Below are 57,083 nucleotides of genomic sequence, written 5' to 3'. Positions count from 1 at the left end.
GCCCACTTCAGCTTCCCCGGCTGCGAGGGCGACTCCCTGCTGCTCCTGCTGGACGCCCAGGGCATCGAGTGCTCCACCGGCTCCGCCTGCACCGCGGGCGTGGCCCAGCCCAGCCACGTCCTGCTGGCCACCGGCACGGATCCGCAGCTGGCCCGCGGGACCCTGCGCTTCTCCCTCGGCCACACCTCCACCAAGGAGGACGTCGCGGCCGTCGCCGCCGCCATCGGCCCGGCCGTCGAGCGCGCCCGCACGGCAGGCCTCAGCTAGTCCGCAGCCCGTCAGCCCGAGGCCTGGGCGGGGGTCACCGCGAGCTCCGAGCGGACCAGGCCCAGGTACCGGTCCCAGTCCCAGTGGCGGCCCGGGTCCGTGTGGTCGGTGCCCCGGACCTCGGAGTGGGCCACCATGTGCGTACGGTCCACCGGTATGCCGTATCTGCGGCATATGTCAGCGGCCAGCCGGGCCGAGGCCGCGTACATCGCCTCCGTGAAGTCCTGCGGCCGGTCCACGAAGCCCTCGTGCTCGATGCCGACGCTGCGCTCGTTCATCGCGCGGTTGCCCGAGTGGAAGGCGACGTCCATCTCGCGCACCATCTGCTCGATGCGGCCGTCCTGGCCGACTATGTAGTGCGCCGACGCCTGGTGGAACGGGTTCTTGAAGGCGTCCACGGAGGACGCGAAGCTGCCCTGCGTGACATGCACGACGATCCGGTCCACCCGGTAGTCCTCGGGCCGGTCCGCCATCCGCCAGTTCGCCGGGGAGGCCGAGGTCCAGCCCACGCCCACGTGGTCCACCTCGCCCTCCTTGCGGGGCTTGCCCACCCCCGGCAGCAGCCACCAGGCACGCCGCAGCTCGTCCTGCCCGGCGATCGCCGCCACCGTGAAGACCCCGAGCCCCCCGAACAGCACCGCCCGGCGGGTCCTGCGCGGCGCCGCCTTCGGTACAGCTTCGATCTTGCTCCCCATGTGATCCACCCCCTGCACCCGATAACGCGCTGTGACCCCGGGCGGTTCCCCCGTACTCTGGACGGTGCTATGACTGAGAACCTGCCGCGCACCGCCCGCCGCCCCCTCGCTGCGCTGGGGGGACCCCCACTTCGTGTCCTGGCCGCCATGTCCGGCGGCGTGGACTCCGCCGTCGCCGCCGCCCGCGCGGTCGAAGCCGGGCACGACGTGACCGGCGTCCACCTCGCGCTCTCCGCGAACCCGCAGTCCTTCCGGACCGGCGCCCGCGGCTGCTGCACCATCGAGGACTCCCGCGACGCCCGCCGCGCCGCCGACGTCATCGGCATCCCGTTCTACGTCTGGGACCTGGCCGAGCGTTTCCGCGAGGACGTGGTCGAGGACTTCATCTCCGAGTACGAGGCCGGGCGCACCCCGAACCCCTGCCTGCGCTGCAACGAGAAGATCAAGTTCGCGGCGCTGCTCGACAAGGCCCTCGCCCTCGGCTTCGACGCCGTCTGCACCGGCCACTACGCCACCGTCGTGGTGCACGAGGACGGCTCCCGCGAGCTGCACCGCGCCTCCGACATGGCCAAGGACCAGTCGTACGTCCTCGGCGTCCTCGACGAGAAGCAGCTCGCCCACGCGCTCTTCCCGCTCGGCGACACCCTCACGACGAAGGACGAGATCCGGGCGGAGGCGGAGGAGCGCGGCCTGGCCGTCGCGAAGAAGCCCGACAGCCACGACATCTGCTTCATCGCCGACGGCGACACCCAGGGCTTCCTCGCGAACCGCCTCGGCAAGGCCGAGGGCGACATCGTCGACGAGGCGACGGGCGAGAAGGTCGGCACCCACGACGGCGCCTTCGGCTTCACCATCGGCCAGCGCAAGGGCCTGCGGATCGGCCACCCCGCCCCCGACGGCAAGCCGCGCTACGTCCTCGACATCTCGCCGGTGAACAACACCGTCACCGTCGGCCCCGCCGAGGCCCTCGACGTCAGCGCCCTGACCGCGATCCGCCCCCGCTGGTGCGGCTCCACGGCCGCCGCCCCGGGTACGTACACCGCGCAGCTGCGCGCCCACGGCGGCGAGACCGAGGTCTTCGCGGAGATGGTGGACGGCGAGCTGCGGGTCCGCTTCACGGAGCCGGTCCGCGGCGTGGCCCCCGGCCAGGCGATCGTGCTCTACGACGGCACCCGCGTGGTCGGTTCCGCCACCATCGCGACGACCACCCGGGCCACGGCCGCGTCCGTGTGAGGCCCCGCCCCGCCCCGCCCCGAGTGCGGGAGCGGGGAGGCGCGGCCGGACTCGGAAGGGGCCGGGACGGGCATCGGAGTGTCCCGGTGACCGGGCCGTGGAGGTGTTCGCGAAGCCCCTGCGACCGCCCCTGGCTCCCGGGCCGTCTAGCCGACCGTGAGGACGATCTTCCCGGTGGTCCGGCCCAGCTCGCCGATCTCGTGGGCCTTCGCGGCCTGCTCCAGCGGCAGGACCGTGTCGACCAGCGGCTTCAGCAGGCCCTGGTCGGCGAGGGCCGCGATCTCCTGCAGGCCCTTGAGGTCCGGCTCGACGAGGACCCAGGCGGCGTGGACGCCCTGCGGGTCGGCCGGGATCCCGTCCGGGCCGGGCAGGGTCACCAGGTGGCCGCCGGGCTTCAGGACCTTCAGCGAGCGCCGGCCGTAGTCCCCGCCCACCGCGTCGATGACGACGTCCACCTCCGAGACGGCGTCCTCGAAGTCCGTGGTGCGGTAGTCGAGCACCTCGTCGGCGCCCAGCTCGCGCAGCAGCTCGTGCTTGGCCGCGCTGGCCGTGCCGATCACGTACGCGCCGCGCGCCTTGGCGATCTGCACCGCCAGGTGGCCGACTCCGCCGGCCGCCGCGTGGACCAGCACCCGCTGCCCGGCCGTGACACCGGCCGTGTCCACCAGGGCCTGCCAGGCGGTCAGCGCCGCCAGCGGCAGGGCCGCCGCCTGCACGTGGTCCAGGGAGGCCGGCTTGCGGGCGAAGTGCCGCGCCGGGGCGACCACGTACTCGGCGTAGCCGCCCGCCTGGCGCGGGAAGTTCGGCATGCCGTACACCTCGTCGCCCTCGCGGTACAGCGTCACGCCCGGCCCCACCGCCTCGACGGTGCCCGAGACGTCCCAGCCGACCATCGGGACCTCGCCCCAGCCGATGAGGGCGCCGCTGGCCCGGGTCTTCCAGTCCACCGGGTTCACGCCGGCCGCGTGGACCCGTACGAGGACCTCGTTCAGGCCCGGCTCGGGCCGGTCCATCTCGACCTCGGTGAGAACCTCGGGTCCGCCCCACTGGCTGACGACGACCGCACGCATGACTGTCTCCTTGGTTGATCTCGGTGTTGCTCGGGGTGCTCCATGCCGGTTTTCCCGGCCGTGACATCAGCTTGGCCGCACCCAGCCCCGTGCGGTGTTGGCCGTACGGCCACCATGTGACAGGATCTGGCCATGCCCGGTTTGCATCGAATCGCCGTACTCGCCCTCGAAGGCGTCGCCCCGTTCGAGCTCGGAATGCCGTCGCGGGTGTTCGGCAACGCCCACGCGGAGGACGGTGGCGCGCTGTACGAGGTCACCGTCTGCACCGCCGACGGCCTGCCCGTGACCAGCGACGCAGGCTTCACCATCGGCGTCACCGCCGGTCCCGAGGCGCTCGCCGCGGCCGACACCGTGATCGTCCCGCCCACCCACGCCATGCCCGGGCTCCTGCGCGCCGAGCCCCTGCCGCCGGCCCTGGCCGACGCCCTCGCCGGCATCCGGCCCGGCACCCGCATCGTGTCCATCTGCACCGGCTCCGAGGTGCTCGCCGCCGCCGGGCTGCTCGACGGCCGGCGCGCCACCACGCACTGGGCGCACGCGCCGGAGTTCCAGCGGGCCTTCCCGCGCGTCCTGCTCGACGAAGACGTGCTCTTCGTCGACGACGGCGACATCCTGACCTCGGCCGGAGTGGCCGCCGGCATCGACCTCTGCCTCTACCTGATCCGCGCCGACCACGGCACCGCCGCCGCCAACCGCGCCGCGCGGCTGTGCGTCGTACCGCCGTGGCGCGACGGCGGGCAGGCCCAGTACATCGACCGGCCCGTCCCCGAACCCACCGTGGCCACCACCACCGCCACCCGCGCCTGGGCCCTCGAGCGGCTCGCCGAGCCGGTCACGCTGGCCGAGCTGGCCGCCCACGCCCGGATGAGCCTGCGCACCTTCACCCGGCGGTTCCGCGACGAGGTCGGCATGACCCCGGTGCAGTGGCTCACCGTCCAGCGCCTCGAAGTCGCCCGCCAGTTGCTGGAGTCCAGCGACCTGCCGGTCGACCTCGTCGCGCACCGGGCGGGCTTCGGCTCCGCCAACTCGCTGCGCCAGCACATGCGGACGGCCCTCGGCGTCTCGCCGATCGCCTACCGCCGGACGTACCGGCCCGGCAGTCCGGCGGCCGCGGCGGCATGACCCCGGAGGTCATGGCCTTCGGCTCCGCGGCTTGGCAGGATCGGATCAACAGCCCGATCCGGTATGCCACTTGACAGCGCGGAGGCCACGACCATGACCGCTTACGCCATCGCCCACATCCGGCCCGAGACGCTGAACGAGGAGATCCTCCACTACATCGAGGAGATCCAGTCGACGATGGACCCCTTCGAGGGCCGCTTCCTCGTCCACGGGGCGCAGGTCGAGGTCATGGAAGGCCCCTTCCCCGGGACCGTGGTGGTCCTCGCCTTCCCGGACATCGAGCGGGCCCGCGCCTGGTACGCCTCCCCGGCCTACCAGGCCCTCGTACCGCTCCGCACCCGCCACATCCCGGGCGAGGTCATCCTGGTCGACGGCGTCCCGCCCGGCTACGACGCCACGAAGACGGCGGCCCGCCTGCGCTCCGAAGCCGGCCTCTGACGGGCCACCGGCCGTGTTCGTGCTCTGCGGTCCCGGGGAGGGGTGGGCCGGGCCGCGGGCCGACGCGCGGGCCCGGCTCGTCGCGGCGCGCCCGCACCTGATCGTCGGCCAGGCTTCGCCCCCGCCCCCGCCCCCGCCGCCACCGCCGGGCAGGCGGCCGCCGCACGTGCCGTGATCGAGGCGGCCTGCCGTGCCGGCGGGGGGGCGGTGACCGGGGCCCGGATCAGTGCGCCGGGGGTGCGAGCATGGGGCGTATGGCTACTCACCTGATCACCGGTGCCGGTGCGGGCATCGGCGCCGCCGTCGCCGCCCGGCTGCACGCACGCGGCGACGACCTCGTCCTGCTCGCCCGCGACGCCGCACGCGGCAAGCAGCTCGTCGAGCGCTTCCCCGGCTCCCGCGCCCTCGTCGGGGACCTCGCCGACCCCGACCGGCTGTCGTGGGCCTTCTCCAAGCAGGCGATCCCGGACCGGATCGACTCCCTCCTGCACATCGCCGGGATCGTCGACCTCGGCCCCGTCGGCGAGCTGCGCCCCAAGACCTGGCACCAGCAGCTCAACGTGAACCTGATCGCCCCCGCCGAGGTCACCCGGCTGCTGCTGCCCACCCTGCGGGCCTCCCGCGCCACCGTGGTCTTCGTGAACTCCGGCGCCGGCCTGACCGCCCACGCCGACTGGAGCGCGTACGCCGCCTCCAAGCACGGGCTGAAGGCGCTCGCCGACTCGCTGCGCGCCGAGGAGAAGCCGAACGGCATCCGGGTCACCTCCGTCTACCCCGGCCGCACCGCGACCGCGATGCAGGCCAAGGTGCACTCGCAGGAGGGCAAGGAGTACGACCCCGCCGACTGGATCGACCCCGAGTCCGTGGCCACCACGATCCTGATGGCCGTCGACCTGCCCCGTGACGCCGAGGTCAACGACCTGAGCGTCAGGCCCGGCCGATGACCGCGAGCGCCACCGGCATCGGTTCCCTCCCCGGCGGCGACGCCCGCGAGGCCGCCAAGACCGCCACCGGGACCTTCGAGGACTTCCCGTACCTCCCCGAGCTGCCCGCCCGCGGGCCCGGCGCGGACATGATCGGCCGCTCCCTCGGGCTGCTCGTCGACATGTACGCCCACGTCGAGCCCAGCGGCTGGCGGATCAGCGACCGCCCGGGACGGGACTCGAAGCGGGCCCGCTCCTGGCTGGGGGAGGACCTGGACGCGCTCGAGGAGTTCACCCAGGGGTACACGGGCCAGCTCAAGGTCCAGGCCGTCGGGCCGTGGACCCTCGCCACGGCCCTGGAACTGCACGGCGGCGAGGCCGTGCTCCAGGACGCCGGCGCCTGCCGCGACCTGGCAGGATCCCTCGCCGAAGGCCTGCGCGACCACCTGGCGGACGTACGCAAGCGCATCCCCGGCGCCGAGATCGTGCTCCAGCTCGACGAGCCGTCCCTGGGCGCGGTGCTGCTGGGACGCGTGCGGTCCGCCAGCAAGTACCGGACGTACCGGGCCGTGGACCGCCAGGTCGTCGAGGGCACCCTGCGCGAGCTGTTCGCCGTCCACGACGGAGAGGTCGTCGTCCACTCCTGCGCACCCGAGGTGCCCTTCGGGCTGCTCCGGCGGGCCGGCGCCAAAGGCGTGTCGTTCGATTTCTCTTTGCTCACCGAGCGCGATGACGACGCCATCGGCGAGGCCGTCGAAGGCGGCACGAAACTCTTCGCCGGAGTGGTGCCGGGCACCGACGCCCCGTTGTCGGACCCTGCCGGTAGCGTCATGGGTGTCAGGAAGCTTTGGCGCAGGCTGGGGCTGGCCCCGGGGACTCTGGCGGAGTCCGTCGTGGTCACCCCGTCGTGCGGTCTGGCGGGCGCTTCGCCCGCCTACGCCCGCGCGGTGCAGGCGCACTGCGTCAGGGCGGCGAGGTCGCTCGCCGACAACCCTGAGTGACGTGAAGAGACGGGCCACGGGAGGACACGGCATGGCAGCCGAACAGAAGCAGGCCGGCGACGGCACGGCCGCACCTGCGGCGGTGCGCGAGCAGCACGCGCTGCTGGCCGAGCAGGTCGAGGAGCACCGCTTCCGGTACTACGTGAACGACCAGCCGGTCGTCAGCGACGCCGAGTTCGACAAGCTGCTGCGCTCGCTCGAGGCGCTGGAGGAGCAGTACCCGGAGCTGCGCACGCCCGATTCGCCCACCCAGAAGGTGGCCGGGGCGTACCAGACGGACTTCGCGTCCGTCGAGCACCGCGAGCGCATGCTCTCCCTCGACAACGCCTTCGACGACGAGGAGTTGGCGGCCTGGGCCGAGCGGGTGGCCCGGGACGTCAACACCCCCGACTTCCACTACCTGTGCGAGCTCAAGGTGGACGGCCTCGCCGTCAACCTCACCTACGAGAAGGGCCGCCTCACCCGGGCCGCCACCCGCGGCGACGGCCGCACCGGCGAGGACATCACGCCCAACGTCCGCACCATCGCCGACATCCCGGACCGCCTCAAGGGCGACCGGATCCCGGAGCTCGTCGAGATCCGCGGCGAGGTCTTCTTCCCGATGGAGAAGTTCGAGGAGCTCAACGCCCGGCTCGTCGAGGCCGGCGACAAGCCCTTCGCCAACCCGCGCAACGCGGCGGCCGGTTCGCTGCGCCAGAAGGACCCGAAGGTCACCGCCACCCGGCCGCTGCACATGGTGGTGCACGGCATCGGCGCGCGCGCCGGCTTCGAGATCGACAAGCTCAGCCACGCGTACGAGCTGCTCAGCGAGTGGGGCCTGCCCACGGCCCGGCACAACAAGGCGGTGACCTCGCTCGCGGAGGTACGCGATTTCATCGCGTACTTCGGCGAGAACCGGCACTCGGTGGAGCACGAGATCGACGGCGTCGTCGTCAAGCTCGACGAGATCCCGCTCCAGGGCCGCCTCGGCTCCACGGCCCGCGCCCCGCGCTGGGCGATCGCCTGGAAGTACGCCCCCGAAGAGGTCAACACCAAGCTGATCGACATCAAGGTCGGCGTCGGCCGCACCGGCCGGGTGACCCCGTACGCGCAGGTGGAGCCGGTGACGGTGGCCGGCTCGGAGGTCGAGTTCGCGACGCTGCACAACCAGGAGGTCGTCAAGGCCAAGGGCGTGCTCATCGGGGACACGGTGGTGCTGCGCAAGGCCGGCGACGTCATCCCCGAGATCCTCGGCCCCGTGGTGGACCTCCGTGACGGCACCGAGCGGGAGTTCGTCATGCCGGCAGAGTGCCCCGAGTGCGGGACGCCGCTGCGGCCGATGAAGGAGGGCGACATCGACCTCCGTTGCCCCAACGGGCAGACCTGCCCCGCCCAGTTGCGCGAGCGGCTGTTCTATCTGGCGGGCCGCCAGTGCCTGGACATCGAGAACTTCGGCGCGGTGGCCGCGGCCGCGCTCACCAACCCGCTGGAGCCGGCCGAGCCGCCGATGCTCGACGAGGGCGACCTGTTCGGCCTCACCATCGAGCAGCTGCTCCCCATCAAGGCGTACGTCCTGGACGCCGACAGCGGGCTGCCCAAGCGCGACCCGAAGACCGGCGAGGAGAAGATCGTCACGGTCTTCGCCAACCAGAAGGGCGAGCCGAAGAAGAACGCCCTGGCCATGCTGGAGAACATCGCGGCCGCCAAGGACCGCCCACTGGCCCGCTTCATCAACGGCCTCTCCATCCGGCACGTGGGCCCCGTCGCGGCGGAGACCCTCGCCCGCGAGTTCCGGTCCGTCGAGCGGATCGAGCAGGCCACCGAGGAGGAGCTCGCCGCCACCGAGGGCGTCGGGCCGATCATCGCGGCGGCGGTCAAGGAGTGGTTCGCCGTCGACTGGCACCAGGAGATCCTGCGCAAGTGGCGGGAGGCCGGGGTCCGGATGGAGGAGGAAGGTTCCGGCGAGGAGGAGGGCCCGCGGCCGCTGGAGGGCCTGACCGTCGTCGTCACCGGAACCTTGCAGAGCCACACGCGGGACGGGGCGAAGGAGGCCCTGCAGCGCCGCGGCGCCAAGGTGACCGGCTCCGTCTCGAAGAAGACCTCCTTCGTCGTGGTCGGTGAGAACCCGGGCTCCAAGTACGACAAGGCGATGCAGCTGAAGCTGGCCGTCCTCGACGACGCGGGCTTCGCGGTGCTCCTCGAACAGGGCCCCGACGCGGCACGCGAGGCGGCGCTCCCGACGGAGGACGCCGCCGGATCGGAGTAATACCCCCTGAACGACACGGCGGGACGCGTATCCGGGAATAGGTGAAGGCGAACGGATGCGTGGTGTGCGGCCGTGCGGGCGGGCGCACGCCAGGCGCAACGCCCGGTGGTAAAAGGCTGGTACAGGGCTGTTCGCAGGGCGGTGACCTGTCGGATCATCGGATGGGTGACCCGAGGGTCCTGGTTCAAACTCACCCGTTCGGCGGATACCGTACTGATGAGGATGGCTGGGTCGCATTCGGGCAACCGCCGCCGACCGCTGCCCCTGGGAGCCTCTCGCGTCCTACTGTTGAGGGGTGCGCCTGTCGTGCACGGCTGCGGGATGCGATTCCAGCCGTGGTGGCATGACATCGGGGCCATCGCGTGGCATCGGCATTGCCGGCTGTGAGAGGGACGGGCATGAAACCCACCGAAAGCGCCGACCCGTCACCTGATGTCGGCGGGGAGATCCCGTCCATGCGGACGGGCCGGCTCGGTGTCCTGGGTTCCAGGACGCCGGACACCCACCCGCTCGACACCGGCGCGGGACCGGGCGGAGCGGGGCAGCGCACCGTGCTGCCCTTCGTCATCGTGGGCCTGTCCGCCGTGGTCCTGGCAGCGGGCATGGTCTCCGCGCTGAGTGACCGTCATGCCCTGTTCCCCGGCGGCCCGGTCGGCTGGGCACTCGCCCTGCTGACCGGCATCATCGTGGGCCACCTGGTCGCGCTGGGCCGCGACCGCTGGTGGGGCGGCACCGGGTCGGGCGCGGCCCTCACCCTCGGCGTGCTCCTCCTGTACGGGTGGGTACCCGCGGGACTCGTCTCGCTCGCGGTGGTCTCCCTGGTCGGGGCCGCCCGCCGGCACCGCTGGCGCCAAGGGCTGCTGCACGGCGCCACCGACATCCTCGGCATCGGCGCGGGGGCCCTCGTACTCGCCGCGTTCGGCGAGGCACCGACCGTCGAGACGCCGTGGCGGCCCACCGCCTGGGGGCTGGAGGCGGCGCCCGAGGTCATCCTGGTGGCCCTGGCCTACCTTCTGGTCACCAAGGTGCTGCTGTGGCTCGCGCTGACCCCGCGCGGCGGCGCCCTGCCCACCGTCGCCCGCACGGCCCTGCTCCGGCAGGCCTTAGTGGCCGTCGCCCTGCTCGGCATCGCCCCGCTGATCTGCGTGGTCGCCGTGACGCAGCCGGTGCTGCTGCCACTGTTCGCCGTACCTCTGATCGCCCTCGACTCCACCCTGTGGATCGCCCGGGCGCGCGCCGAGGAACAGCTGCGCGATCCGCTGACCGGGCTGCCCAACCGCCAGTGGCTCCTGGAGCGGGCGTGGTCCGCTCTGGACGAGGCTGAACGTTCGGGCACCCGGTCAGCTCTTGTGCTGATCGACCTGGACCGGTTCCGCGCGGTCAACGACACGCTGGGCCACCTCGCCGGCGACCGGCTGCTCCTCCAGATCGCCGACCGGCTCCGCCAGGCCCTGCCCGAGGACGCCGAGGCAGCCCGCCTCGGCGGCGACGAGTTCGCCGTGCTCCTGCCCGTCGCCGACTCCACCACCAGCGCCCAGCGGGTCGCCCGCCACCTCGTCGGCGAGCTCAGCTCTCCTCTCGACCTGGACGGCCTCACCCTCGTCCTGGAGGCCAGCGCCGGCCTCGCCGTCTTCCCCGACCACGCGCTGGACGCGGAGGGGCTGCTGCGCCGCGCCGACGTCGCGATGTACCAGGCGAAGCGCGACCGTACGGGCGTGGAGGTGTACGAGTCCAAGCGGGACAGCAACACTCCCGACCGCCTCGGTCTCCTCGGCGATCTGCGGCGGGCCCTCGACGCCGGTGAAGTGGAACTCCACTACCAGCCCAAGGTCCGCTTCGACGGCCAGGTGGCCGGGCTCGAAGCCCTGGTGCGCTGGGTGCATCCGGAGCGGGGCCGGGTCTCGCCCGACGAGTTCATCGCGATCGCCGAGACCTCGGGGCTCATGCCCCACCTCACCGAGTACGTCCTCGAGACGGCCCTCGCCCAGGTGGCGCGGTGGCGGGCGCAGGGCCTGAAGGTCCCGGTCGCCGTCAACGTCTCGCCGCGCGACGTCCACACCCCCGGCTTCGCCGGCGCGGTCGCGGCCCGGCTGGCCCGGCACGGGGTCCCGGCCAGCGGGCTCCAGCTGGAGATAACGGAACACGTCCTGCTGGAGGACCCGCAGCGGGCGGCCGACACCATGGCGGGCCTGACCGGCCACGGCGTCAAGATGTCGCTCGACGACTTCGGCACGGGCTACTCCTCCCTGGTGCACCTGCGGCGGCTGCCGGTCAGCGAGCTGAAGATCGACCGCTCGTTCGTGGCGCGGCTCGCGGTGGACGCGCAGGACGCGGAGATCGTGCGCTGCACGGTGGACCTGGCGCACTCGCTGGGGCTGCTCGTCGTCGCCGAGGGCGTGGAGGACGACGAGACCTGGGAGCGCCTGCGCGACCTGGGCTGCGACGCAGTCCAGGGCTGGCTGGTCGCGGCCGCCATGCCCCCGCAGGAGGCCACGGCCTGGCTCCTGGCCCGTGGCGAACGCGGCTGGCGCCGTCCGGCGGACATCACGGCGGAACTCTCGGCCTCTCCGACCCATGCGGAAACCCCGGCACAGTAGCCGGCGCGGCAGCCGGGGCCGGGCCCGGAGGGACCCCGGTGGGAAACGGTTTCGTGGGTCCGGCGCCCGGCCCCATAGGATTGGGCACGAAACTACACACTCACCACCCCCAGAGGATCGCTGCATGCCTGGCATCACGCGCGAGGAGGTTGCCCACCTCGCTCGGCTGGCACGTCTGGAGCTCAAGGCCGAAGAGCTGGACCACTTCGCCGGACAGCTCGACGACATCATCGGCGCGGTCGCCCGCGTTTCCGAGGTCGCCGACCAAGACGTCCCGCCGACCTCCCACCCGCTGCCGCTGACGAACGTCATGCGCGCGGACGAGGTCCGACCGTCGCTCACCCCCGAGCAGGCGCTTTCCGGCGCTCCCGCCCAGGAGCAGCAGCGTTTCAAGGTGCCGCAGATCCTGGGGGAGGACTAACAACCATGACTGACCAGATCATCAAGCTCACGGCCGCCGAGACCGCCGAGAAGATCGCCTCCGGCGAGCTCACGGCCGTCGAGGTCACCGAGGCCCACCTGGCCCGCATCGACGCGACCGACGAGAAGGTCCACGCCTTCCTGCACGTCGACCGCGAGGGCGCCCTCGCCCAGGCGCGCGCCGTCGACGCCAAGCGCGAGCGCGGCGAGAAGCTCGGCCCGCTGGCCGGCGTGCCGCTCGCCCTCAAGGACATCTTCACGACCGTCGGGGTCCCGACCACCGTCGGTTCGAAGATCCTCGAAGGCTGGATCCCGCCGTACGACGCCACCCTGACGCGCAAGCTGAAGGAAGCCGACGTCGTCATCCTCGGCAAGACCAACATGGACGAGTTCGCCATGGGGTCCTCCACCGAGAACAGCGCCTACGGCCCCACCGGCAACCCGTGGGACCTCACCCGCATCCCCGGCGGCTCCGGCGGCGGCTCCGCCGCCGCGCTGGCCGCCTTCCAGGCCCCCCTCGCGATCGGCACGGACACCGGCGGCTCCATCCGCCAGCCCGCGTCCGTCACGGGCACGGTCGGCGTGAAGCCCACGTACGGCGGCGTCTCCCGCTACGGCATGGTCGCCTTCTCCTCCTCCCTCGACCAGGGCGGGCCCTGCGCCCGTACGGTCCTGGACGCGGCGCTCCTCCACGAGGTCATCGCCGGCCACGACCCGATGGACTCCACCTCCATCGACGCCCCGGTCCCGCCGGTCGTCGAGGCGGCCCGCAACGGCTCCGTCGCCGGCATGCGCATCGGTGTCGTCAAGCAGTTCGCCGGCGAGGGCTACCAGGCCGGCGTCGTCCAGCGCTTCAACGAGTCCGTCGAGCTCCTCAAGGAGCTGGGCGCCGAGATCGTCGAGCTGGACTGCCCCTCCTTCGACCTCGCGATGGCCGCGTACTACCTGATCGCGCCGTCCGAGTGCTCCTCGAACCTGGCCCGCTTCGACGCCATGCGCTACGGCCTGCGCGTCGGCGACGACGGCACGAAGTCCGCCGAGGACGTCACCGCGCTCACCCGCGAAGCCGGCTTCGGCGACGAGGTCAAGCGCCGCATCATCCTCGGTACGTACGCGCTGAGCTCCGGCTACTACGACGCGTACTACGGCTCCGCCCAGAAGGTCCGCACGCTCATCACCAAGGACTTCGAGAAGTCCTTCGAGCAGGTCGACGTGATCGTCTCCCCGACGACCCCGACCACCGCCTTCGCGATCGGTGAGCGCACCGACGACCCGCTGGCGATGTACCTCGCGGACCTGTGCACCATCCCGACCAACCTGGCCGGCAACGCCGCCATGTCGCTCCCGTGCGGCCTGGCGCCGGAGGACGGCCTGCCGGTCGGGCTGCAGATCATCGCCCCGGCGATGAAGGACGACCGGCTGTACAAGGTCGGCGCCGCCGTGGAGGCAGCCTTCGTCGAGCGCTGGGGTCACCCGCTGCTTGAGGAGGCTCCGTCGCTGTGAGTTCGAGTGCGCTGTCCAAGGCCAAGGGCTTCAAGAAGTCCAAGTCCGGTACGTACCTGTCGATCGGCACCACCGCGTTCGGTGCCATCAGCGTGATCAAGCAGGCCCGCAAGGCCCGCACCGAGAACGACACGCTGAAGCTGGTCGACGCCGTTGTGTCCGCCGCCGCCATCGTCACCGGCCTCGCGATCCTGTACCGCGAGCTGAAGCGCCTCGGCGACGACGACGTTCTGCTGGGCTGAGAGGGAAGTTTCACTGTGACCGTCACCGAACTGCTGTCGTACGAGGACGCCCTCGCGTCGTACGACCCCGTCATGGGCCTCGAGGTCCATGTCGAGCTCGGCACCAAGACCAAGATGTTCTGCGGCTGCTCGACCGAGCTGGGTGCCGAGCCCAACTCGCAGACCTGCCCCACCTGCCTCGGTCTGCCCGGCTCGCTGCCCGTCGTCAACGCGATCGGCGTCGAGTCGGCCATCAAGATCGGCCTCGCCCTGAACTGCGAGATCGCCGAATGGTGCCGCTTCGCCCGGAAGAACTACTTCTATCCGGACATGCCGAAGAACTTCCAGACCTCCCAGTACGACGAGCCGATCGCCTTCAACGGCTACCTCGACGTGCAGCTGGAGGACGGCGAGATCTTCCGCGTGGAGATCGAGCGCGCCCACATGGAGGAGGACACCGGCAAGTCGCTGCACGTCGGCGGTGCCACGGGCCGTATCCACGGCGCGTCCCACTCCCTGCTGGACTACAACCGCGCCGGCATCCCGCTCATCGAGATCGTCACCAAGCCGATCGAGGGCGCGGGCGAGCGGGCCCCCGAGGTCGCCAAGGCGTACGTGGCCGAGCTGCGCGAGGTCATCAAGGCGCTCGGCGTCTCCGAGGCCCGGATGGACAAGGGCCAGATGCGCTGCGACGTGAACCTGTCGCTGCGCCCGACCCCCGAGTCCGAGTTCGGCACCCGCAGCGAGACGAAGAACGTCAACTCGCTGCGCTCCGTCGAGCGCGCGGCCCGCTTCGAGATCCAGCGCCACGCGGCGGTGCTCTCGTCCGGCGGCACGATCGTTCAGGAGACCCGGCACTTCCACGAGGAGGACGGCTCCACCACCGCCGGCCGCATCAAGGACAACGCCGAGGACTACCGGTACTTCCCGGAGCCCGACCTGGTCCCCGTCGCCCCGGCCCGCGACTGGGTCGAGGAGCTGCGCGCCGGCCTGCCCGAGATGCCGCGCGTGCGCCGCAACCGGCTCCGCGAGGAGTGGGGCGTGGGCGAGCACGACATGCAGTCGATCCTCAACGCGGGCGCGGTGGACTCCATCGTCGCCACGATCGAGGCGGGCGCCGACTCGACGGCCGCGCGCAAGTGGTGGATGGGCGAGCTGGCCCGCAACGCCAACGAGCAGGGCGTCGTCGTCGACGAGCTGCCGATCACCCCGGCCCAGGTCGCGCGCGTCGCGGCCCTGGTCGCGGCCGGCGAGCTGAACGACAAGCTGGCCCGCCAGGTCCTCGAGGGCGTCCTCGCCGGCGAGGGCACCCCGGACGAGGTCGTCGAGAAGCGCGGCCTGAAGGTCGTCTCGGACGAGGGCGCGCTCGGCGCGGCCGTGGACGAGGCCATCGCGGGCAACGCGGCCATCGCCGACAAGATCCGAGGCGGCAAGATCGCCGCCGTCGGCGCGCTGGTCGGCGCGGTCATGAAGACGACCCGCGGCCAGGCCGACGCGGCACGCGTCAAGGAGCTCATCCTGGAGCGCCTGGGCGTCTCCGAGTAGCAGCACCCCGCGTACGGCGGCGGCCCCGCACCGGTGTCCGGTGCGGGGCCGCCGTGCGTCCTGAGCCGTTCGGCTCAGCGGGTGAGCTGCGGGGCGGCGATGACGACGGTGCCGTTGTCGCAGCCCATGTCCACCTTGACGCGCAGCCGCAGGGCGTCGGTCACGTCCACCGACTTCGTCGCCGGCTTGCCGAGTTCGACGAGCTCGGAGAAGGCCGCGGGCTTCCCGTCGAGGGAGATGCTGACGCGTCCCTTCTCGTGCGTGGAGCCGTCGTCGATCCCGGCGGTGAACTCCAGGTGCTTCCACTCGCGGTTGAGGTCGAACTCGGTGATCGCCTCGTCGTTGCAGTCGGGGTGCGCGATGAAGGCCGCCCCGTACTGCTTGGTGTTGATCTTCGCGGCTCCGACGGTGAAGTTGCCCAGTCCCGCGATGGGCGTCAGCTGCGTCAGGTCGGCGGCCTTGATGTCCGCCGCGACGCCGCCCGGCTGGGTACCACTGGCGGTGGGGTCGGGTGTCGCCCCCGTGTCCGAACTGCCGCTCTCGCTCTCACTCGGTGAGGGAGCGGGTGCCGGGGATTCCTCCTCCGATGCGGCCGCTTCGGAGGCGGAGCTGCCGCCCTTGCCGTCCGAGGCCTGGGCACCGCCCTTGTCCTTTTCCAGCAGCCGTACGCCGAGCACGGAGAGCGCCGCGATGACCAGGACGGCGGCCACCGAGCACAGGACGAGCCCGGGCCGCCGCCGCTTCGGTGCGGCGGACCCCGGAGGCGGGGACTCGTGCAGCGGGTACGTCGGTCCGTACCCGGCGGGCACGTGCTCCGGCCGGGGCTGCAGCGGGGGCTGCGGCTGGGGCTGCGGCCGGGCGTCCCGGGCGGGCGGGGGCGGTGAAGGGACGGGAGCGGCGACCGGCGTCTGGACCGGCGGCGGGCCCACCGGCTGTGGAGGCACCACCGGCTTCGACGGAACCGGCGCCGGGACCGCGTCCTGCACCGCCCGCTGCGAGGTCGAGGAGGTCGTGGACACGACCGCGTGCCGTACGTCCTTCATCCAGCCGGCCAGGCTGACGGGCCGCTGCACCGGATCGCCCGCGTAGACGGCGGTGATCCGGGCGCGCCGCTCGGCGTCCAGCGCCGCGATCTGCGGCAGCGCCGCCATCGCCCGGGCCAGCTGCTCCGGGGAGTTGGGCGGGGACTCGCCGCTCAGCAGAAAGTACGCGATCGCCCCGAAGGCGTAGCGGTCCGCCGCCGGGGTGCGCTTGCCGTCGAAGACCTCGGGAGCCGCGTACCCCGGCGTGAACCACACCTCCGCCGTCTGGTGGTCCGCGGTCAGCTTGCTGAGCCCGAAGTCCACCAGGGTGGCCTGCCCATGACCGTCCACCATCACATTGCCCGGTGACAGGTCACCGTGGATCACCTGGCGCCCGGACGGGGTGGCCTTCCCGGAGTGCAGCCAGTCCAGGACGTCGGCCAGCTGTTCCAGCGTCCGCATCACCTCGCGCCGCTCGGCGGCGGTGGCGAGGTTCCGTTCGGCGCGCCAGTCGCGCAGGTCGAGCCCGTCGACATGGTTCATCACGAGGACGAGGGCCCGGCCGGTCAGCGTCCCGGACTCCCCCGACCGGTGGATCGGCGGCCCCTCGAAGTGCTCCCGGACGCCGACGACGCCCGGGCGGTGCACGAAGCGCAGGAGCTCGGCCTGCTCGTTCCACTTGCGGCTGATCCGGTCGAACTCGTCGGGCGTGATGGTCGTCTTGGAGTCGAGCACCTTGACGACCACCGGTTCGCTGCCGCCCGCGAGCTCGATCTCCGCGAGATAGAGGACGGCCTCCCCGCCGCGGCCGATCGACCGGAGCAGCCGGTACCGGTCTGCTGCCGCATCCGGCCCGATGTGCAAATCCTGGCTGGTCAATTTCCCCCCAGCGCCGATGCTTTGAGTGGGCATCAGTCTGGCGTGGCCGGAATCACACGGTCAATCGGAACGGTCAGTTTGCCTCGGGGTGGAGGAAGGCGAGGCGGGCCCGCTTGGCCGGCAGGTAGACCTCGGGCAGGTCGATCTCCGGGAGCTCGACCTCCGGGCCGATCACGAAGCCGGTGCGCTCGAGGCGGGCGATGGCCTTCTCGTTGCGGGCGTCCGGCTCGGCGACCACGCGGCGGGTGCGGCCGTCGGACCAGACGAACCCCATGAAGGCGGTCATCAGGGCCGCGCTGAAGCCCTGCTGGGCCGTCCCCCGGGTGGGACCGATCAGCAGGTGCACGCCGGTGTCGCCCGGCTGGACCTCGTAGCACTCGCTGACGCGGTCCTCGGCGCAGTCGTACGTCTGGAAGAGCCCGACCGGCTCGCCGTCTCGGCTGACGATGAACGCGTGGTGCGCGGTGCGTCCGTCGACGTCCTCGTAGATCTCCTGGACCAGCTCGCGGCTGGCCTCGCGCATGCCCCAGAAGCCGGCGCGCTCTTCGGTGACCCAGCCGTGGATCAGGGCCGAGTCGCCGGCCGGGTCGACGGGGGTGATGGTGACGGTGCCGAAGCCCTCGACGAGCTGGGTGTGCACCGGCCGGCGGGTGGAGGTGGTCATCTGGAGGTTTCCTTCGTGAGGCGGGTCCAGTCGGTGACGACGGGGACGAGTTCGCACTGCGCCCAGAACGGCAGCTGGTCGCGGTGGTGGGGTGAGCCGGTGACGCCGTCCGCGCCGAGCGGGACCACCCAGAGGCTGTCCTCGCGGCGGGCCAGGTCCCAGACGTAACGGGCCGACGACGCACGGGCGGTGAGATCGGTGAACCCGGGAACGGTGGAGGTGGCGTTGACGCAGTCGTGGTCGCCGCCGAGGCCGGGCCACTCGGCCTCCGGGCCGGGCAGCGCCGACCAGGGGGCCAGCCGGTGGACCTTCGACCAGGGGGCGTCGGGGCGGGCGGCGGCGGCCGTCTCCTCCAGGGCGGCGCGGACGTGGGCCGCGCGGTCGAGGCCGGGGAGGAGGGTGGTGGTCAGCAGGCCTTCGAGGGCGTAGCCGATCTTCGGAACCAGATACAGCCAGGGGTGGAACACCTCCGGGCCGGAGGGGGCGTCGGCCAGTCCGGCGAAGACGGGGTCGGCGGCGAAGCTGCGTACGGTCGCGGCCCGGAAGGCCGAGAAGACGGTCGCGTCGGTGCTCTCGGCCGCCATGTGGCGGTCCCAGGCGAGCAGCCGGGTGCGCAGCGCGGCAGCCTCGGGGGAGAGGCCGTCGAGGCCGGGCAGCAGGGCCAGCAGCGGCTCGGCGGAGGCCAGGTGGGTGTCCCGGTGTACGTCGGCCATCGCCTTCGGGGTCCAGTCCGCGGAGCCGGAGAGCAGCTCGCGGATCCGGTTGGCGCGGTGCGGGGGCGCGAACTCCACGCCGAACGGCGAGGCGATCCCGCGCGCGTTGGCCATGACGGCGAAGCCCTGCACGGGCTCGGCGGGAGGCTCGGCCCAGCCCTGCCAGGCGTACTGCGGGTCCCAGGCGGGTACCGGGCGCAGCCGGTTGGCCCGGTGGCGCAGCGGGACCGCGCCGGCGACGCGGTGCAGCAGGCCGCCCTCGGCGTCGGCGGCGTGGACGACGTTGACGGGCTCGGCCCAGCCGTCGAAGGCGCGGTCGATGTCGGCGACGGTACGGGCGCGCAGCAGCGCGGGGAGGACGGCGAAGCCGAGGTCTCGGCGGACGCGGGGCGGGTAGCGCAGGGCGAGGGTCTGGCCGCCACCGTCCGTCTCGTCCCGGATGATGACGGGGCCGCGGGCGGTCTCCAGGACCTCGACCTCGACCGGGTCGGCGCCGGCGACGGTGATGGTCTCGGTGTGCCGGGCGACGGGCTCCCATGCGCCGTCGGGGCCGAGGGCCTCGATCACGTCGGGGTCGCCGGGGGTGGTGCGGAGCTGCTCGGCGTACAGGTCCTGGTAGTCGGACATGGCGTTGGTGATCGCCCAGGCGGCGCTGCCGGTGTGCCCGAAGTGGCCGAGGCCGGGGATGCCGGGGACGGCCAGGCCGAGGACGTCGTACTCGGGGCAGGAGAGCCGTATCTGCTGGTACACGCCGGGGTCCTCGATGAACCGGTGCGGGTCGCCCGCGATGATCGCCGAGCCGGTGGCGGTACGGTCGCCGGGGACCAGCCAGCCGTTGCTGCCGGCGGTGCCGGGGCCGTCGGTGGCGAAGAGGGTGACGGCCTCGTCGCCGAGGACGCGGGCCACGCGCTCGCGCCACAGCTTGGTGGCGAAGCCGGCGAACAGGATGTGGGTGGCGATCCAGATGGCGAGGGGGACCCAGGGCTCCCACGGGGTGGGGGTGAGGCCGGTGCGGGCGAACCGCTCGTCGCGGGCGGCGCCTTCGGCGAGGCCGTCGTTGACGCCGTCCACGTACGCCCGGACCCAGGCGGCGGTGTCGGCGTCGAGTGCCTCGTGGCAGCGGCGGGCGGTGTCGGCGAGCCGGGACCGGCGGGCGAAGCCGTCCCAGGCGACGGACTCCGGGCCGAGGAAGGCGGCGCTGGAGCCCTGGGCGCGGTGGCGCTCGACCTCCAGCTGCCAGGCGCGGTCGAGAGCGGTGGTGCGGCCCTGGGCGTAGGCGAGGCTGTGGGCGTCGGCGGCGCGGAGATGGGGGATGCCCCAGTCGTCGCGGTAGAGCTCGAAGGCCTCGTCTACGGAGGCTTCGGCTCCGGTGGCGTCCGCTCCGGCGGCGTTGGCGTCGGCGTCGTCCGCGTTGGTCACAAGGCTCACACTCATCCCCCAGTGCATTAGGTTAGGCTGCCCTAACTATAGGCTCGAGGGAGGGGTGGTCGCACATGGCAGGCGTCGGCAAGGGCTGGGAGGGCGTGGTCCTTCGGCTGCTGCGGGGCAAGGACTTCACGTTCACGGTCACGGGCGCGGAGGACGTCACGGAGCACTACCGTCGGGTGCACGTGACGGACGGCGGACTGCTCGCGGCGGCCGGCGAGTCGCTCCACCCGACGATGTGGGTGCGGCTGTGGTTCGAGAGCGCGGGCAAGCCGCACACGCGGGCGTTCACCCTGGTCGACCCGGACCCGGCGGCGGGCACGTTCAGCCTGGAGTTCGCGCTCCACGAAGGCGCCGCGAGTGCGTGGGCGCGGGACGCGAAGCCGGGCGACACCATCGAGGCCACCGTCCAGGGGACCGGTTTCACCGCCCCGGCGCCCGAACCCGAGCGCCTGCTGGTGATCGGCGACCCGGCCTCCGTCCCGGCGATCAACTCCCTGCTGGACGCCTACCCGCAGACCCCGGCGACGATCTGGCTGGAGACGCAGCACGCCTCGGACGCCGACCTGCCGGTACGGCTGGACCCGGCCCGCCACGAGATCAGGCGGGTCGCGCGCGCGGGCTCGGCGCTGGTGGACCTGGTGAAGGCGCAGCTCCCTGAGCTCGTCGCGGACCCGGCGTCGGCATACGTCTGGCTCGCCTGCGACACGGAGACGACGCGGACGCTGACGGCGTACCTGCGCAAGGAACTGGCCCTGCCGAAGCAGCGCGTGAACGGTCTGGGCTACTGGCGGGCCGCCTGACGGACGTGGGCGGTCCCGCCGGGTGTCTCAGGCTCCGGTGGCGCCGTCGATGGCCTCGCGCAGGAAGTCGGCGTGGCCGTTGTGGCGGGCGTACTCGTGGATCAGGTGGAGCATGACGAGGCGCAGCGAGGCCTCCTCCTTCCAGCTGGGCACGTACGCCGTCACGTCGAGGGACTCGGCGGCCGCCTCGATGCGGCGGGCGTGCGCGACCTCCGCCTCCCAGGCGGCGAACGCCTCCTCGCGGGTGGCGCCGGAGGCGTCGTAGGCTGCCTGGAAGTCGTGGGTGTCGGACCAGAGGTGGGGAAGCTCCTCGCCGTTCAGGGTGCGGCGGAACCAGTGCCGCTCGACCTCGCCCATGTGCCGGACCAGGCCCAGCAGGGAGAGGGCGGACGGCGGTGACGAGGGGCGCCGCAGCTCCTCGTCGGTGAGGCCCTCGCACTTCCAGGCGAGGGTGGCCCGGTGGTAGTCGAGGTACGCGCGCAGCGTCTCGCGCTCGTCGCCGGTCAGCGGGGGTCCCATGCGTTCCATGGGGTGATCATGCCGGGAAGCCGCCGGGACCGGAAGACCGGCGGGCAGGTGGGCGGGCTTGCCGGGGTGGTTACGCGGTTCCGGTCCAGACGTACGGAACCGTCTTGCCCAGGCGAGTGAAGCCGAGGCGTTCCAGGATGGGGCGGCTGTCGTCCGACGCGTCCACCTGGAGATGGCGGATGCCGCGCTCCGCTGCGATGCGTGCCCGGTGGGCGACCAGTAGGCGGTAGATGCCCCGGCCGCGCCACTCAGGGAGGGTGCCGCCGCCCCAGAGGCCCGCGAAGGAGGAGCCCGGACGCATCTCCATGCGGGCCGCGCTGACCGGGATGTCGCCGGCCATCGCCACCACCGCCGCGATGGTCTCCGGCTCTTCCTCCAGCAGGGTGAGCAGCAGGTGCCGGATCCCCGGGCGCTCCGTTCCGAAGGCCTTCGCGTGGACGTCCATCATCAGGTCGACGCCCGCCTCGTCCGTCACCACCCGCAGGGTGATCCCCTCCGGCGGATCCACCGGCAGTGCGGCGAGCTCGTCCACCCGCCCCACCAGCAGGGTCTCGGCCGGCTCCGGGACGAAGCCCGCCGCGCGCAGCCGGTCCCCGAGATCCGCCGGCCCGTCGTGGTCGTACAGCTTCCACTCGAAGTCGCCGGCCCCGCGCCCCGCGAAGTACGCCACCTGCGCCGCGATCTCGGCGTCCGCCGTCTCCTCGTCGAGGTCCGACCAGAGCACGCCGTTCCACCCCGGGCCGGGCGCGGTCTGCCGTACCACCGCCCCCACCCGTTCCACCCTGGCCTCGGCGGCGTCCGGCAGCGCGTCGCGGCGCATCTCCCGGTCGTACCGGTCCCGTACCTTCAGCAGTTCGTCAGGATCCATCGTCATCGGCCCAGCTCACCAATTGTCCGCCCGCCCGCACAACTGCATTAGCCTCACCCCCGTGAACGACGACTCCATCTACACCGGCAAGGCCACCCCGGACGCCGCCACCGACCGCGGCTGGCTGCTCGGCCACTTCAAGGACCCCGCCGATCCGCGCCACAGCAAGGACGTGGAGATCAAGTGGGGAGTCCACCCGAAGGGCGACGAGCGGGCCCAGTGGGTGCGGGGCGAGGAGCGCACCGCGCTGCAGGTGCTGATCAGCGGGCGTTTCCGGCTGGAGTTCCCCGGCCGGACGGTCGTCCTCGCCGAGCAGGGGGACTACGTCGTCTGGGGCCGCGGAGTCGACCACTCCTGGTACGCGGAGGAGGACGCGGTGGTCCTCACTGTCAGGTGGCCCTCCGTCCCGGGCTACCGGGCCGACGAGCCGGACGGCCCGTCGAGCGGATGACCTTGGTCCCGCACCGCTCCGCGCCCCTGTGACGATGCACACGAAAGGGGCCAACGATCACGAAACGCTGGGATCGTGGCGGTGTATACCTTCTTGGCCGAATCCCGGGGCGATCCCCCGGGCCGCCGGCCTTCACGAGTTCCAGTGTCTTTGCGTCGGGCAGCTCCCGGTGAAGATCCGAACCACCAGGGAGCACGTCCGTTGGCAGCGATCGCACGGTGGTGCCTGCGGCACCGGCTGGTAGCCGTTCTCCTGTGGCTGCTCGCGCTCGGCGGCACCGCCGCGGCGGCAGGGACCGCCGGATCGGCGTTCTCCAACGACTACGAGGTCCCCGGCACCGAGTCCAGCCGCGCCCATGCCCTCCTCCGGGCGGGCTTCCACGGCCACGGCGGTGACACCGACACCATCGTGTGGCGGGCCCCGGAGCATCAGAGCGTCCGTACTCCCGACGTCGAGCAGCGCATGACCGAGGCACTCGACGCCATCGCCGCGCTCCCCGGGGTCGGTTCGGTGGCCGGCCCCTACGGAGCCGGGCCCGAGAGCGCCGCGCAGATCAGCCCCGACGGGCGCACCGCCTTCGCCGTGGTGACGTTCGACCGGCAGGCCGACTCCGTGCCCAAGGCGCAGGCAGAGGCCGTCGTCGACGCCGCGAAGAACCCCACCACCGAGGCGGACGGTCTGCAGGTCGAGCTCGGCGGCCGGGCGATCGCCCTGACCGAGGCGCCCACCGCGCACGTCGCCGAGGTCATCGGCGTGGCCGTCGCGGCCCTCGTCCTCTTCCTGGCCTTCGGCTCGCTCGCCGCGAGTCTGCTGCCCATCGCGACCGCCCTGGTCAGCGTCGGCACCGCCTACTTCGGCATCACGCTGCTCGGGCACGCCATGCCCGTCGCCGACTTCGCGCCGATGCTCGGCACCCTCGTCGGGCTCGGCGTGGGCATCGACTATGCGCTGTTCATCGTGACCCGGCACCGCAAGGGCCTCATGCGCGGCCTGCCCGTCGAGGAGGCGGCCGAGCGGGCCGTCGCCACCACCGGCCGGGCCGTCGTCTTCGCCGGGGCCACCGTCTGCATCGCGCTGCTCGGCATGCTGGTGCTGCGGCTGAACTTCCTGAACGGCGTCGCGATAGCCGCCTCCCTCACGGTGGTGCTGACGGTCGCCGCCTCGGTCACGCTGCTGCCCGCCCTCCTCTCGTACATCGGCATGCGCGCCCTCTCGCGCCGCGAGCGCCGCAGGCTCGCGGCCGAGGGCCCGCGGCCCGAGACGCCCACCGGGTTCGCCGCCCGCTGGTCTGCGTTCGTGGAGCGGCACCCCAAGCCGCTCGGCGCCGTCGCGGCGCTGGTCATGGTGGTGCTGGCGCTGCCCACCTTCTCCCTCCACCTGGGCACCTCCGATCAGGGCAACAACCCGGCCGGTTCCACCACCCGGCAGGCCTACGACCTGCTCGCCGACGGTTTCGGGCCCGGCATGAACGGCCCTCTCACCGTCGTCTCCCGCCTCGACGGCGCGGGGGACCGGCTCGCCGTCGACCACCTGGCCGAGGCGCTCCGGACGACCGGGGGCGTCGCCGCCGCCGGCCCGGCCGTCTTCAACCGGAGCGGGGACACGGCCGTCGTGACGGTCGTACCGGATTCCGCCCCGCAGTCCCGGGCCACGAGCGAGCTCGTCACGAAGCTGCGCGAGGACGTCATCCCGGGCGCCGGGCGCGGCAACACCATGGACGTCCACGTCGGCGGTGTGACCGCGGGCTACGACGACTTCGCCGACGTCATCGTCGGGAAACTGCCGCTGTTCGTCGGGGTGGTGATCACCCTCGGCTGCGTCCTCCTGCTGCTGGCCTTCCGCTCCCTCGGCATTCCGCTCAAGGCAGCCGCCATGAACGTCGCGGCCGTCGCCTCCTCCTTCGGCGTCGTCGTCGCGATCTTCCAGTGGGGCTGGGGCAGCGAGCTGCTGGGCCTGGGCAGCGCCGGCCCGATCGAGCCCTTCCTGCCGGTGATCATGGTGTCCGTCCTGTTCGGACTGTCCATGGACTATCAGGTGTTCCTGGTCAGCCGGATGTACGAGGAGTGGCTGGAGACGGGCGACAACCGGCGGGCCGTGCGCGTGGGCCTCGCCGAGACCAGCCGGGTGATCAACTCCGCGGCGGTCATCATGATCTCCGTCTTCCTGGCCTTCGTGCTCAGCGGCGACCGGATCATCGCGATGTTCGGCATCGCGCTCGCCGCGGCCGTCGCCCTCGACGCCTTCGTGCTGCGCACGCTCCTCGTCCCGGCGCTGATGCACATGCTCGGCGGCGCCAACTGGTGGCTGCCCGCCTGGCTGGACCGACGGCTGCCCAAGATCAGCATCGAGCCCCCCGAGTGCCGTCCGCATGCGACACTTCCCGCGCAGCGACCCGGTGCCGGCTCCGCCACGAGCGAGGACGGCGCCGAGCCCGCCACAGCATCCCGGTGATCCGGCAACGCGCCGTATGAGACCCAAGGAAGAAGCCGCATGTTCTCGATAGACCTCGCCGACGACGCCCAGCTGTTTCCGCTGGAGGTGTGGCACGCCGAGGAGTTCCTGGCGCACATGGACCGCGGCCGGGAGTTCATCGGCGAGCACATCGTCCTGGCCGACTACGTCACCGACCCCGACTCGGCGCGCGGCTTCCTCTCCACGTACGGGCAGAAGACGGCCGCCGACGGCGGGCGGATCTACGGCATCCGGGTCGGCGGCACCCTCGTCGGCGGGGTCCTCTTCCGGACCTTCGACGCCGAGTCGGGCAACTGCGAGGTCGGCTGCTGGCTGGAGCCGACGGCGGCCGGCCGGGGCCTGGTGACCAAGGCCTGCCGCATCCTGATCGACTGGGCCTTCCACGAGCGCGGCATGCACCGCGCCGAGTGGCACGCCTCCTCCGCCAACAAGAAGAGCCTCGCCGTCGCGGAGCGCCTCGGGATGACCCGCGAAGGCGTCCTGCGCGAGGCCTACCCGTACCGGGGCGTCCGCCAGAACACCGAGATCTGGGCCGTCCTCGCCCACGAGTGGCCGCCGGCCCCCACCGCCTGACACCACCCGCCGCGGCCCCGGTCCGGGGGCCGCGGCCGGCCCGGCCCGACCGCGGCGGCGCATTCTCAGAAACCTCTCAGACAAGCCGCCTACGGTGCCCCGCATGGACACCACGAAGACCGCCGACCCGACCGCTCCCGACGCGGAAACCGCCGAGCCCCAGGCCGCCGAGGCCACCGAGGCCAAGGCCGACCTCAAGGACGCCCCCGCCGCGGAGGCCGCCGAGGCCGCCCTCACCGACGAGGAGCTCGAGGACGGGTTCCAGGACGAGCTCGACGCCACCGAGAAGGCGTCCGACGGCGTCGGCGCCGCGGCCGGCGCCGTCGTCGCGGCCGGGCTCGGCCTCGTCGCCCTCAGCGGCAGCTGGGTCTCGCGCGTCATAGCCGAGCGCCAGACCCTCGTGGGCCAGATCGAGTCGGTCAACGCAGCCACCACCGAGGCGAAGATCCAGGCCCTGTACGGCGACGCCTGGCACATGACCGCCCTCGTCAACGGCGTCCTGTCCACGCTCGCGCTCCTCCTCGCCGTCTTCGTGCTGGCCCGCCCCGCCTTCGGCGCCCCCGGCCGCACCCTCCCGGCCTGGGTCCGCGCCGTCTCCTGGGCCGCCGTCGCGCTCGGCGCCCTGGGCGTGCTGCTCTTCGGCCTCATGTACTTCGACATCCTGGCTCCCCTCCCGAAGGCCGCCTAGGACCTCCGTTCCGTCGGCCTAGGACCCCCTCCTAGGCACTCCCGGTCCGACCCGGGGTCCTTCGGCCGCGGCCTAAGGACCCCCGCCCCGCACAGATGCGGCATGCGCCCGATGTGCCGGCACCCCCTGGGACGCGAATCTTGGATCACACCGAACGAGGTGCCGAGAAACGCAGACCAGGGAGCACGAGATGTTCGAGTACGAGATCGCCACCGCCCGCCGCGCCGACCTCATCCGCGAGGCCGACGCGTACCGCCGGGTCCAGGAGGCCAAGAAGGCGCGCCGTGCCTCCTCTCGCAGCCAGGAACCCGAAGGGCCGGTGAGCGGGCAGCGAAGCCGCTTCACCCGCGCCGCGTAGCCCGCGCCGCGAAACGCGTGGACCGGCACGTGATGAGGAGCGCACCGATAACGAGTGCCGTCGGCCCGGGATCCTGTGCGATGCTCGGCGACGTGGAGACCAGATCTGTCAGCCCGGTGTTCGTCGGCCGAGCCGACGAACTGGCCGTACTCACCGACGCATTGGCGCGCGCCGCCGGCCAGGAGCCGCAGGCGATGCTCATCGGGGGCGAGGCCGGGGTCGGAAAGACCCGCCTCACCGAGGAGTTCCTCTGCGAGGCGGCCCGCCGCGGTGCGGTCGTGGCCGTCGGAGGCTGTGTGGAAATCGGGGCGGAGGGACTTCCCTTCGCCCCGTTTTCGACGGCCCTGCGCACCCTGCACCGCCAGCTCCCGGGGGAGTTGGCGGCCGCGGCCGCAGGCCAGGAGGACGAACTCGCCCGGATCCTTCCCGAACTGGGTGACACCCCCCGCGGGCCGCACGACGAGGAGAGCACCGCGCGGCTCTTCGAACTGACGGCCCGGATGCTGGAGCGGCTCGCCGCCGACCGCACGGTCGTCCTCGTCCTGGAGGACCTGCACTGGGCGGACACCTCCACCCGGCACCTGCTCTCCTACCTCTTCCGCACCCTCGCCAGTGGCCGGCTCGTCGTCGTCGCCACCTACCGGGCCGACGACGTCCACCGCCGCCACCCGTTGCGCCCGCTGCTCGCCGAGCTGGACCGGCTCCGCACCGTCCAGCGCATCGAACTGCCCCGCTTCAACCGGGCCGAGGTGCGCCGCCAGCTCGCCGGCATCCTCGCCGCACAGCCAGACGAGGCCTTCGTGGACTCCGTCTTCGACCGCTCCGACGGCAACGCCTTCTTCGTCGAGGAACTCGCCGCCTGCCGGGAGAGCGGCTGCCGCGCCGGACTCACCGAGTCCCTGCGCGACCTGCTGCTCGTCCGCGTCGAGGTGCTGCCGGACGCCGCCCAGCGCGTGGTGCGCATCGTCGCCGAGGGCGGGTCCACCGTGGAGTACCCGCTGCTGCGCGCCGTCGCCGGACTGACGGAGGACGAGCTGATCGAGGCCCTGCGGGCCGCCGTCGGCGCCAACATCCTCCTCGCCACCTCCGACGGGGACGGCTACCGCTTCCGCCACTCGCTGGTCCGCGAGGCCGTCAGCGACGACCTGCTGCCCGGCGAGCGCGCCCGCGTCAACCGCCGCTACGCCGAGGCCATGGAGGCCGACGGCTCGCTGATCCGCGCCGAGGAGCGGGTCATCCGGCTGGCCAGCTACTGGTACCACGCCAACGACGCCGCCAAGGCGCTGCCCGCCGTCCTCGCCGCCTCGGTGACCGCCCGTCGCCGGCACGCCTACTCCGAACAGCTGCGGCTGCTGGAGCGGGCGTCGGACCTGTGGGAGAGCGCGCCGGAGGAGGTGCGCGAGACGCTGCGCCCGGTGGACTACACCGATGTGTACCCTCCGTGCGGCTGTGACCCGGCCACCACCCCGCTGCAGCGGCTCGACCTGCTGGCGGAGGCGACCGTCGCCGCCCGCTTCGGCGGCGAGCGCGAACACGCCCTGAAGATCACCAAGACGGCGCTGCGGCTGCTGGAGGAGGACCAGGACCCGCTGCGCGCCGCCTGGTTCTGGACCGAGCGTTCCCGGCTCGTCGCCAGCCTGGCCCGCGGCGACGGCTGGGAGGAGCTCGCCAAGGCCCAGCAGCTCGTCAAGGGGCTGCCCCCGTCCCAGGTGCACGCCGAGGTCCTGGTCAGGGCCGCGGGCTGGGGCATGCTCCACAACCCCGGACCGGGCAACATCGAGGCCGCGGAACGAGCCGTCGACTACGCCCGGATGCTCGGGGCCGAGGAGATCGAGCTCAACGCCCGTATCACGGTGGGCTGCCTGCTCACCGACTCCGGCGAAGCCGACCACGGCCTCGCCGAGATGCAGGCGGTCCGGGAGCGGGCCACGGAACTGGGGCTCGCCATGCTGGCGGGACGTGCACATATCAACCTCACCTCTCAGCTGGAAAGCATGGGCCGGTCCCACGAAGCCGTGGAACTGGCCGAACAAGGGGTCGAACTCGTCAAGAAGTCCCGGCTGCTGGACACCGAGGCGTGGCTCAGCGGGAACATGGCGGAGAGCCTGTACAACCTCGGCCGCTGGGACGAGGCCGCCGAAGCCGCCCGGCGCGCCCTGAGCGTCGGCCAGAGCGCGGCCCCGCGCGGCTCCGCCTCCGCACGGCTGTCCTACCTGGCCCTGGCGCGCGGCGAGATGACCGAGGCGACCGGCCGGCTCGCCGCCGCCCACGCCCACTTCGGCACCCACGACAGCCAGCCCCAGCACCGCATACCGCTCTACCGCCTCGCGGTCGGCGTGGCCGCAGGGGAGGGCCGGATAGCCGACGTCCGCGCGGAGGTCGCCGAGGCGGTCGCCCACGGCTTCCCGCTCGGCCACCACCGCTACGCCTGGCCGCTGCTGCTCGCCGCCGCCTCCGCCGAGGCGGACGCCCGGGGACTCCCGGTCGCCGACGCCGGCCGCGAAGCCGCCCTGGACGTGCTCCGCGGCGCCGCCCGCGCCCTGGCCACCCCGGTGCCGGTGTGGACCGCCCACGCCGAGTTCTTCCGCGCCGAGCTGCTGCGCGCCGAGGACCGGGACACCGCCGACGACTGGGCCGCCGTCGAGCAGGCCGTCCGCCCGCTGGAGCGCCCGTACCTGCTGGCCCGCGCCCGCCACCGGCTTGCCGAGGCCCTGCTGGCCTCCGGCGGCTGCCGCGAGACCGCCGCCGTCCTGATCCGCGAGGCCTACGCCACCGCGGACCGGCTCGGCTCCCGCAGGCTCCGCGAGGACCTGGCCCTGCTCGGCCAGCGCGCCCGGCTCCCGCTCACCGAGGCCGACACACCCGCGGCCCTGCCCGCACCGGACACCGACCCCGTCGAGGCCCTCGGCCTGACCAGCCGCGAGCGCGACGTACTGCGCCTGGTCGCTGCCGGCCACAGCAACCGCCAGATTGCCGAGGAGCTCTTCATCTCCCCGAAGACGGCCAGCGTGCACGTCTCGAACATCCTGGCCAAGCTGGGCGTCGCTGGCCGCGGCGAAGCGGCGGCCCTCGCCCACCGGCTCCGGCTGTTCGCGCCCCTCAGTCCTGCGGGGGCTGCTCGGCCGGGCGTATGAGCACCTTCCCGGAGTCCAGGTCTATCGGACCGCGTCCCGGATCGCCGTCGTTGACATCGGTCCGGGACAGCTCCAGCCGCTTCTTCTCCTCGTCCGTGTGCTTGCGACCCGGGTTGAACAGCTCCTCGATCATGTTGAACACCGCGCCCACCGTGCCTTCCGCCCCCCCACCGGGGACCCGTGGTTACCGCACCGTCAGTGTCAGGATCCTGTCGTCGCCCGCCTCCGGCGATCCGCGCCCGTCCGTCTCGCTCGTGACCAGCAGCAATCTGTCCCCGCCGAGGGCGATCACCGTACGCAGCCGGCCGTACTTCCCCGTCAGGAAGGCCTCCGGCTCGGCCACCGGAGCGGCCCCGGCCAGCGGGATCCGCCACAGCCGCTCGCCCTTGAGCCCCGCCATCCACACCGATCCCTGCGCCCAGGCGATCCCGCTCGGCGAGGCCTCGTCGGTCTTCCACACGGCCACCGGATCACGCAGCCCGGGCTTGCCCGCCCTCCCCTCGGCCTCTGGCCAGCCGTAGTTGGCGCCGGGCTCGATCAGATTCAGCTCGTCCCAGGTGTTCTGGCCGAACTCGGCCGCCCACAGCCGTTTGTCCTTGTCCCAGGCCAGGCCCTGCACATTGCGGTGCCCGTAGGAATAGACGACGGAGTCGGCCTCCGGATTCCCGTGCACCGGCTGCCCGTCCGGGGTCATCCGCAGGATCTTGCCGCCCAGCGACTTCTTGTCCTGCGCGAGCCCGGTGTCGCCGGTCTCGCCCGTTCCCGCGTAGAGCATCTTGTCCGGGCCGAAGGCGATCCGGCCGCCGTTGTGGACCAGGCCCTTGGGGATGCTCCGGAACACCGTGTCCGGCGCGCCCAGTTGCTGACCCGGGTCCCTCTGCTCGTCGTAGCGCATCCGGGCGATGCGGTTGTCGGACTCCGTCGTGAAGTACGCGTACACCAGCCGGTCCGAGGCGAACGCGGGCGACAGCGCGAGCCCCAGCAGCCCGCCCTCCCCGCCCGGGGCCACCCCGGGCACCTTGCCGATCGGCGTCACCCGGCCCGTGGCCGCCGCGACCCTGCTGATCGTTCCCTTGTCCCGCGAGGCGACCAGCAGGTCCCCGTCGGGCAGCGGGGCCACCCCCCACGGCGACTCCAGGTCCTTGGCGATCTCGCCCGCCACCGTCACGGAGCCCTTCGCAGGCGGCGGGGCGGCTTCCGAGGAGCCGGACGCGGAGCCTGCCGGGCCGGCCGCCGACGGTGTGGGTGCCGCGCGGGGTGGTGAGGTGCCCGCCTTGCTGCCGGGGGCGCCCGCCGGTGCGCAGCCCGCCGCCAGCAGAGCCCCGCATCCGGCCAGGGCGAATGCCGCCAGCACTCCACGGGTCCGGGGGCGCGGGCCCTCGTACAGCTTGTGCGCCTGTCCGTATCGCATCGTCCTGCTCCCCTCCGGTGCTGCGATCGTGCCTTTCCTCTGTCTCAACAGCTGCGGCAGTTCCCGAAGTTCCACCGCTCGTACACCCGATCGAGTGGTTGTCGCGGTGCCGGCCACGACCCCGCAACCGGCCACGACCCCGGAGCCGGCCACGGCCGGGCACCCGGCCACGGCTCCGGTCCCGGTCCCCTGCTCAGTCCCAGGCTCCCACCGCCGCCGGCAGCGCCGCGATCTCGGCCAGGTCCCCGGCCGTCAGCCGGACCTGCGCCGCCGCTGCGTTCTCCGCCGCCCAGTGCGCCCGGTCGGCCCCCGGCACCGGCACGACCTGCGGCCCCTGCGCCAGCACCCACGCAAGCGCCACCTGCGCCGCCGTCACCTGTGGCCCGTGCCGCCGTGCCACCCGCCGCAGCCCCGCCACCAGCACCTGGTTCGCCGCCATCGACTCCGCCGTGAACCGTGGATGCCGCGCCCGTACGTCCTCCCACTCGAAGCCCGCGCCCGGCCTGAGCGTCCCCGTCAGGAACCCGCTGCCCAGCGGCATCGCAGCCAGGAACCCCACCCCGCGCGCCGCACACCACGGCAGCAGCTGCCGCGCCGCCTCCGGGGACCACACCGACAGCTCCGCCTGCACCGCGCTCACCGGGAACACCTGCTGGACCCGCTCCAGGTGCCCCAAGGTCACCCGGTACGCCCGGTCCCCGCGCCGCCCCGCGCCCGGCCCGGCACCCGCGCCCAGCGTGCAGAACCCGAGCGCCCGCACCTTCCCGGCCCCCACCAGCTCCGCCATGGCCCCCCAGGTCTCCTCCACCGGGACGTCCGGATCCACCCGGTGCAGCTGGTAGAGGTCTATGACGTCCGTCCGCAGCCGCCGCAGCGAGGCGTCGCAGGCCCGCCGCATGTAACCGGGCCGCCCGTCCGCCACCACGTGCTGCTCGCCCGCCCGCAGCCCCACCTTGGCGGACACGAACGCCTCCGACCGCCGCTCCCGCAGCACCCGCCCCAGCAGCAGCTCATTGGTGAACGGCCCGTACAGGTCGGCGGTGTCCAGCAGGTTCGCCCCCAGGTCCAGCGCGGTGTGCACCGTGGCCAGCGACTCCTCACCGCGGCGCCGCGAGGGCGCGTACGCCCAGCTCATCGGCATGCACCCGAGCCCGACGGCGCCCACCGCCAGCGCTCCCGCCCCGATCGACCTGCGCTCCACCCGTGCGTCCCCCTCCCGGTCCGGCAAACAAACTAACGGCTTGATCAGGATCCTTCGGCCTTGGCATAGCCTCGTGATCATGACTGCAAAGACAGCGGACGTCTGGCTCCCGTTCCCCGCCGAGGAGGTCGAGGGCCTCCCCGACACCTTCCGCTACCGCCACTGGGACGGTGAGGACACCTTCCCGGCCGATCCGGCCGCCTGCGTCTTCTACGTCACCCCGTACATGAAGTCCTCCGAGGTCACCCTGCGCCCGCTGGCCGGCATGCCGGACCTCGAGGTCGTGCAGACGCTGACCGCGGGCATCGACCACGTCCTGGGCGGCCTCGACCTCCTGCACCCCGGCGTACGGCTGTGCAACGCGCGCGGCGTCCACGAGGCGAGCACCGCCGAGCTGGCGCTCACCCTCGCCCTCGCCTCGCTGCGCGGCATCCCCGGCATGGTGCGCGGCCAGGACCGCGAGGAGTGGCGAGGAGGCTTCTACGACGCCCTCGCCGACAAGTCCGTACTGATCGTCGGGTACGGGTCGATCGGCGCGGCCATCGAGGACCGGCTCGCGCCCTTCGAGTGCGCGCGGGTCACACGGGTCGCACGCTCGGCGCGCACCACCGTGCGCGGGCCGGTGCACGCGCACGCCGAACTGCCCCGGCTCCTCCCGGAGGCCGACGTGGTCATCCTCTCCACGCCGCTGACCGACGCGACCCGAGGGCTGGCCGACGCCGCCTTCCTCGCCCGGATGAAGGACGGCGCCCTGCTGGTGAACGTGGCGCGCGGCCCCGTCGTCGACACCGCCGCGCTGCTGGCGGAGCTGGAGTCGGACCGGCTGCGCGCGGCACTCGACGTCACCGATCCGGAACCGCTGCCCGCCGGCCATCCGCTCTGGCATGCTCCGAATGTCCTGATCACGCCTCACGTCGGCGGCAGCAGCACGGCGTTCGCGCCGCGGGCGAAGCGCCTGGTGGTCCGCCAGCTGCACCGCTTCGCCGCCGGGGAGCCCGTCGAGAACACGGTCCTGATCACCGGGTGACGCGCTGTGCGCACGCTCCGCATCCGTCCGGACGCGCACAGTGGCCACAACTCCCCGCGTGGTAACGGAGAGTAGACCATCTATGTCCCTGAGTGACGAAAGTGGTGTATCGTCCGGAACAAGGGGCTGCAGCGCTTTCGTCTGGCGCTGGGGAGTGATCGGACACTTTGGGGGGCGACGGGCGATGCACGGCCAATGGACGAAAGATCCGATGCGGCACAGCCGCCGGAGGCGGCGCTGCCGGGACTGGGCCGCGCCGGAACCAGCCGGCGAGGGGGACCGGTGACCGCCTCGGGGGCGGCACTGCTGACCAGGCAGCCCGTCCCGGGCGGCGGCGGCAGGAGCCTGGCGATGCAGTTCCTTCTCGCCGTGGTCAGCGGCGGGTACGCCGTCGGTGCCGCCCTCGGCTGGGGCTCCGAGGAACTCGCCGAGATCATGGGCGACTTCGGTCTCAGCGCCGCCGCGCTACTCGCCGCCGTCTCCTGCTACACCTACGCACGGGTGATCGACAGCCGCGAGCGCCCGGCCTGGCTGCTCTTCGCGTTCTCCTCCCTCATGGGGGCCTGCGGCAATGCCGTCTGGGGCTGGTACGAGGTGGTCCTCGGCGAGGCCGTGCCGAAGCCGTCGGTCGCCGACTTCGCCTTCCTCTGCTTCGCGCCGCCCGCCATCGTCGGCCTGCTCGTCCTCGCCAAACGCCCGGTCACCCGGGCCGGCTGGGTCTGCCTCGGGCTCGACTCCTGGCTCATCGGCGGCTCCCTGCTCACGCTGTCCTGGAGCCTGGCCCTCGCGCACGCGGCGCGCACCGCCCAGTCCGGGGCCCCCGGCAGCGTCCCGCGGGCCGCGCTCTCACTCGCCTACCCGCTGCTGGACATCGCGCTCGTCTCCATGGTGCTGGTCCTGCACTTCCGGCGCTCCGAGGCCAACCGCTCGGCCGTCAACACCGCCATCGCGGCCCTGGCCCTGACCGTGCTCAGCGACGCCCTGTTCACCTCGCCGCTGCTGAGCGCCGAGTACCAGTCCGGGCAGCTGCTCGACGCCGGCTGGTTCGCCGGCTCGCTGCTGCTCGCGTACGCACCCTGGGGCGCCCGGCGCATGCATCCGGACCCGGGGATGCCGGGGCTCCCGCGCGCCGACCGCCCGGTCAGCCGCCCCATCACCGGCTCGCTGCCCGCGCTCACGCCGTACCTCGCGGCGGCCGTCTGCACCCTGGGCATCCTGTACAACGTGGTGGACGGCCGGAAGGTGGACCGGGTCGTCGTCTTCACCGGCTGCACGGTCGTGCTCGCCCTCGTCATCCGGCAGGGCATCATGCTCGTCGACAACATCGCGCTGACGCAGGAACTGGCCCAGAAGGAGAACCACTTCCGCTCCCTGGTCCAGGGCTCCAGCGACGTCATCATGATCGCCGCGCCCACCGGGACCCTGCGCTACGTCAGCCCCGCGGCGGCCGGGGTCTACGGGCGCGAGGCCGAGGAGCTCGTCGGCACCGAGCTCGCCACCCTGATCCACCCGCACGACCTGGGCCGGGTGGTCCACGAGGTACGCCGCTTCCTCGCCGCACCGCCCGCCGAGGAGCCGACCACCCGCATCGAGTGCCGCTTCAAGTCGGGCAGCGGTGAATGGCTCAACGTGGAGTCGACCGTCAACCGCCACCAGGGCGGCCTCATCCTCAACAGCCGGGACGTCACCGAGCGGGTCCGCCTCCAGGCGCAGCTCCAGCACAGCGCCGAGCACGATCCGCTGACGGACCTGCCCAACCGGGCGCTGTTCACCCGCCGGGTCCGCCAGGCCCTGACCGGGCGGCGCGCGGGGGACCACAGCACCGCCGTGCTCTTCATCGACCTCGACGGGTTCAAGGCGGTCAACGACACCATCGGCCACCAGGCCGGCGACGAGCTGCTCATCGAGGCCGCGCGCAGGCTCCAGGACTCGGTGCGCGCCGGGGACACCGCGGCCCGCCTCGGCGGGGACGAGTTCGCGGCGCTGATCCTGGGCGACGGCAGCCGCGACCGCAGTGCCCGCGAGTACCAGGTGCACGAGATCGCGGACCGGCTGCGCACCACCCTGTCCCAGCCGTACCGGATCGGCGGCAGCGAGGTGCGGGTCGCCGCCAGCATCGGCGTGGCCTTCGCCGACCCCGGCATCACCCCTTCGGACCTGATGCGCAACGCGGATCTCGCGATGTACCGCGCCAAGGCGGGCGGCAAGGACCGGGTCGAGCTGTACGCGCCCCAGATGCAGGCCGAGGTCGTACGGAAGGCGGAGCTCGCCGGGCGGCTGCGCACCGCGCTGCACGACGGGGAGTTCACCCTGCTGCACCAGCCCGTGGTCTCGCTGGCGACCGGCGAGGTCACGGCCGTGGCGGCGCAGGCCCGCTGGCGCTCGGCCCAGGGAATCCTGTTCACCCCGGCGGAATTCCTCCGGGTGGCCGAGTACAGCGAGGGTGCGGCGGCAGGGCCGGACGGGCGCGGCGGGCTCCCCGGAGGGACGCCCACCCGGGCCGCCGAGCTGGGGCGCTGGCTGCTGGAGGAGGCCGTGGGGCAGGCCGCCGAGCGACACCGGATCGGGCACGACGTACCGGTGGCCGTCCGGATGAGCGCGCAGCGGCTGCTGGAAATGGGGACGGGGGCAGCCGGGGGAGCCGGGCAGCCCGGCTCCGTGGACGCCCTGCTGAACCGGCACGGGCTGCCGCCCGGGGCTCTGGTGATCGAACTGGCCGACAGCGATCCCAGGGTGCCCTTCGACGAGCTGGAGCGGCGCCTGGCGGCCCTGCGCCGGCTCGGCGTCCTGGTCGCCCTGGACGGGTTCGGCAGCGGCTACGCGGCCATCAGCGCCCTGCGCCGGCTCCCCGTGGACATCTTGAAGCTGGACAGGGGCCTGGTCGAGGGTGTGGTCGAGTCCGCCCGACTCCACAAGATCACCGCTGGTTTGTTGCGCATTGCAAATGATTTGGGCATGCAGTCGGTGGCCGACGGGGTCGACCTCCCCGAGCAGGTCATGGCGCTGCGCGCGGTGGGCTGCACGCATGGCCAGGGAGCGGCCTTTTCCGGCCCGCTCGACGAGTACAGGCTGCGCCGCGCGCTCGTGCGCGGTACGTTCCCAGTACCGGGCGGGGCGGCCCAGCCCGCCCTGGCCGGTGGTCCGTCCGGGGGCTCGATGGCCATCCGCAGAGGCTCACATAATGAGACGCCCGTCCCACCCACTTGACATCCCCCTCCCGCCGGAGGGAGGGTCAGTGCCATGCGCACCCGAATTCTCGTACTTGGAAAGCGCGTCGGCTGAAGCTGGGACCTGCATGTCCCCGCTCCGCACACCCGACGCGCTCCCCTCGCTTGCCTCCTGGCACGAGGGGTTTTTTGTTGCACTGGCACACCTTCGAATCCTCGTAAAACCCTCAGCCTCGAGAAGAGAATGCCGATGACCGAGCAGGCCACCGGGGCCCACCATCCGCAGCCGCGGCCCCGTTCCGGCGGACACCAGACCGCCGCAGTTGAGCACGTCACGGGTGCGCAGTCCCTCATCCGCTCGCTCGAAGAGGTGGGGTGCGACACCATCTTCGGTATCCCGGGCGGGGCCATCCTCCCGGCGTACGACCCGATGATGGACAGCACCAAGGTGCGCCACATCCTGGTCCGCCACGAGCAGGGAGCCGGCCACGCTGCGACCGGCTATGCGCAGGCCACCGGCAAGGTGGGTGTCTGCATGGCCACCTCCGGCCCGGGCGCCACCAACCTGGTCACCCCGATCGCCGACGCGCACATGGACTCCGTGCCGCTCGTCGCGATCACCGGCCAGGTCTCCTCCAAGGCCATCGGCACCGACGCCTTCCAGGAGGCGGACATCGTCGGCATCACGATGCCGATCACCAAGCACAACTTCCTGGTCACCAAGGCCGAGGACATCCCGAGGACGATCGCCGAGGCCTTCCACATCGCCTCCACCGGCCGTCCCGGCCCTGTCCTGGTCGACATCGCCAAGGACGCCCTGCAGGCGAAGACCACCTTCACGTGGCCGCCCTCGCAGGACCTCCCGGGCTACCGGCCGGTCACCAAGCCGCACGCCAAGCAGATCCGCGAGGCCGCCAAGCTCATCTGCCAGGCCAAGCGCCCGGTCCTGTACGTCGGCGGCGGCGTCATGAAGTCCGGCGCGACCGCCGAACTGAAGGTCCTGGCCGAGCTGACCGGCGTCCCGGTCACCACCACGCTGATGGCGCTGGGTTCCTTCCCCGACAGCCACCCGCTGCACGTGGGCATGCCGGGCATGCACGGTGCGGTCACCGCCGTCACCGCCCTGCAGAAGTCGGACCTGCTGATCGCGCTCGGCACCCGCTTCGACGACCGCGTCACCGGCAAGCTGGACAGCTTCGCCCCGTTCGCCAAGGTCATCCACGCGGACATCGACCCGGCCGAGATCGGCAAGAACCGCGAGGTCGACGTCCCGATCGTCGGTGACGCCCGCGAGGTCATCGCCGACCTGATCCAGGCGGTCCAGGCCGAGCACACCGAGGGCAACGCCGGGGACTACTCCGCCTGGTGGAAGGACCTCACCCGCTGGCGCGAAACCTACCCGCTGGGCTACGAGACCCCCGCGGACGGCATGCTCTCGCCGCAGCAGGTCATCCAGCGCATCGGCGAACTCGCGCCCGAGCACACCATCTACGCGGCCGGCGTCGGCCAGCACCAGATGTGGGCCTCGCACTTCGTCAACTACGAGGAGCCCCGCACCTGGCTGAACTCCGGCGGCGCCGGAACCATGGGCTACGCGGTCCCGGCCGCGATGGGCGCCAAGGTCGGCATGCCGGACCGCACGGTCTGGGCGATCGACGGTGACGGCTGCTTCCAGATGACCAATCAGGAACTGGTCACCTGCGCGCTGAACAATATCCCGATCAAGGTCGCGATCATCAACAACGGTGCGCTGGGCATGGTCCGCCAGTGGCAGACCCTGTTCTACAACCAGCGGTACTCCAACACCGTTCTGCACGCGGAAGAGACCGGCCACGACACCGTCGGCTCCCAGCTCGGCGAGTCCACCGCCCCCCGCAAGGGCACCCGCGTCCCGGACTTCGTCAAGCTGTCCGAGGCCATGGGCTGCGTGGCGCTGCGCTGCGAGGACCCGGCCGACCTGGACAAGGTCATCGCCGAGGCCAATGCGATCAACGACCGTACCGTCGTGATCGACTTCATCGTCCACGAGGACGCCATGGTGTGGCCGATGGTCGCCGCCGGCACCTCCAACGACGAGGTCATGGCAGCCCGGGGCGTCCGTCCCGACTTCGGCGACAACGAAGACGACTGAGCCGAGAGAGCCTGAGAGAGAGAACGACTCACATGTCCAAGCACACGCTCTCCGTCCTGGTCGAGAACACGCCCGGCATCCTCGCCCGGATCGCCGCGCTGTTCTCCCGCCGCGGGTTCAACATCGACTCCCTCGCGGTCGGCGTCACCGAGCACCCCGACATCTCGCGCATCACCATCGTCGTGAACGTCGAGGACCTCCCGCTGGAGCAGGTGACCAAGCAGCTGAACAAGCTGGTCAACGTGCTCAAGATCGTCGAGCTGGAGCCGCACAACGCCATCGAACGCGAACTCGTTCTGGTGAAGGTCCGGGCCGACAACGAGACCCGGTCCCAGATCATCGAGATCGTCCAGCTGTTCCGCGCCAAGACGGTCGACGTCTCCCCGGAGGCCGTCACCATCGAGGCCACCGGCGGTACCGAGAAGCTCGGCGCCATGCTCAAGATGCTGGAGCCGTTCGGCATCAAGGAGCTCGTGCAGTCCGGCACGATCGCCATAGGGCGCGGCGGCCGGTCCATCACGGACCGCAGCCTGCGCGCGCTCGACCGCAGCGCCTGAGCAACACCCTGACGTCGCGTTGCCTCTCGCATCGCGAGACCAGGAAACTTCCTCCCCGTTCCCCGCCGTACGGTGGGAGCAACACCAGCGCACCAAGGAGATATCCCAGTGGCCGAGCTGTTCTACGAGAACGACGCCGACCTGTCCATCATTCAGGGCCGCAAGGTCGCGGTCATCGGCTACGGCAGCCAGGGCCACGCCCACGCGCTGTCGCTGCGTGACTCCGGCGTCGACGTCGTCGTCGGCCTGAAGGAGGGCTCGAAGTCCAAGGCCAAGGCCGAGGAGCAGGGTCTGAAGGTCGTCTCCGTGTCGGAGGCCGCCGCGTGGGCCAACGTCATCATGATCCTGACCCCGGACCCGCTGCAGGCCGAGATCTACGAGGAGTCCATCAAGGAGCACCTCGAGGAGGGCGACGCGCTCTTCTTCGGCCACGGCTTCAACGTCCGCTACGGCTTCATCAAGCCCCCGGCCAACGTGGACGTCGCCCTGGTCGCCCCGAAGGGCCCGGGTCACCTGGTCCGCCGCCAGTACGAGGAAGGCCGCGGCGTGCCCTGCATCGCCGCCGTCGAGCAGGACTTCTCCGGCAGCGCCTTCGCCCTCGCGCTCTCCTACGCGGCCGGCATCGGCGGCACCCGTGCCGGCGTCATCAAGACCACCTTCACCGAGGAGACCGAGACCGACCTGTTCGGTGAGCAGGCCGTCCTCTGCGGTGGCGCCTCCGCCCTGGTCAAGGCCGGTTTCGAGACCCTGACCGAGGCCGGCTACCAGCCGGAGATCGCGTACTTCGAGTGCCTGCACGAGCTGAAGCTCATCGTGGACCTCATGTACGAGGGCGGCCTGGAGAAGATGCGCTGGTCGGTCTCCGAGACCGCCGAGTGGGGCGACTACATCACCGGCCCCCGCATCATCACCGACGCCACCAAGGCCGAGATGAAGAAGGTCCTCGCCGAGATCCAGAGCGGCGAGTTCGCCAACACCTGGATGGCCGAGTACAAGGCCGGCCTGCCGAAGTACAACGAGTACAAGAAGGCCGACGAGGCACACCTGCTCGAGACCACCGGCAAGAAGCTGCGCAAGCTGATGAGCTGGGTCGACAGCGACGAGAGCTGATGTCGCCGCGGGGGCCGGGGCGCGCACCGCCCCGGCCCCGCGGTGCACCACCGGTTCGGCGGAATGCGGACCTTCTCCGGCGCAGGGTTGTCCACCCCGGCCAACCCCGGACGGGTGATCCTTCCGTACAGGCGGAATTCCGGCCACGATCCGCCACTACACTGCTCAACACAACGCGTCAGGCCCACAGTGTCGTGCGTCTTCCACGCGGCTACCCCCTCCACCGCCTGCGGCCGTCGGGACGGCCGTCCGCACTGGACTTGTGAGGACCCACGTGAGCTCGAAACCTGTCGTACTCATCGCCGAAGAGCTGTCGCCCGCCACGGTGGACGCGCTCGGCCCGGACTTCGAGATCCGGCACGTCAACGGAGCCGACCGCGCGGAGCTGCTCCCCGCGATCGTGGACGTCGACGCCATCCTCGTGCGCTCCGCGACCAAGGTCGACGCGGAGGCCATCGCCGCCGCCCGGAAGCTGAAGGTCGTCGCCCGCGCCGGTGTCGGCCTCGACAACGTCGACGTCTCCTCGGCCACCAAGGCCGGCGTGATGGTCGTGAACGCCCCGACCTCCAACATCGTGACCGCCGCCGAGCTCGCCTGCGGCCTGCTCGTCGCCACGGCCCGCAACATCCCGCAGGCCAACACCGCCCTGAAGAACGGCGAGTGGAAGCGGAACAAGTACACGGGCGTCGAGCTCAGCGAGAAGACCCTCGGTGTCGTCGGCCTCGGCCGCATCGGCGTCCTGGTCGCCCAGCGCATGTCGGCCTTCGGCATGAAGATCGTCGCGTACGACCCGTACGTACAGCCCGCGCGCGCCGCCCAGATGGGCGTCAAGATGCTGACGCTGGACGAGCTCCTCGAGGTCGCCGACTTCATCACCGTGCACCTGCCCAAGACCCCCGAGACCCTCGGTCTCATCGGGGACGAGGCCCTGCACAAGGTCAAGCCCTCCGTCCGCATCGTCAACGCCGCGCGCGGCGGGATCGTCGACGAGGCCGCGCTGTACTCGGCCCTCAAGGAGGGCCGCGTCGCCGGCGCCGGCCTCGACGTGTACGCGAAGGAGCCCTGCACGGACTCCCCGCTCTTCGAGCTCGACCAGGTCGTCTGCACCCCGCACCTCGGCGCGTCCACGGACGAGGCCCAGGAGAAGGCCGGTATCGCGGTCGCCAAGTCGGTGCGCCTCGCGCTGGCCGGTGAGCTCGTACCGGACGCGGTCAACGTGCAGGGCGGCGTCATCGCCGAGGACGTCCGTCCGGGCCTGCCGCTCGCCGAGAAGCTCGGCCGCATCTTCACCGCCCTCGCGGGCGAGGTCGCGGTCCGCCTCGACGTCGAGGTGTGCGGCGAGATCACCCAGCACGACGTCAAGGTGCTGGAGCTCTCCGCCCTCAAGGGTGTCTTCGAGGACGTCGTCGACGAGACGGTCTCCTACGTCAACGCCCCGCTGTTCGCCCAGGAGCGCGGCGTCGAGGTTCGCCTGACGACCAGCTCGGAGTCCCCGGACCACCGCAACGTGGTGACCGTGCGCGGCACCCTGTCGGACGGCCAGGAGATCTCGGTCTCCGGCACCCTCGTCGGCCCGAAGCACCTGCAGAAGATCGTCGGCATCGGCGAGTACGACGTGGACCTGGCGCTCGCCGACCAGATGCTCGTGCTGCGCTACACCGACCGCCCGGGCGTGGTCGGCACCGTCGGCCGCATCCTCGGCGAGGCCGGCCTGAACATCGCGGGCATGCAGGTCGCCCGCGCCGAGGAGGGCGGCGAGGCGCTCGGCGTCCTCACGGTCGACGCGGAGGTCCCGGTGAACGTCGTCGCGGAGATCGCCGCCGAGATCGGCGCCGTCTCGGCGCGTACGGTCAGCCTCGACTGAACTCCGTAGCGGGCGGCTGCCGCCGGTAGCCGCGCACGCAACAGACGAAGGGCCCGGGGAGTTCCCCGGGCCCTTCGCCGTGTTCCGCCGCTGCTCCGTCCGGCCGTACGGGGCTCAGCCGGCGAGGGGCGCGGGCTGCTCGGGGGCCTGGCCGGCGGGCTGCGCGGCCGGGGCGGGGGCGCCGAGCCCCCGCGTCAGGGCCACCGCGAGGACGCCGCCCGCGAGCAGCATGGCCGCACCGCCCCAGGCCGCGTACTGCATGCCGTGGACGAAGGCCTCCCGGGCCAGGGCCAGCACCTGCTCGCCGGCGGCACCGCCGAGCTGGTGGGCGGTGGCCACGGCGCCGCCCAGGGTCTCCCGTACGGCAGGCTCCGCACCCGGCAGATCGGAGCGGTAGACGGCGGTGCCGAGGCTGCCGAGGACCGCCATGCCCAGCGCCCCGCCGAACTCCGACCCGGTCTCCAGCAGGGAGGCGGCGGACCCGGCCTTCTCGGCGGGAGCGAAGGCGAGGGCCATGTCGGAGACCAGGGACATCACGGTGACGAGGCCGGAGGCCAGCACGCCGGCGCCGGTGAGCAGCAGCCACAGGGAGTCGCTGCCGACCAGGCTGATCAGGCCGAACCCGCCGGCGGCGAGGACGAAGCCGCCGGCAATGACGTACGCCCGGTCGGTCTTCTGGGCCAGGGCGGCGCTGACCGGGGCGGCGGCGCCGATGACGAGCGAAGGCGCGAGGCTCCACAGGGCGGCTTCCAGCGTGCCCATGCCGAGCACGGACTGCAGGTACTGGGTGGTGAAGTAGGCCGAGCCCATCATCGCGAACGCGGCGATGGTGTTGAGGGCGATGCCCGCACCGAACCCGCGGCCCCGGAAGAGGGCCCGGGCGACCATGGCGTCGTCACGGCTGCGCTGGCGGCGGACGAAGACGAACCCGAAGGCCAGGCCCACGGCCACCGAGAGCGCGTAGAGCGGTTCGAGGCCCTCGGCGGCGATCTCCTTGAGGCCGTACACGACCGGGAGCACGGCGGCCGTCGACAGTGGGACGCTCAGCAGGTCGAAGCGGCCGGGGGCGGGGTCCTTGAACTCGGGGACCAGCACCGGGACGAGGACCAGCAGGAGCAGCATCGCGGGCACGTTGATCAGGAAGACCGAACCCCACCAGAAGTGGTTCAGCATCACGCCGCTCAGCACCGAGCCGAGGGCGATCCCGCCGGTCATGGCGCCGGACCAGATGGCGATGGCCTGGCTGCGCTGCCTGGCGTCCCGGAACAGGTTGCGTACGAGCGCCAGCGTGGAGGGCATCAGGGTCGCGCCGCCGATCCCGAGCAGGACGCGGGCCGCGATCAGCATCTCGGCGCTGGTGGCGTAGGCGGCGCCGACGGAGGCGAGACCGAAGGCGGTCGCCCCCATCAGCAGCAGCTTGCGGCGGCCGATCCGGTCACCGAGCGAACCCATGGTGATGAGCAGCCCCGCGAGGGCGAAAGCGTAGCTGTCGAAGATCCAGAGCTGCTGGGTGGCGCTCGGGTCGAGCTCCCGGGTGATGGCCGGGATGGCGAAGTAGAGGACGGAGACGTCCATCGAGACCAGGAGCAGGGGCAGCAGGAGGACGGTGAAGGCGGTCCATTCCCGGCGGCCGGCGAGACGTGCTGCGGAGTTCGTCATGAGCAGCAATGTACAAGCGTCATAAACGCTTGTCTAGTACGGGCGTATAGAACGCTTGTCTGTGACGGTTGTCTTGATACGGTGAGGGCATGGGACACCGTGAAGATCTGCTCGAAGGCGCCAAGAAGTGCCTGGTCGAAAAGGGTTTCGTGCGGACGACCGCGCGCGACATCGTCAACGCCTCCGGGGCGAACCTGGCGTCGATCGGCTACCACTACGGCTCGAAGGATGCCCTGCTGACGCAGGCTTACGTCGAACTCGCGCAGGAGTGGGGCGACTCCTTCTCGCCTGAGGTGACCGGCGAAGGAGGCTCGCTGGAACGCTTCCGCTCCGTGTGGGACGGCGTGATCGGCCGTCAGGAGGAGTCGGCTCCGATGTGGGCGGCCAGCATGGAGGTCGCGCTCAGCCGTGACCGGCTGCCGGAGCTGCGGGCGATGCTGGCGGCCTCGCAGGGCGAGGGCCGCCGGGGGCTGATCGCGCTGATCACCGGCATCGCCGAGGAGGACCTCGACGAGCGGGACGAGCGGACGCTCGGCGGGCTGTACGAGGCCCTGCTGACCGGAGTGATGGCGCAGTGGCTGTTCAACCCGGAAGGCGCGGTCACCGCCGAGGAGTTGACGGAGGGCATGCGGCGCACCGCGGAGATGATGAGGAAGGGCGAGGGCGAGGGCGAGAACGGCACGGCCTGAGCCGCGGTCGGGCCCTCGGCCCGGAGGACGGGCCGGCAGGCCCCTGGCGGTGACCCCGCGGAGCTGCGATCAGCCGTGCAGGCGGGCCGCCTTGAGGGCCATGTGGAGCAGCAGGCGGTCCTCGCCCTCGGCCAGGTCCAGGCCGGTCAGCTGTTCCACCCGGGCCAGCCGGTAGTACAGGGTCTGGCGGTGGATGCCCAGGGCCGCCGCCGCGCGGCCCGCCTGGCCCGCGCAGTCGAGGAACAGCTCGGCGGTCCGGGCGAGTTCCCGGTGCGCGGGGCCGAGCAGGACCCGGGTCGCCGGGTCGCCCTCCCGGTCGGCGGCCGCGAGCGCCGCCAGCATCCGGTACGGGCCGATCGCCGACCACTGGGCCACCGGGCCGAACCGGGGCTGGGCCGCGGCCGCCTGCGCCGCCGCCGAGGCCTCCGCCCAGGCGTCGGGCAGCGCGGTCAGCTCCCGGCGGGGCTCCGCGATCCCGGCGGTCGCCGCACCGCCCGCCAGCAGGCGCGTCGCGACGCCGACGGCGGGGACGAGCACTTCCGCCGAGCGGAGCCTGACCAGTACGGCGAGTGCCTGCCGCCCCGGCAGGGCGACCGTGCACACCGCCGCCGTGCCCGGTACCGCCGCCGGGGCCTCGCCGGCCCACGGCGTCACGCACACCACCGCGTGCAGCCCGTCCGCCCCCGGACCGAGCGCCACCCGGAGCGCGGCCACCGCCATGTCCTGCTGCCATCCCCGGCCGGCCGTGAGCACCGCCCGGAACTCCCGGGACAGGTCGGCCCCCGCCTTCGCCTCCTCGGCGAGCAGGATCCCGATCCGCTCGGCCACCTCCATGGCCGCCGCCAGGACCTCCGGCCCGGGGCCCGGCTCCTGGTCGAGGAGCCATACGTAGCCCTGCACGATCCCGCGGTACCGCACCGGCAGGCAGATCCGCCCCCGGAAGACCCCTGCGTCGGGCGCCGCCGGGATCCGTACCGGTCCGGTGGCCCGCGCGATGCCGAAGCCCTCGAACCAGGCCCGTACGGCCGCCGTCGACTGGCGGGTCAGGATCGAGCGGGTGCGGACCGGGTCCATCGCCAGATCGTCGTCGCTGTCGTGCGCGCCGAAGGCGATGAGGCGGAAGTCCCGGTTCTCCAGGGTCGCCGGGGCGCCGAGAAGCGCCGAGATCTCATCCACCAGGTCCTGGTAATCGCCCTTCACCCGGACATTCTCCCACCCGGAAACCCGATCTTCAGACAGATGTATGAGATCGGGGACACGGATGCGTGACAGCTGTCGATGGCAGAGGATCAAAGCGATCCTTAGGTTTCACGGTGGTTTTACTTGCGTTTTCCTTACGGACCCCGCCCGCCCCCGCGCGGACCGTATGCCTGTCTCTGCCACCTGTTGGAGGTGCCCCGTGCTGGGTCCCGCGATCCTCGCCGCTTCGCGCAGCGACAAGATGCGCCGAATCGTCTCTGCCGCCCCGGTGACCAAGCCCGTGGTGAACCGGTTCATCCCCGGCGAGACGGTCGACCAGGTCATCCCGATCGTCGTGGACCTCACGGAGAAGGGCCTGGAGCTCACGCTCGACGTGGTGGGCGAGGACATCACCACCGTGGAGCAGTCCTACGCCGCGCGTGACGCCTACCTCGAGCTGATCGAGCACCTGGCCGGCCTGGGCCTCGGCGAGAAGGCCGAGATGTCGGTCAAGCTGTCGATGTTCGGCCAGGCGCTGGAGGGCGGCCACGAGCTCGCGCTCGCCAACGTCCGCCCGGTCGTCGAGGCCGCCGCCGCCATCGGAACCACCGTCACGCTGGACGCCGAGGACCACACCACCCTCGACTCGATGTTCGCCATCCACGAGGAGCTGCGCCGGGACTTCCCGCAGACCGGCTGCGTGATCCAGGCGTACCTCTTCCGCACCGAGGCCGACGCCCGCCGCCTGGCCGCCGCCGGCAGCCGCGTCCGGATCGTGAAGGGCGCGTACAAGGAGCCCGCCGAGGTCGCGTACCAGGACAAGGCCGAGATCGACAAGGCGTACGTCCGCATCCTGAAGACGCTGATGGAGGGCGAGGGCTACCCGATGATCGGGTCGCACGATCCGCGCCTCATCGCCATCGCGCAGGAGCTCGCCCGCAAGGCCGGGCGCAAGCTGGACGAGTACGAGTTCCAGATGCTGTACGGCATCCGCAGCGAGGAGCACCTGAGGCTCGCCGCCGAGGGCCACCGCATGCGCGTCTACACCGCGTACGGGACGGACTGGTACGGCTACTTCATGCGGCGCCTCGCCGAGAAGCCGGCCAACCTCCTGTTCTTCCTCCGCTCGATGATCACCAAGAACTAGCCAAGAACCAGGTCAAGGAGTTACCAGTCCCATGGATGCTGTGACCCAGGTCCCCGCGCCGGTCAACGAGCCGGTCCACTCGTACGCCCCCGGCACCCCGGAGCGCGCGCGTCTCGAAACGCAGCTCAAGCAGCTGTCCGAGAACCCGATCGACCTCCCGATGACGATCAACGGCGTCAAGCGCATGGGCGGGGGCGAGCGCTTCGACGTGGTCCAGCCGCACGACCACAAGTCCGTGCTCGGCACCTACGCCAACGCCACCCGGGCCGACGCCCAGGAGGCCGTCGACGCCGCCCTGGCCGCCGCCCCGGCCTGGCGCGCGATGTCCTTCGACGACCGCGCCGCGATCATCCTGCGCGCCGCCGAGCTGCTGTCCGGCCCGTGGCGCGAGAAGCTGGCCGCCTCCACCATGCTGGGCCAGTCGAAGACCGCGCAGCAGGCCGAGATCGACACCCCGTGCGAGCTCGTCGACTTCTGGCGCTTCAACGTCCACTTCGCCCGCCAGATCCTGGCCGAGCAGCCGGTCGCGAACTCCGCCGGCGTGTGGAACCGCAGCGACCACCGCCCGCTCGAGGGCTTCGTCTACGCGATCACGCCGTTCAACTTCACGGCCATCGCCGGCAACCTGCCGACCGCCCCCGCCCTGATGGGCAACGTGGTCGTCTGGAAGCCGTCCCCGACGCAGACCCACTCCGCGGTCCTCCTCATGGAGCTCCTGGAGGAGGCCGGCCTGCCGAAGGGCGTCATCAACCTGGTGACGGGCGACGGCATCGCCGTGTCCGAGGTGGCCCTGAACCACCCCGAGCTGGCCGGCATCCACTTCACGGGTTCGACCAAGACCTTCCAGTACCTGTGGAAGACGGTCGGCAACAACATCGAGAAGTACAAGTCCTACCCGCGCCTCGTCGGTGAGACCGGCGGCAAGGACTTCGTCGTCGCACACCCGTCCGCGGACCGCGCCGTCCTGAAGACCGCCCTGACCCGCGGTTCCTTCGAGTTCCAGGGCCAGAAGTGCTCGGCGTCCTCGCGCGCCTACATCCCGGCCTCGATCTGGAACGACGGCTTCAAGGAGGCCTTCGCGGCCGAGGTCGACGGCATCGCCATGGGTGACGTCCGCGACCTGACCAACTTCATCGGCGCCGTCATCGACGAGCGTTCGTTCGCGAAGAACAAGGCTGCGATCGACCGGGCCAAGGCCGACCCGACCTGCGAGATCATCGCCGGTGGCACGTACGACGACTCGGAGGGCTACTTCGTCCGCCCGACCGTCATCGCGTGCACCGACCCGGAGAACGAGGTCTTCACGACCGAGTACTTCGGCCCGATCCTGGCGGTCCACGTCTACGAGGACGCCGACTTCGACGCGATGCTGGCGCAGATGGAGTCCGTCTCGGCGTACGCGCTGACCGGCTCGGTCATCGCCGCCGACCGCTACGCGGCCGCGGACGCGATGGAGAAGCTCCGCTTCGCGGCGGGCAACTTCTACATCAACGACAAGTCGACCGGCGCCGTCGTCGGCCAGCAGCCCTTCGGCGGCGGCCGGGCCTCGGGTACGAACGACAAGGCGGGCGCCGCGTCGAACCTGATGCGCTGGACCTCGACGCGCTCCATCAAGGAGACCCTGGTCGCGCCGACGGACTACGCATACCCGCACATGGGCTGATCCTGCCCCGCTGAACCCCGCCCCCGTTCCGGTACCCCCAAGTCCGGAACGGGGGCGGTTCCAGTTGTGCCGATGTCCGGTCAGGGGAGCAGGACCACCTTGCCGAGGTTGCGCCGCTCCTCGATGATCCGGTGCGCACGGACCGCCTCGGCCAGCGGGATCTCGCCGTGCACGGCGGGGCGCAGCGAGCCGTCCGCGTACGCCTCCCACAGCTCGCGCCGCCAGCCCTCGTACACCTCGGGCCGGCCTTGCGCGACGGCCCGGATCTGGAAGCCGATCACCGAGGCGCCGCGCACGAGCAGCTCGTACGCTTCCACCGTGCCGCCGCCGGAGCCGTACGCGACGAGCCGCCCGCCCGTGGCCAGGGCCCGCACGGCGGGGCCGAGCAGCTCGCCGCCGACTCCGTCGAGGACCACGTCGTACGGATCGCCCCAGGCGGCGGGGTCCTCGTACAGCACGACCTCGTCGGCGCCGAGGCTCCGGGCGAAGCCGGCCTTGTCCGGGCTGGACACGGCGGCGACCAGCCGGCCCGCCCCGCGCGCCCGGGCCAGCTGGAGCGCGAGGCTGCCGACCCCGCTCGCGGCGGCCGTGACCAGTACGGATTCACCAGGGCGGACCTGCCCGGCCTCCCAGGCGCCGCGGGCGACGAGTCCGCTGCGCACGAGCGCGACGGCGTCCACGGAGCCGACCCCGTCGGGGACGGCGGAGGCGAAGGGCGCCCCGAGGAGCGCATACTCGGCGTACGCGTGGCCGAAGCACAGCCCGGTGACCCGGTCCCCGACGGCGAAGCCCGTGACTCCCTCGCCGAGCGCGGCGACGCTCCCCGCGACCTCCCCGCCGAGCGGTACGGCCCCGCCGCCCTCCCGCACCTTGCGCACGACGGGCAGGGTCACCCCGACGGCCTCGACCGCGACGAGCAACTCCCCGGGGCCGGGGACGGGCACGTCGGCCTCCTCGGCGGACAACGGCTCGGGGCCGCCGTTGACGTCATGGCGGATGCGCAGCACAGGACCTCCCGGACCGTGTCGGATTCATTGGGTTCCCCAACGATATAGGGAAATCGTAGGGACTCCCAACGAATTGCTAGGCTGGGCCCATGAAGTCGGCCCTCGCGCACATCCAGTCCCTGCCGAGCTGGCTCGTCGGCCGGGTCGCGGACCGCGGCCGGAGCCTGGTCGCCGAGGCGCTGGCCGCGGAGGGGCTGAGGCTCGGGCACCAAGCGGTGCTGGCTGCGACCGCCGAGTACGGCCCCGTGGCCCAGGCCGACCTCGGCCGCCGCCTCGGCATCGACCCCAAGGACCTGGTCGGCCTCCTCAACCACCTGGAAGCCGCCGGCCTCGTCCTGCGCGCCCCGAACCCGGCGGACCGCCGCAAGAACGCCGTCACCCTCACCCCGGCAGGCGCGTCCACCCTCACCCGCTGCGCCTCCCTGGCCGAAACGGCGAACGCCGATCTCCTGGCCCCGTTGACCCCGGCGGAGCGCACCACCCTGATGGCCTTGCTGACCCGGGTCCACGAGGCGTCGTAGAGCCGTCGGGTAAGTCCCGTCACCCTGGCGCCGGTTGCCGCGTACGCCGACGCGGGGGTGGAGGGTCTGCCCGTCGGCGGGGAAGGGCTAGACCTCGACCAGGACCTGGTCCAGGGATTTGCGGGTCAGGGCCGGGACCTCGCAGTCGTCCGCGGGGTAGCCGACCGGGATGACGGCGAAGGCCTTCTCGTTCTGCGGGCGGTGCAGGACGTGGGAGAGGAAGCGCATCGGGCTCGGGGTGTGGATCAGGGCCGCGAGGCCGCTGAGGTGGAGCGCGGTCAGGAGCATGCCGACCGCGATGCCGACCGACTCGTCGACGTAGTAGTGCTTGCGCTTCGTGCCGTCCGGGCCGAGCCAGTAGCGCTGCTGGAACACGACGACCAGCGCGGGGGCATCGGTGAGGTGGGTCTTGACCGCGTCCGTCCCGAGGGGGCGCAGGGCCGCGAGCCACTCGTCGCCGAGGCGGCCGTCGTAGGAGATCAGCTCCTCCTGCTCGGCGGCGTCGCGGATCTGCCGCCGTACGGCCGGGTCCTTGACCAGCACGAAGGTCCAGGGCTGCTGGTGGGCCCCCGATGGCGCGGTCGCCGCGCACGCGATGGCATCCCGGACGACCTGTTCCGGGACGGGGTCGGGGGAGAACCGGCGGACCGTCCGCCGCTCGCCCATGCGTGCCCGCAACTCCGCGGCGCGCGCGAGCGATTCCGCGCTCGGCATCCGCTCGGGCCGGTAGGCGACGGGGCGATACGGCTCGCCGTGGGTCGGGGTCCACTGCTGGGTCTCGGGCGACATGGACAGATCTTCACGCGGGGAACCGCGCGGGGCCAGCGTCCCGTCATGACCGATTGTCCGTTGTGTGCTGACAGGGGGAGCTATGGACATGTCGAACGCCGGTCGAATCCTCGACTGGGAGGGCTGCTTCAACGTCCGTGACCTCGGCGGGCTCGGCCGGTCCGGCCCGGCGCCCTGGTACGCGCCGACGCCCTCGACCGGCTCACCGCCCGGGGGTGGACCAGCCTCACCGACCACGGGGTGCGCACTGTCGTCGACCTGCGCAACGACGATGAGGCCGGGGTGGACCACGCGCCCCGCCCGGCCGCCCTGACCACCGTCCGCATCCCCCTCGACGGGATCGAGGACCGGGAGTTCCGGGACGTCTGGTGGGGGACGGGGGTTTCGCGACGCCCGCCTGTTTCCGGCCTTTCCTCGCCCGCTTCCCCGAACGCGTGGCCGCCGTCGCCGCGGCCGTCGCAGGGGCCCCGCCCGGCGGGGTGGTCTTCCACTGCGGCCTCGGCCGCGACCGCACCGGCATCATCGCCTTGGTGCTGCTGAGGCTGATGGGCGCGAGCCCCGAGGAGATCGCCGCCGACCACGGGCTGAGCGAGCCGCGGGTGCGCGCGATGTACGCCGCGCAGGGCCGCCCGTACGACAGCCGCGAGATCGAGGAGTACACGGCCGCACTGGGCACCACCGTCCACGCGCTGGCCCGCTCCACTGCGGCCTGGCTGAAGCCACAGGAGTACCTGCGGGTGGGCGGGACGGGCGATGCGGAGCTCGCCGTGTTGCGCGGCAGACTGGGGGCATGAGCGACACCGGCACCCACCTCGCCCACACCTCCCAGCTCGGGGCGGACGTCCTCGGCGAGGTACGCGTCCTGCTCGGCGGTGCCTTCGACGGGGACTTCGGCGACGAGGACTTCGAGCACGCGCTCGGCGGCATGCACGTGCTCGTGCGCGAGGGCGGGGAGCTCGTCGCGCACGGGAGCGTGGTGCAGCGGCGCGTACTGCACCGGGGACGGGCCCTGCGGACCGGATACGTCGAGGCCGTGGCCGTACGGGCGGACCGGCGCCGGCGCGGTCTCGGCGGGCAGGTGATGGCCGGGCTCGAGGGCGTCATCGAGCGGGCCTACGTACTCGGGGCCCTGTCGGCCTCCGACGACGGGGCCCGGCTGTACGCGGGACGGGGGTGGGCCGTGTGGGGCGGACGGATCGGGGTGCTGTCCCCCGCCGGGCCGGTGCGGCTCGCCGAGGAGGAGGGGTCCACGTACGTATGGCTGCCGCCCGGCGGGGTGTTGGGGGATCCCGCCGGGCGGCTCGACTTCGACTGGCGTGACGGGGACGTGCTGTAGGCCGTCGGCCCGGGATGCCGTCAGCCCGAGATGCTGGGCGTGCCCGTCTCGATGTGGCCCGTGTAGCGGCGCGACCAGGTGCCGTCGTTGTCCGCGAGGATCGTGAAGTCGTACCAGCCGTCGTTGTAGGCGACCGCGTTGAAGTAGTCCTCGCGCGAGGAGTTCGCCGGGACGGTGTACGTCCACGGGCCGTCCGAGCGGTAGGCGTTCGAGCGGATCGTGAAGGTGACCGGCGCGGCCGACGTGTTCGCCATCTTGAAGTAGACCGCCGTCTTGCCCGTGCCCGGCTCCACCGCGAAGCGGGCCGCCACCTCGATCGCCTTGCCCGCCTTCGACGCGTCGCCGATGAACCGGCGCAGGAACCGGTTCGGCCCGTACATCGAGATGTCGTACTTGCCGGAGCCGCTGCCGAGCCCGATGTTGAAGTAGTCCGTCGACGTCGCGCCCGGGTCGACCGTGTACTGCCAGGCCGCGGTGTCCCGGTACTGGTGCGGGTGGATCGAGAAGTGCGCCGGCCGCTTCGCCTGCGCGCCCTGGTTGGTCATCGAGAACCAGGCCAGGATCTTGCCGGCCGCCCCGAACTCGAAGCGGTCCAGGTTGCCGTTCACCTGGTACGGAAGGGCCCGCGCGGGGCGCGTGCCGGCCTCCTGCGCCGGGAGCGCGTTGTCCTGCGGCGCCGGGTTGGGCAGCGGGCCGCAGGTCGACTGGCCGATGACCTTCGCGGTCGAGGGCAGCCCGGACGGCACCCCGTACACCGGGTGCGCGAAGTCGAAGACGCCCGTCAGGTCGCCCACCACCTTGCGGCGCCAGGCGCTGATGTTCGGGCAGGTCGCCGGGGTGCCGAGGGCGGCCGTCCAGGTCTCCATGAAGCGGAGCACCGAGGTGTGGTCGAAGACCTCCGAGCTCACCCAGCCGCCGCGCGTCCACGGGGACATGACCAGCATCGGCACGCGGAAGCCGAGACCGACCGGGGTGCCGTCGATGTACTCGCCCGGGGTGCCGGGCGGGGCGACCGGCGGGGGGACGTGGTCGAAGAAGCCGTCGTTCTCGTCGTAGTTCAGGAAGAGGACGGTGGAGTCGAAGACCTCGGGGTTCGCGGCCAGCGCGCGGTAGACCAGGTCCACGAAGTGCGCGCCGTCGCCGGGCGGGGCGTACGGGTGCTCGGAGAAGGCCTCGTTCGCGACGACCCAGGAGACCTGCGGCAGGGTGCCGGCGACGACGTCCGCGCGGATGGCGGCCGCGATGTCGTCGGGGGTGGAGCCGGTGACCTTCGGGACGGAGCCCATGCCGCGGTCCCACAGAGGGGTGCCGGGCGCCGCGTCCGTGAACTTCTTGAAGTAGGCGAGGCCGTTGTCCCCGTAGTTGTCCTGGGCGTTCTGGTAGACCTTCCAGCTCATGCCGGCGCGCTGCAGGGCCTCCGCGTACGTCTCCCAGGTCAGCCCGGACTCGTCGCCGCCGTCCTTGCTGCCCGCGTCGACCTTGCCGCTCCACAGGAAGGTTCGGTTCGGGCCGGTCGCGCTCAGCGTGGAGCAGAAGTACGCGTCGCAGATCGTGTAGTGGTCGGCGAGCCCGTAGTGGAACGGGATGTCGCCGCGGTCCAGGTAGCCGAGCGTGCGGGTGTTGCCGACGCCCATGACCCAGTTGTCCATGCGGCCCTTGTTCCAGGCGGCGTGCTGCGAGGTCCAGCTGTGCGGGAGGTCGCCGTTGCACTGGGCCAGGGTCTCGCCGTCCACCCCGCCCGCCGGCGGGGTGGCGCTGAGCTTCCACGGGTACTGGCGGCCGCCCCAGTTGGGCTGGTTGAACATGCCCCAGCCGCCCGGGATGTTGCCGGCGGCGCGGTCACCGAAGCCGCGGACGCCCCTCAGCCTGCCGAAGTAGTGGTCGAAACTACGGTTCTCCTGCATCAGGATCACCACGTGCTTCACGTCGGTGAGCGTGCCGTTCGCGGCGGCCGCGGCCGCCGACGTCGGCGCGATCGCCGGCAGCGCGGCACCGGCCATCAGCCCGGCGCCGATTCCCACGAAACCTCTGCGGCTGATCGGTGTCACTGGCTACTCGCCTCCAACTCAAGTGCCCCGCCGGCACATTGACGGAAAGAGTGACGGGCGCCGCGCCAAAGGTCTACATCCGTGCGGTAAGAAGTCGGTGAACATCCGGTTGGCTGGATTCAGTCCTCGAGACGGACGAGCATCTTGCCCAGATTGTCCCCGCCGAGCATGCCCAGGAAGGCGTCCACCGTGTGATCGATTCCCTGTACAACGGTGGTGTCGGTGCCGATGTGGCCGCTCTGCAGGTGCGGGACCAGGAAGTCCTCCAGCTCGTCCTGCAGATTGGTGTGGTTTCGAACCAATACGCCTTCCAGGCGCAGCGACTTGTGGACGACCTCGAAGAGGTTGCGCGGCGCGGCCGGCGAGCGGTCCCCGTTGTACATCGAGATCCCGCCGACCCAGGCGATCCGCCCGTATTCGCGCAGCACGTCGATCGCGCCCGCCAGATGGTCGCCGCCCACGTTGTCCACGTACACGTCGATGCCCTCGGGGGCGGCCTTCGCGAGCTGCTCCCCGACCGGCCCGTCGTGGTAGTCGAAGGCCGCGTCGAAGCCGAGCACCTCGGTGAGGTGTCGGACCTTCGCCGCCGAGCCCGCGCTGCCGATGATCCGGCGGGCGCCCAGCAGCCGCGCGATGCGGCCGGTCGCGGTGCCGACCCCGCCCGCGGCGGCGGAGACGAAGAGGTCCTCGCCCTCGCGCAGGGCCGCGGTCCGGGTGAGGGCGGCGTACGCGGTCAGGCCCGTGCCGCCGAGGATGCTCAGGTACGCCTCCAGCGGGACGCCCCGGTGGCCGCGCAGCTTGCGGGTGCCGTCCACGCCGAGCGTGACGAGGGCGTGCGTACGCCAGCCCTCGCGGTGGAAGACCAGGTCGCCCTCGCGCAGCCCCGGGTCGCGGGAGGCGAGCACCCGGCCCACCGCGCGGCCCTCCAGCGGCGTGTTCAGCTCGAAGCCGCCCTCGCCGCCGTCCATCAGCCCGCGGTGGTACGGGTCCACCGAGAGCAGGAGGTTCTGCACCAGGGCGGTGCCCGGGGCGGGGGAGGGCACCGGGGTCTCGACGTACGCGAAGTCGGCCGGGGAGGGGATGCCGGTGGGGCGGGCGATCAGGTGGACGGCGTGAGCGGTGCGGTTCGTGGTCATGGCGAGGACGTTAGGAAGGAATCACCGGCCCGGGCAGAGGGTTGCGTTCATGGAAGCCGCACATCCATGAACACCGCTCATAGAACGAGGTGAGAGCCGCCGTGGCCGAGCTCGCTCCGCATGAACTCCGGGTCCTGGTCGCCGTCGCCGAGACCGGCGGCTTCTCCGCCGCGGCCGCCCGGCTCGGCCTCACCCAGTCGGCCGTCTCGCACTCCGTACGCGGCAGTGAGGCCAAGGCCGGCGCGGTGCTCTTCGAGCGGGGACGCACCGGCGCCTCCCCCACCCCGGCGGGGGAGCGGGCCGTCGGACTCGCCCGCCGGATCCTGCGGCTGTACGAGGTCCTCGGCGCGGAGGCGCGCGGGGCCGGCCGGGACGCAGTGGAGGGGGTGCTGCGCATCGCGGCGTTCCGCAGCGCGGCCCTGCACCTGCTGCCCCCGGCCCTGGAGCGGCTCACGGCCCGCCACCCCGGCATCCGCCCCGAGGTCCGGGTGGTGCGCGAGCTCGGCGCCGGCACGGCCGGGGAGGTGGCCGCCGGCCGCGCCGACCTCGGCATCGCCACGCTGAACGGGACCGGACCCGTACCGGCGGAGGGCGGCGCGGCCGGCCTGCTGACCGGGGTGCTCCGCAAGGAGGCGTACGCCCTGGTCCACCCGGCCGGACACCCCGACCCGAAGAGGCTGCCCCTGCTGGACTGGGACGAGAACTGCGGCTCGTACACCCGTGACTGGTGGCAGGCCCAGGACTGGATCCCGCGGGCGACCGTCAAGGCGGAGGACGACGGGATGGTGCTGACCATGGTCGGGCGCGGACTCGGCATGGCGATCCTGCCCGAGCTCTCGCTCCGCGAGGCCACGGACGCCGTGGACATCACCGGACTGGGCCCTTCGGGGCCGGTGAGGCGCGTGGGATACGTCACCACGGCGGAATCCGCCGCCACTCTCGGCGTAAGGGCTCTGATCAGGGAACTTCGCTCCGAGACGCGCTGAACCGGATGCCCGGGAGGGGGCCTTCCGGGCGCTTGCCCGTCTCAGATAGTAGGAAGTCCGAGTAATTGCGGAGACATACAGCGGGAGCTGCCCTAGCTTTGTAGAAGCCGAACGTCTCGCCGATCCGGCGAATGGCGGCCGAGAGCGCGCGCCCCTGGCAGGCAACCCCTGCGGCGCACAGCTCCCCGCCTCTTCCGGCGCCTTGAAGGAACCCCTCATCCGTGGCTTCGCCACGCCGTGATCTCAAGGAGTCGATCACCATGACCGCATCCACCGCAGCCCGCCGCGTCCGCCACTCCTCCACGGCCGACGCCGACCGCAAGAACGCCGCCGCCGCCCTGCAGCGCGCCCTCGACCGCCGTGACAACGGCGGCTCGACCGGCCACTGAGCGGGGCCCGGCGCCTCGGGACATCTTGCGTCCACATGATGGACGCAAGATGTCTGAGGACTGGGACAGGGAGTACGGTTCCGACATGTCGACCAGCATCAATCTCGCAGTGATCCCCGGTGATGGCATCGGCCAGGAAGTCGTGGCTCAGGGCCTGAAGGTCCTTACCGCGGTCCTGCCCCAGGATGTGAAGCTGGAGACCAAGCAG

49 protein-coding genes and 2 pseudogenes (1 of these 51 running past the window's edge) are annotated in these 57,083 nt (G+C 72.2%); 35 read left to right on the top strand and 16 right to left on the bottom strand.

What is annotated here, in order from left to right; all coding sequences use genetic code 11:
- Window positions 1-267, top strand: the final stretch of a protein-coding gene (locus IF09_RS0112995; RefSeq protein ID WP_030295098.1) for a cysteine desulfurase family protein. It extends 897 nt beyond the left edge of the window; the window shows 267 of its 1,164 coding nt (coding positions 898-1,164); its start codon lies beyond the left edge, outside the window; its stop codon occupies window positions 265-267.
- Between the two features lie 11 nt (window positions 268-278).
- Here IF09_RS0112995 and IF09_RS0112990 read toward each other — a convergent pair whose 3' ends face one another.
- The gene (locus IF09_RS0112990) at window positions 279-962 is read right to left on the bottom strand and encodes an N-acetylmuramoyl-L-alanine amidase (RefSeq protein ID WP_030295096.1); all 684 of its coding nucleotides are present in this window, start codon (window positions 960-962) and stop codon (window positions 279-281) included.
- Between the two features lie 69 nt (window positions 963-1,031).
- On the opposite strand from IF09_RS0112990, the gene mnmA reads away from it, so the two are divergent.
- Window positions 1,032-2,195 (top strand): tRNA 2-thiouridine(34) synthase MnmA, encoded by a 1,164-nt coding sequence (gene mnmA, locus IF09_RS0112985; protein ID WP_078613218.1) that lies wholly within the window; start codon window positions 1,032-1,034, stop codon window positions 2,193-2,195.
- Between the two features lie 146 nt (window positions 2,196-2,341).
- On the opposite strand, the gene IF09_RS0112980 is transcribed toward mnmA, so the two are convergent.
- A complete protein-coding gene (locus IF09_RS0112980) occupies window positions 2,342-3,265 on the bottom strand; it encodes an NADP-dependent oxidoreductase (protein WP_030295093.1) in 924 nt (307 codons plus the stop codon).
- A gap of 132 nt (window positions 3,266-3,397) precedes the next feature.
- Here IF09_RS0112980 and IF09_RS0112975 point away from each other — a divergent pair, with 132 nt between their 5' ends.
- From IF09_RS0112975 to gatB, 10 genes are all read left to right on the top strand, one after another.
- Window positions 3,398-4,387: a GlxA family transcriptional regulator gene (locus IF09_RS0112975; RefSeq protein ID WP_030295091.1), complete on the top strand. Its 990-nt coding sequence runs from the start codon at window positions 3,398-3,400 to the stop codon at window positions 4,385-4,387.
- Between the two features lie 93 nt (window positions 4,388-4,480).
- Complete coding sequence (locus IF09_RS0112970; protein WP_030295089.1) at window positions 4,481-4,825, top strand: DUF1330 domain-containing protein; 345 nt, start codon at window positions 4,481-4,483, stop codon at window positions 4,823-4,825.
- A 254-nt stretch (window positions 4,826-5,079) separates the two neighbouring features.
- A complete protein-coding gene (locus IF09_RS0112965) occupies window positions 5,080-5,769 on the top strand; it encodes an SDR family oxidoreductase (protein ID WP_030295087.1) in 690 nt (229 codons plus the stop codon).
- Window positions 5,766-6,749, top strand: coding sequence for a methionine synthase (locus IF09_RS0112960; RefSeq protein ID WP_030295085.1), 984 nt, complete (start codon window positions 5,766-5,768; stop codon window positions 6,747-6,749). Before IF09_RS0112965 ends, IF09_RS0112960 begins: the two co-directional genes overlap by 4 nt.
- Before the next feature lie 31 nt (window positions 6,750-6,780).
- Window positions 6,781-8,994 carry an NAD-dependent DNA ligase LigA gene (gene ligA, locus IF09_RS0112955; RefSeq protein ID WP_030295083.1) on the top strand — a complete coding sequence of 738 codons (2,214 nt, stop codon included), beginning with the start codon at window positions 6,781-6,783 and terminating at the stop codon, window positions 8,992-8,994.
- Window positions 8,995-9,596: 602 nt separating this feature from the next.
- Complete coding sequence (locus IF09_RS0112950; protein ID WP_234320984.1) at window positions 9,597-11,591, top strand: bifunctional diguanylate cyclase/phosphodiesterase; 1,995 nt, start codon at window positions 9,597-9,599, stop codon at window positions 11,589-11,591.
- Window positions 11,592-11,715: 124 nt separating this feature from the next.
- Window positions 11,716-12,012, top strand: coding sequence for an Asp-tRNA(Asn)/Glu-tRNA(Gln) amidotransferase subunit GatC (gatC, locus tag IF09_RS0112945; protein WP_010984178.1), 297 nt, complete (start codon window positions 11,716-11,718; stop codon window positions 12,010-12,012).
- A 5-nt stretch (window positions 12,013-12,017) separates the two neighbouring features.
- Window positions 12,018-13,514 carry an Asp-tRNA(Asn)/Glu-tRNA(Gln) amidotransferase subunit GatA gene (gene gatA / locus IF09_RS0112940; protein WP_030295078.1) on the top strand — a complete coding sequence of 499 codons (1,497 nt, stop codon included), beginning with the start codon at window positions 12,018-12,020 and terminating at the stop codon, window positions 13,512-13,514.
- Window positions 13,511-13,756 carry a hypothetical protein gene (locus IF09_RS0112935; protein ID WP_030295076.1) on the top strand — a complete coding sequence of 82 codons (246 nt, stop codon included), beginning with the start codon at window positions 13,511-13,513 and terminating at the stop codon, window positions 13,754-13,756. Before gatA ends, IF09_RS0112935 begins: the two co-directional genes overlap by 4 nt.
- Window positions 13,757-13,771: 15 nt before the next feature.
- The gene (gene gatB / locus IF09_RS0112930; protein WP_030295075.1) at window positions 13,772-15,280 is read left to right on the top strand and encodes an Asp-tRNA(Asn)/Glu-tRNA(Gln) amidotransferase subunit GatB; all 1,509 of its coding nucleotides are present in this window, start codon (window positions 13,772-13,774) and stop codon (window positions 15,278-15,280) included.
- A 74-nt stretch (window positions 15,281-15,354) separates the two neighbouring features.
- Here gatB and IF09_RS0112925 read toward each other — a convergent pair whose 3' ends face one another.
- From IF09_RS0112925 to IF09_RS0112915, 3 genes are all read right to left on the bottom strand, one after another.
- Window positions 15,355-17,181 carry a protein kinase domain-containing protein gene (locus IF09_RS0112925; RefSeq protein ID WP_030295073.1) on the bottom strand — a complete coding sequence of 609 codons (1,827 nt, stop codon included), beginning with the start codon at window positions 17,179-17,181 and terminating at the stop codon, window positions 15,355-15,357.
- A gap of 73 nt (window positions 17,182-17,254) precedes the next feature.
- Window positions 17,255-17,845: a GNAT family N-acetyltransferase gene (locus IF09_RS0112920; RefSeq protein ID WP_030295071.1), complete on the bottom strand. Its 591-nt coding sequence runs from the start codon at window positions 17,843-17,845 to the stop codon at window positions 17,255-17,257.
- Window positions 17,842-19,992: a penicillin acylase family protein gene (locus IF09_RS0112915; protein WP_078613232.1), complete on the bottom strand. Its 2,151-nt coding sequence runs from the start codon at window positions 19,990-19,992 to the stop codon at window positions 17,842-17,844. Before IF09_RS0112915 ends, IF09_RS0112920 begins: the two co-directional genes overlap by 4 nt.
- Window positions 19,993-20,051: 59 nt before the next feature.
- Between IF09_RS0112915 and IF09_RS0112910 the strand changes: the two genes are divergently transcribed.
- On the top strand, window positions 20,052-20,786 hold the full coding sequence (locus IF09_RS0112910; protein WP_030295067.1) for a siderophore-interacting protein: 735 nt from the start codon (window positions 20,052-20,054) through the stop codon (window positions 20,784-20,786).
- A gap of 27 nt (window positions 20,787-20,813) precedes the next feature.
- Here the strand turns inward: IF09_RS0112910 and IF09_RS0112905 are convergent, their stop codons facing one another.
- Window positions 20,814-21,314, bottom strand: coding sequence for a DinB family protein (locus tag IF09_RS0112905; protein ID WP_030295066.1), 501 nt, complete (start codon window positions 21,312-21,314; stop codon window positions 20,814-20,816).
- A 70-nt stretch (window positions 21,315-21,384) separates the two neighbouring features.
- A complete protein-coding gene (locus tag IF09_RS0112900) occupies window positions 21,385-22,182 on the bottom strand; it encodes a GNAT family N-acetyltransferase (protein WP_030295064.1) in 798 nt (265 codons plus the stop codon).
- Between the two features lie 61 nt (window positions 22,183-22,243).
- Between IF09_RS0112900 and IF09_RS0112895 the strand changes: the two genes are divergently transcribed.
- The 6 genes from IF09_RS0112895 to IF09_RS0112870 all read left to right on the top strand — a co-directional run bounded on the left by IF09_RS0112895 (window position 22,244) and on the right by IF09_RS0112870 (window position 29,858).
- The gene (locus tag IF09_RS0112895) at window positions 22,244-22,633 is read left to right on the top strand and encodes a signal peptidase I (protein ID WP_030295063.1); all 390 of its coding nucleotides are present in this window, start codon (window positions 22,244-22,246) and stop codon (window positions 22,631-22,633) included.
- A 201-nt stretch (window positions 22,634-22,834) separates the two neighbouring features.
- Window positions 22,835-25,084, top strand: coding sequence for an MMPL family transporter (locus tag IF09_RS0112890; protein ID WP_030295061.1), 2,250 nt, complete (start codon window positions 22,835-22,837; stop codon window positions 25,082-25,084).
- A gap of 39 nt (window positions 25,085-25,123) precedes the next feature.
- Window positions 25,124-25,678, top strand: a complete 555-nt coding sequence (locus IF09_RS0112885; RefSeq protein WP_030295058.1) for a GNAT family N-acetyltransferase — start codon at window positions 25,124-25,126, stop codon at window positions 25,676-25,678.
- A 103-nt stretch (window positions 25,679-25,781) separates the two neighbouring features.
- Entirely contained in the window at window positions 25,782-26,366 is a 585-nt protein-coding gene (locus IF09_RS0112880) for a hypothetical protein (protein WP_063607368.1), read from the top strand.
- Between the two features lie 190 nt (window positions 26,367-26,556).
- Window positions 26,557-26,724, top strand: coding sequence for a hypothetical protein (locus IF09_RS46335; protein WP_168724336.1), 168 nt, complete (start codon window positions 26,557-26,559; stop codon window positions 26,722-26,724).
- Window positions 26,725-26,804: 80 nt separating this feature from the next.
- On the top strand, window positions 26,805-29,858 hold the full coding sequence (locus tag IF09_RS0112870) for a helix-turn-helix transcriptional regulator (RefSeq protein ID WP_030295055.1): 3,054 nt from the start codon (window positions 26,805-26,807) through the stop codon (window positions 29,856-29,858).
- Here IF09_RS0112870 and IF09_RS46330 read toward each other — a convergent pair.
- The 3 genes from IF09_RS46330 to IF09_RS0112855 all read right to left on the bottom strand — a co-directional run bounded on the left by IF09_RS46330 (window position 29,824) and on the right by IF09_RS0112855 (window position 32,470).
- Window positions 29,824-29,991: a DUF6191 domain-containing protein gene (locus IF09_RS46330; RefSeq protein WP_324606845.1), complete on the bottom strand. Its 168-nt coding sequence runs from the start codon at window positions 29,989-29,991 to the stop codon at window positions 29,824-29,826. The two genes, IF09_RS0112870 and IF09_RS46330, sit on opposite strands and share 35 nt — an antisense overlap.
- Window positions 29,992-30,042: 51 nt before the next feature.
- Window positions 30,043-31,269 carry a PQQ-dependent sugar dehydrogenase gene (locus IF09_RS0112860; protein ID WP_078613216.1) on the bottom strand — a complete coding sequence of 409 codons (1,227 nt, stop codon included), beginning with the start codon at window positions 31,267-31,269 and terminating at the stop codon, window positions 30,043-30,045.
- Between the two features lie 193 nt (window positions 31,270-31,462).
- Window positions 31,463-32,470, bottom strand: coding sequence for an aldo/keto reductase (locus IF09_RS0112855; protein ID WP_030295048.1), 1,008 nt, complete (start codon window positions 32,468-32,470; stop codon window positions 31,463-31,465).
- A gap of 79 nt (window positions 32,471-32,549) precedes the next feature.
- Between IF09_RS0112855 and IF09_RS0112850 the strand changes: the two genes are divergently transcribed.
- From IF09_RS0112850 to serA, 6 genes are all read left to right on the top strand, one after another.
- Window positions 32,550-33,497, top strand: coding sequence for a 2-hydroxyacid dehydrogenase (locus IF09_RS0112850; RefSeq protein WP_030295044.1), 948 nt, complete (start codon window positions 32,550-32,552; stop codon window positions 33,495-33,497).
- A gap of 282 nt (window positions 33,498-33,779) precedes the next feature.
- Window positions 33,780-36,704, top strand: a complete 2,925-nt coding sequence (locus IF09_RS0112845; protein WP_037634736.1) for an EAL domain-containing protein — start codon at window positions 33,780-33,782, stop codon at window positions 36,702-36,704.
- 204 nt (window positions 36,705-36,908) lie between these two features.
- Window positions 36,909-38,795, top strand: coding sequence for an acetolactate synthase large subunit (locus IF09_RS0112840; protein WP_030295040.1), 1,887 nt, complete (start codon window positions 36,909-36,911; stop codon window positions 38,793-38,795).
- 32 nt (window positions 38,796-38,827) lie between these two features.
- Window positions 38,828-39,352 carry an acetolactate synthase small subunit gene (gene ilvN, locus IF09_RS0112835; protein WP_030295038.1) on the top strand — a complete coding sequence of 175 codons (525 nt, stop codon included), beginning with the start codon at window positions 38,828-38,830 and terminating at the stop codon, window positions 39,350-39,352.
- 108 nt (window positions 39,353-39,460) lie between these two features.
- Complete coding sequence (gene ilvC, locus IF09_RS0112830; protein WP_030295036.1) at window positions 39,461-40,462, top strand: ketol-acid reductoisomerase; 1,002 nt, start codon at window positions 39,461-39,463, stop codon at window positions 40,460-40,462.
- A 274-nt stretch (window positions 40,463-40,736) separates the two neighbouring features.
- On the top strand, window positions 40,737-42,326 hold the full coding sequence (gene serA, locus IF09_RS0112825) for a phosphoglycerate dehydrogenase (RefSeq protein ID WP_030295034.1): 1,590 nt from the start codon (window positions 40,737-40,739) through the stop codon (window positions 42,324-42,326).
- Between the two features lie 114 nt (window positions 42,327-42,440).
- Here serA and IF09_RS0112820 read toward each other — a convergent pair whose 3' ends face one another.
- Window positions 42,441-43,985 carry an MFS transporter gene (locus tag IF09_RS0112820; protein WP_030295032.1) on the bottom strand — a complete coding sequence of 515 codons (1,545 nt, stop codon included), beginning with the start codon at window positions 43,983-43,985 and terminating at the stop codon, window positions 42,441-42,443.
- An 89-nt stretch (window positions 43,986-44,074) separates the two neighbouring features.
- Between IF09_RS0112820 and IF09_RS0112815 the strand changes: the two genes are divergently transcribed.
- Window positions 44,075-44,674: a TetR/AcrR family transcriptional regulator gene (locus IF09_RS0112815; RefSeq protein ID WP_051832402.1), complete on the top strand. Its 600-nt coding sequence runs from the start codon at window positions 44,075-44,077 to the stop codon at window positions 44,672-44,674.
- A 69-nt stretch (window positions 44,675-44,743) separates the two neighbouring features.
- Here the strand turns inward: IF09_RS0112815 and IF09_RS0112810 are convergent, their stop codons facing one another.
- Window positions 44,744-45,874, bottom strand: coding sequence for a helix-turn-helix domain-containing protein (locus IF09_RS0112810; protein ID WP_030295026.1), 1,131 nt, complete (start codon window positions 45,872-45,874; stop codon window positions 44,744-44,746).
- A 199-nt stretch (window positions 45,875-46,073) separates the two neighbouring features.
- Between IF09_RS0112810 and IF09_RS0112805 the strand changes: the two genes are divergently transcribed.
- Window positions 46,074-47,000, top strand: coding sequence for a proline dehydrogenase family protein (locus IF09_RS0112805; protein ID WP_030295023.1), 927 nt, complete (start codon window positions 46,074-46,076; stop codon window positions 46,998-47,000).
- Window positions 47,001-47,031: 31 nt separating this feature from the next.
- The gene (pruA, locus tag IF09_RS0112800) at window positions 47,032-48,663 is read left to right on the top strand and encodes an L-glutamate gamma-semialdehyde dehydrogenase (protein WP_030295021.1); all 1,632 of its coding nucleotides are present in this window, start codon (window positions 47,032-47,034) and stop codon (window positions 48,661-48,663) included.
- Between the two features lie 80 nt (window positions 48,664-48,743).
- Here pruA and IF09_RS0112795 read toward each other — a convergent pair whose 3' ends face one another.
- A complete protein-coding gene (locus tag IF09_RS0112795; RefSeq protein WP_030295019.1) occupies window positions 48,744-49,670 on the bottom strand; it encodes a quinone oxidoreductase family protein in 927 nt (308 codons plus the stop codon).
- 89 nt (window positions 49,671-49,759) lie between these two features.
- Here IF09_RS0112795 and IF09_RS0112790 point away from each other — a divergent pair, with 89 nt between their 5' ends.
- The gene (locus IF09_RS0112790) at window positions 49,760-50,191 is read left to right on the top strand and encodes a MarR family winged helix-turn-helix transcriptional regulator (RefSeq protein WP_030295014.1); all 432 of its coding nucleotides are present in this window, start codon (window positions 49,760-49,762) and stop codon (window positions 50,189-50,191) included.
- Window positions 50,192-50,278: 87 nt separating this feature from the next.
- Here IF09_RS0112790 and IF09_RS0112785 read toward each other — a convergent pair whose 3' ends face one another.
- The gene (locus tag IF09_RS0112785; RefSeq protein WP_030295012.1) at window positions 50,279-50,980 is read right to left on the bottom strand and encodes a nitroreductase family protein; all 702 of its coding nucleotides are present in this window, start codon (window positions 50,978-50,980) and stop codon (window positions 50,279-50,281) included.
- A gap of 174 nt (window positions 50,981-51,154) precedes the next feature.
- Here IF09_RS0112785 and IF09_RS47925 point away from each other — a divergent pair.
- The 3 genes and pseudogenes from IF09_RS47925 to IF09_RS0112775 all read left to right on the top strand — a co-directional run.
- Window positions 51,155-51,265 (top strand): annotated as a pseudogene (locus IF09_RS47925) (tyrosine-protein phosphatase); the annotation flags it as partial.
- 83 nt (window positions 51,266-51,348) lie between these two features.
- A complete protein-coding gene (locus IF09_RS42360; protein ID WP_051832401.1) occupies window positions 51,349-51,774 on the top strand; it encodes a tyrosine-protein phosphatase in 426 nt (141 codons plus the stop codon).
- Window positions 51,771-52,316: a GNAT family N-acetyltransferase gene (locus IF09_RS0112775; protein ID WP_030295010.1), complete on the top strand. Its 546-nt coding sequence runs from the start codon at window positions 51,771-51,773 to the stop codon at window positions 52,314-52,316. Before IF09_RS42360 ends, IF09_RS0112775 begins: the two co-directional genes overlap by 4 nt.
- A gap of 20 nt (window positions 52,317-52,336) precedes the next feature.
- On the opposite strand, the gene IF09_RS0112770 is transcribed toward IF09_RS0112775, so the two are convergent.
- Window positions 52,337-54,364: a phosphocholine-specific phospholipase C gene (locus IF09_RS0112770; protein ID WP_030295008.1), complete on the bottom strand. Its 2,028-nt coding sequence runs from the start codon at window positions 54,362-54,364 to the stop codon at window positions 52,337-52,339.
- A 119-nt stretch (window positions 54,365-54,483) separates the two neighbouring features.
- Entirely contained in the window at window positions 54,484-55,500 is a 1,017-nt protein-coding gene (locus tag IF09_RS0112765) for an NADP-dependent oxidoreductase (protein ID WP_030295002.1), read from the bottom strand.
- A 101-nt stretch (window positions 55,501-55,601) separates the two neighbouring features.
- Here IF09_RS0112765 and IF09_RS0112760 point away from each other — a divergent pair, with 101 nt between their 5' ends.
- The 3 genes and pseudogenes from IF09_RS0112760 to IF09_RS44650 all read left to right on the top strand — a co-directional run.
- Window positions 55,602-56,486, top strand: a complete 885-nt coding sequence (locus tag IF09_RS0112760) for a LysR family transcriptional regulator (RefSeq protein ID WP_030295000.1) — start codon at window positions 55,602-55,604, stop codon at window positions 56,484-56,486.
- 260 nt (window positions 56,487-56,746) lie between these two features.
- Window positions 56,747-56,875 carry a hypothetical protein gene (locus IF09_RS47920; RefSeq protein WP_266625109.1) on the top strand — a complete coding sequence of 43 codons (129 nt, stop codon included), beginning with the start codon at window positions 56,747-56,749 and terminating at the stop codon, window positions 56,873-56,875.
- Between the two features lie 85 nt (window positions 56,876-56,960).
- Window positions 56,961-57,083: pseudogene (locus IF09_RS44650) on the top strand (isocitrate/isopropylmalate family dehydrogenase); the annotation flags it as partial.

Source organism: Streptomyces katrae (genome assembly GCF_000717655.1).
Lineage (GTDB): Bacteria > Actinomycetota > Actinomycetes > Streptomycetales > Streptomycetaceae > Streptomyces > Streptomyces katrae_B.
Note: the sequence above shows the minus strand (reverse complement) of the source record. Positions and strands in the feature narration are given on the sequence as shown.

Excerpts from the sequence above, each read along its gene's own strand:
- IF09_RS0112990 (WP_030295096.1), bottom strand. The coding sequence starts at position 962 with ATGGGGAGCAAGATCGAAGCTGTACCGAAGGCGGCGCCGCGCAGGACC.
- mnmA (WP_078613218.1), top strand. The coding sequence starts at position 1,032 with ATGACTGAGAACCTGCCGCGCACCGCCCGCCGCCCCCTCGCTGCGCTG.
- IF09_RS0112980 (WP_030295093.1), bottom strand. The coding sequence starts at position 3,265 with ATGCGTGCGGTCGTCGTCAGCCAGTGGGGCGGACCCGAGGTTCTCACC.
- IF09_RS0112975 (WP_030295091.1), top strand. The coding sequence starts at position 3,398 with ATGCCCGGTTTGCATCGAATCGCCGTACTCGCCCTCGAAGGCGTCGCC.
- IF09_RS0112970 (WP_030295089.1), top strand. The coding sequence starts at position 4,481 with ATGACCGCTTACGCCATCGCCCACATCCGGCCCGAGACGCTGAACGAG.
- IF09_RS0112965 (WP_030295087.1), top strand. The coding sequence starts at position 5,080 with ATGGCTACTCACCTGATCACCGGTGCCGGTGCGGGCATCGGCGCCGCC.
- IF09_RS0112960 (WP_030295085.1), top strand. The coding sequence starts at position 5,766 with ATGACCGCGAGCGCCACCGGCATCGGTTCCCTCCCCGGCGGCGACGCC.
- ligA (WP_030295083.1), top strand. The coding sequence starts at position 6,781 with ATGGCAGCCGAACAGAAGCAGGCCGGCGACGGCACGGCCGCACCTGCG.
- IF09_RS0112950 (WP_234320984.1), top strand. The coding sequence starts at position 9,597 with ATGGTCTCCGCGCTGAGTGACCGTCATGCCCTGTTCCCCGGCGGCCCG.
- gatC (WP_010984178.1), top strand. The coding sequence starts at position 11,716 with ATGCCTGGCATCACGCGCGAGGAGGTTGCCCACCTCGCTCGGCTGGCA.
- gatA (WP_030295078.1), top strand. The coding sequence starts at position 12,018 with ATGACTGACCAGATCATCAAGCTCACGGCCGCCGAGACCGCCGAGAAG.
- IF09_RS0112920 (WP_030295071.1), bottom strand. The coding sequence starts at position 17,845 with ATGACCACCTCCACCCGCCGGCCGGTGCACACCCAGCTCGTCGAGGGC.
- IF09_RS0112915 (WP_078613232.1), bottom strand. The coding sequence starts at position 19,992 with ATGAGTGTGAGCCTTGTGACCAACGCGGACGACGCCGACGCCAACGCC.
- IF09_RS0112910 (WP_030295067.1), top strand. The coding sequence starts at position 20,052 with ATGGCAGGCGTCGGCAAGGGCTGGGAGGGCGTGGTCCTTCGGCTGCTG.
- IF09_RS0112905 (WP_030295066.1), bottom strand. The coding sequence starts at position 21,314 with ATGGAACGCATGGGACCCCCGCTGACCGGCGACGAGCGCGAGACGCTG.
- IF09_RS0112900 (WP_030295064.1), bottom strand. The coding sequence starts at position 22,182 with ATGGATCCTGACGAACTGCTGAAGGTACGGGACCGGTACGACCGGGAG.
- IF09_RS0112885 (WP_030295058.1), top strand. The coding sequence starts at position 25,124 with ATGTTCTCGATAGACCTCGCCGACGACGCCCAGCTGTTTCCGCTGGAG.
- IF09_RS0112880 (WP_063607368.1), top strand. The coding sequence starts at position 25,782 with ATGGACACCACGAAGACCGCCGACCCGACCGCTCCCGACGCGGAAACC.
- IF09_RS46335 (WP_168724336.1), top strand. The coding sequence starts at position 26,557 with ATGTTCGAGTACGAGATCGCCACCGCCCGCCGCGCCGACCTCATCCGC.
- IF09_RS0112870 (WP_030295055.1), top strand. The coding sequence starts at position 26,805 with ATGCTCGGCGACGTGGAGACCAGATCTGTCAGCCCGGTGTTCGTCGGC.
- IF09_RS46330 (WP_324606845.1), bottom strand. The coding sequence starts at position 29,991 with ATGATCGAGGAGCTGTTCAACCCGGGTCGCAAGCACACGGACGAGGAG.
- IF09_RS0112860 (WP_078613216.1), bottom strand. The coding sequence starts at position 31,269 with ATGCGATACGGACAGGCGCACAAGCTGTACGAGGGCCCGCGCCCCCGG.
- IF09_RS0112850 (WP_030295044.1), top strand. The coding sequence starts at position 32,550 with ATGACTGCAAAGACAGCGGACGTCTGGCTCCCGTTCCCCGCCGAGGAG.
- IF09_RS0112840 (WP_030295040.1), top strand. The coding sequence starts at position 36,909 with ATGCCGATGACCGAGCAGGCCACCGGGGCCCACCATCCGCAGCCGCGG.
- ilvN (WP_030295038.1), top strand. The coding sequence starts at position 38,828 with ATGTCCAAGCACACGCTCTCCGTCCTGGTCGAGAACACGCCCGGCATC.
- IF09_RS0112820 (WP_030295032.1), bottom strand. The coding sequence starts at position 43,985 with ATGACGAACTCCGCAGCACGTCTCGCCGGCCGCCGGGAATGGACCGCC.
- IF09_RS0112815 (WP_051832402.1), top strand. The coding sequence starts at position 44,075 with ATGGGACACCGTGAAGATCTGCTCGAAGGCGCCAAGAAGTGCCTGGTC.
- pruA (WP_030295021.1), top strand. The coding sequence starts at position 47,032 with ATGGATGCTGTGACCCAGGTCCCCGCGCCGGTCAACGAGCCGGTCCAC.
- IF09_RS0112790 (WP_030295014.1), top strand. The coding sequence starts at position 49,760 with ATGAAGTCGGCCCTCGCGCACATCCAGTCCCTGCCGAGCTGGCTCGTC.
- IF09_RS0112785 (WP_030295012.1), bottom strand. The coding sequence starts at position 50,980 with ATGTCGCCCGAGACCCAGCAGTGGACCCCGACCCACGGCGAGCCGTAT.
- IF09_RS0112775 (WP_030295010.1), top strand. The coding sequence starts at position 51,771 with ATGAGCGACACCGGCACCCACCTCGCCCACACCTCCCAGCTCGGGGCG.
- IF09_RS0112765 (WP_030295002.1), bottom strand. The coding sequence starts at position 55,500 with ATGACCACGAACCGCACCGCTCACGCCGTCCACCTGATCGCCCGCCCC.
- IF09_RS47920 (WP_266625109.1), top strand. The coding sequence starts at position 56,747 with ATGACCGCATCCACCGCAGCCCGCCGCGTCCGCCACTCCTCCACGGCC.